This is a genomic window from Paenarthrobacter sp. TA1.8 (assembly GCF_048595705.1).
Taxonomy (GTDB): Bacteria; Actinomycetota; Actinomycetes; order Actinomycetales; family Micrococcaceae; genus Arthrobacter; species Arthrobacter nitroguajacolicus.
In genome coordinates this window covers 112,019-169,689 of sequence record NZ_CP184287.1, presented here as the reverse complement: position 1 = coordinate 169,689, position 57,671 = coordinate 112,019, and the positions used below count along the sequence as shown (strand labels likewise).

Below are 57,671 nucleotides of genomic sequence, written 5' to 3'. Positions count from 1 at the left end.
TCTTGTAGGGAATCGGCCGGGGACCCGCCCCGAGCGACGCGATCCGTGAAGCCCAGAGCGGCTGATCCGTGTACACCGGAATCCCCACGGCCGGCACGCCGGCCCGGAAGCCGGCCGCCGTCGTTCCCGCTCCGGCATGGTGAACCACTGCCGCCATCCGCGGGAACAGCCATTCATGCGGAATGCTACCGACGGCGATCGCATCGTCGCCCAGCGCGCCCTCGACGCCCTGCACAACAGCCCGCACTCCAGCCCGGCGGGTGGCCTCAAGAATGAATGATGGATCAATGTGGGCGCTGCTTCCAAAGCCAACAAAAACGGGCGGGGTACCGTCGGCAAGGAAGTCCAGGAGGTCCCTTGGCGGTTGCCAGTCCGGCTTCATTGCCGGCCACCAATATCCGGCCATAACCAGGCCCGGGCGCCAATCAGCAGGCCTTGGCAGGACCGAGGGACTGATGCCGTGAAGAATAGTGGCATTCGCTTTACGACGGCGGCGCTCACCGGCCGCGCGGCTCTGCTTGCCCAACCCCAGCTCCTTGCGAAGACGCGCACTGGGGGCATCGTAAGGCGCCGGGCCTGCCGCTGCGCGCTGGCCAATGATCTTGTTTCCCCACGCCCCAAGGCTTCGGGCCGAATTCATGATCACAGGTGGATACGATGCGCTGGGTTCCGTGGGCTGCAAATGTGCGCCGAGGGCCGGAATGCCCATGGCTTCCGCGATGTCGTATGCATAGGGCGCCACCGAATTGGCCAGGATCACGTCGGCGCCGGCCTCGGCCGCTGCCAGGGTGCCCGTTGCGGCGTTGTCCATATAGTCGGTGAGCTTCCGCCAAAAGGTGAGCACGCTTCCGGAGGAAGCCTTGGCACCGGGCGCTGGCTGCGTGATCAACTCGGTCAGATCCCCAGGCAACGGCTTGAACTCGCAACCCGACTCAACAACAAGAGCTGCGTAGGCGGGGTTGGCCGCAATCGCCACCTCGTAGCCCAAGCTCTGCAGGCTGCTACCCAGCCCGGCCATGGGCGCGACGTCCCCGCGCGTCCCCGGAGTCACCATGAGTATCCGCATGCCACCACTACTTCCCGCTGCCGTCTTTCGTATGAATAAAGCCCTTTAGAAGCCACCATAAGGGCTTTATCTGTACAGAACTTCCTCGCCGGACAAAGCAAAAGCCCCACCCGCTCCTTGCGGGAGCGGACGGGGCTTAGTGCTGTAGTGCCTTACGCGGTCGGAGCGATCTCCGGGATACGCGGCTTGGCGTTGCCTTCGAACGTGAACTTGGCGTCGTCACCTTCGCCGTCAACGTCCACCACAACGATGTCACCGGAGTGGAGTTCGCCGAACAGGATCTTCTCGGACAGCTGGTCCTCGATCTCGCGCTGGATGGTGCGGCGCAACGGCCGGGCACCCATGGCGGGATCGTAACCACGCGTGGCCAGGAGAACCTTGGCAGCGGGGGTGAGCTCGATGCCCATGTCCTTGTCCTTGAGGCGGCGCTCCAGGCGGGTGACGAACAGGTCCACGATCTCGATGATCTCGTCCTGCGTCAGCTGCGGGAACACCACGACGTCGTCAACACGGTTGAGGAACTCGGGGCGGAAGTGCTGCTTGAGCTCTTCCGTGACCCGGGCACGCATCCGGTTGTAGCCGGTCTGGGTGTCCGTGCCGGACTGGAAGCCCGTTGCCACGCTCTTGGAGATATCGCGGGTACCAAGGTTGGTGGTCATGATGATCACAGTGTTCTTGAAGTCCACCACTCGGCCCTGGGAGTCGGTCAGTCGACCGTCTTCCAGGATCTGCAGCAGCGAGTTGAAGAGGTCCGCGTGGGCCTTCTCCACTTCATCGAACAGGACCACGGAGAACGGACGCCGGCGGACCTTCTCGGTCAGCTGGCCGCCTTCTTCGTAGCCGACGTAGCCCGGAGGTGCACCGAAGAGACGCGAAACCGTGTGCTTCTCGGAGTACTCGGACATGTCCAGCGTGATGAGGGCGTCCTCTTCACCGAACAGGAACTCGGCAAGAGCCTTGGCGAGCTCGGTCTTGCCCACGCCGGTGGGGCCGGCGAAGATGAACGAGCCACCGGGGCGCTTGGGATCCTTCAGGCCTGCACGGGTGCGGCGGATGGCCTGAGACAGGGCCTTGATGGCTTCGTTCTGGCCGACGACGCGCTTGTGCAGTTCGTCTTCCATCTTGAGCAGGCGCGAGGACTCTTCCTCGGTGAGCTTGAAGACCGGGATGCCCGTGGAGTTCGCGAGAACTTCAGCGATCAGGTCCTCGTCAACCTCGGAGATATCGTCCATGCCGCCGGACTTCCAGGTGCGTTCCTTCTCTGCCCGTTCGGCAATGAGCTTCTGCTCCTTGTCGCGCAGCGAGGCGGCACCCTCAAAGTCCTGGGCGTCGATGGCGGATTCCTTCTCCATCTTCACGTCGGCGATGCGCTCGTCCATGGCCTTGAGCTCCGGCGGAGCGGTCATGCGACGGATGCGCAGGCGGGCGCCGGCTTCATCGATGAGGTCGATCGCCTTGTCCGGCAGGAAGCGGTCCGAGATGTAGCGTTCGGCCAGCTGCGCAGCTGAGGCGAGGGCGCCGTCGGTAATCGTCACGCGGTGGTGTGCCTCGTAACGGTCACGCAGGCCCTTGAGGATCTCGATCGCGTGAGCGACAGAAGGTTCCTTGACCTGGATCGGCTGGAAGCGACGCTCAAGAGCAGCGTCCTTCTCAATGTGCTTGCGGTATTCATCCAGCGTGGTCGCACCAATGGTCTGGAGTTCACCACGGGCCAGCATCGGCTTCAGGATGGACGCAGCATCGATGGCACCTTCGGCAGCACCTGCACCAACGAGGGTGTGGATCTCGTCGATGAAGAGGATGATGTCGCCGCGGGTGCGGATCTCCTTGAGGACCTTCTTCAAGCGCTCTTCGAAGTCACCGCGGTAGCGGGAACCGGCAACCAGGGAACCGAGGTCAAGCGTGTACAGCTGCTTGTCTTTGATGGTCTCGGGGACGTCGCCGCGGACGATCGCCTGGGCGAGACCTTCGACGACGGCAGTCTTACCGACGCCGGGCTCACCGATCAGGACCGGGTTGTTCTTTGTACGGCGGGAGAGGACCTGCATGACGCGTTCCATCTCCTGCTCGCGGCCGATCACAGGATCGAGCTTGTTTTCGCGGGCAGCCTGGGTCAGGTTGCGTCCGAACTGGTCAAGCACCACCGAACCGGCAGGAGTACCTTCCGGCTGGCCCTGGCCCGAGCCGCTGCCTGCAGTCTCCTTGCCCTGGTAGCCGGAGAGCAGCTGGATGACCTGCTGGCGGACCCGGTTAAGGTCCGCACCAAGCTTGACCAGCACCTGGGCGGCTACGCCTTCGCCTTCGCGAATGAGGCCGAGCAGGATGTGCTCAGTCCCGATGTAGTTATGGCCGAGCTGCAGTGCCTCCCGAAGGGAAAGCTCAAGCACCTTCTTGGCGCGCGGAGTGAAGGGGATGTGACCGGACGGGGCTTGCTGGCCCTGGCCAATGATCTCCTGCACCTGTTCGCGAACGCCATCGAGCGAAATGCTCAGGGACTCGAGCGCCTTGGCAGCAACGCCTTCACCCTCGTGGATCAGACCCAAGAGGATGTGCTCGGTACCGATGTAATTGTGGTTAAGCATCCGTGCCTCTTCTTGGGCAAGGACGACCACGCGACGGGCACGGTCCGTAAATCTCTCAAACATTTCGCCACACTCCTAGCTACGACGTACTTTGATGCTACGTGCCGGAGCAACACTTTTGGAGCGTGTTCGCCACAGGGGAAACATGACGCCGCTGTGGAATAAATCCGGTTCCAGCCCTTGACCGCTGCTACCCCTCGGTGGCACCCTCCCGCCTTGGCTGAGTGGACTGAACGCCGGCCGCCCGTGAACATTTTGCGGCATGTTGTTCCACCGCTTTCCCGGAGGGCATTAGTGCCTGTAATCGGACCTTCCCCACACAGGCGGTTCACAGAATATTCCAAGCCCCACTGCACAGCCACCACAAACTGGCCGGTTAAACACCAATGCCCCGGCAGTGACTGCCGGGGCATTGAATCGGTGAATCAGGAATTTGCCTTTTGGTACGCTTCCTGAATTTCAGCCTGAATACGTCCGCGGCTGTTGACCGTGTAACCGTTGTCACGGGCCCATTGGCGGATTTGCGCGGAATCCTGGTTACGTGCGGCTGTAGCACGGCCCCGGGTTGCCCGGCCGGAAGAAGTCTTCCTTGCCTTAGCAACGTAGGGCTCCAATGCCTTGCGCAGCGAAGCTGCGTTGGCAGTGGACAGGTCCATCTCGTAGCTCACGCCATCGAGGCCAAAGCGGACAGTTTCGTCCGCTGCCCCTTCATCCAGGTCATCGACGAGGATGATTTTTACTTTCTGTGCCATGAGTTGCCTCTCATTTGGAGGGTTGGATAATCAGAAATTCCCCGGATTCCTTTGATGATTATCGTTCACGGCAAGCACCCGCGTCAAAGCGTTATTGGATTCTCTTCGGTGAGCGGAACCCAATTGGAAGGCTATTTAGCTGCGGGGCCCTCGGATGCAGGTCCTGAATTTTTCAAATTCGCTTCGGCTTGTGCCTTGGCTTCGGCTTGCCGTTCTGATTTGTCCGCATTGAAGATCGACTTCATGGCAAACCAGAAGATCAATCCCACCACAATGGACGGGGCCAGGACTGCGATGTACTCCATGATCAGTGACCTTCAGGCTTCAGCAATGGGAAAAGGATGGTTTCGCGGATACCGGCACCAGTGAACAGCATCACCAGACGATCAATGCCCAGCCCGATGCCACCCATGGGCGGGGCGCCGTATTCAAGGGCGCGGAGGAAGTCTTCGTCCAGCTGCATGGCTTCCTCATCGCCGGCAGCAGAGCGGCGGGACTGCTCTGTAAGGCGCTCACGCTGGATTACGGGGTCAATGAGCTCGGAGAACGCCGTACCGCGCTCCATTCCCCCGATGATCAGGTCCCAGGCCTCAATGAGACGGCCGTCTTCGCGGTGCGGGCGGGCCAGCGGTTGCGCGGATGGCGGGTAGTCATAGACAAATGTGGGGTTCAGCAAGGTGGGTTCCACAATCTCGCCGAACAGCTCAACTACGATCTTTTCGGCGTCCCACTTGGGGTCCACCTTGACCTCGTGCTTGGCAGCAATTGCCAGCAACTCATCCACTGTGGTGTCGGGAGTAATTTCAATTCCCACCGCTTCAGAAATACCCGGGTATACCGAAATCCAAGCCCATTCGCCGTCGAGGTTTATTTCGCCGGCCTCCGTCTGAATCGTGCGGGTACCTACGACGTCGGCCACATTCAGGATGATTTCCTTCATGCGGTCGGCCATGACGAACTGGTCCGCCCATGCCTCGTAGCACTCAAGCGTGGTGAATTCGGGGCTGTGCGTGGAGTCCACGCCTTCGTTGCGGAACACGCGACCCATGTCGTACACGCGGTCAATGCCACCAACAACGGCGCGCTTGAGGAACAGCTCTGTGGCGATGCGCAAGGTCATCTTCTGGTCGAACGCGTTCATGTGCGTCTCGAACGGGCGGGCTGTAGCACCGCCGTGGACCAGCTGCAGGATGGGGGTTTCCACCTCCACATAGCCGTGGCGGTCAAGGGTGTCGCGGACCGAGCGGGTGATGGCAGCGCGCTTGTAAACCATTTCGCGGGCTTCGTCGCGGACCATGAGGTCCACGTAGCGCTGCCGAACGCGGGTTTCCTCGTTCAGTTCGGCGTGCAGGACCGGCAGCGGACGGAGTGCCTTGGACGCCATGGACCAAGAGTCAGCCATGACGGACAGCTCGCCGCGGCGGGATGAGATGACCTCGCCCTTGATGAAAACATGGTCGCCAAGGTCAACCAGTGCCTTCCAGTCGGCCAGCGCTTCCTCGCCGACATTCGCCAAGCTCAGCATCGCCTGAAGGCGAACGCCCTTGCCGTCCACGCCGCCCTCCTGGAGGGTTGCGAAGCACAGCTTGCCGGTGTTGCGGACGAACACGACACGGCCGGTGACGCCCACCGTATCGCCGGTAGTCTCATCGGCTTCCAGGTGTGCGTACTTTTCGCGGATTTCGCTCAGGGAATGGGTCCGTTCAACACCCACCGGATAGGCCTCGGTGCCACGCTCGATCAGCTTGGCGCGCTTCTCCATACGGATGCGCATTTGCTCGCTGGCGTCGATGGGCTCTGCGGAGGTGTTCAGGGCGGGGGTGTTTGCGGAAGTCACAGTCCTTAAGTTTACCGGTGATTGCGGGCCTTTACTTCCGGGCATCAAGATCAGGGAAACGCATAGACTCGGGCTGTGGAAACGTGGACGGTTGAAACGAACGACGGCGGCGGGCAGCTTGAGGTGCATACCTTCCGGCCGGCGTCGGGTGCCTCGTTCCCGGGTTCGAAGGCACCCGCTGAACCAGCCGGCGTCGTGCTTGTTCATGGCACCTTGGTGACCGATTCCTTGTATTGGCCTTTCGCCCGGACGTTGAGCGTCATGCTGGGGCGCCCTGTTCACAGCTACAACCGCCGTGGTCGCGGACAATCCGCACCGCAACCGCCCGGCTATTCCGTCGACACAGAGATCGCGGACCTTCAAGCGGTCATGGAAACGAGCGGCTCCACTGATGTTGTGGCACACAGTTATGGCGGGTTCGTGGCGTTGCAGGCCGCCCGGCGCGGCGGAATCAACCGTTTGGTCACCTACGACGCTGCGGTGTCCCTCTCCGGCAACCTCAGTGGCCGGTGGCGGCCCGAACTTGAGGAGGCAGTGACTGCAGGCCAGCTCGACCATGCCTGGGCCCACTTGGTGCAGGGGCTGGGAACCGCGGGGCCGATTTCCTACCTGCCCATGGGCGCGCTCCGTGCGCTTAGCGTCCTCTCCGCCCGAACGCGGCTGGGACTGGAGATGCGCTCCCTCCTACCCACTGCGGTCACGGAAATGCGGGCCGTCCTCGATGCCGACGCCCACCTTCACGACTTCATGAAACTCTCCACCCCCACGCTCATGCTCAGCGGTGGCTGGAGTCCGTCGTACTTCGCGGAGACCGGTCGGATCCTGGCCGGGGCGGTGCCCTCCATTGACTTCGCGGTTGTGCCTCTGCAGTTCCATGAAGGCCCGCTCCGGCCCGGGAAGCGCCTCGCGTCGCGCATTGCGCGTTTCCTCTCCGGGAACCATCTGGAGGAAGAACCCGCCAGTGCCACCTAGGATGTTTCGGTGAAGGAACGGGACATCAGAACGCACGACGGCGGCAAGCTCGCCTTGTATAGCTACGGCACGGAAGACGCACCCGGCGAACGCCGCGTAGTGCTCATCGGAGGTGCATTCCTCACCGCACTGATCTACCGCCCCTTCTCCGTTGCCCTGTCAAAGGGCCTGGGCGATGGCTGGGCTGTGGACGTGTACGATCGCCGGGGCCGGGGAAAGTCAACCGAGCAACCCCACAACTACTCCATGGCTACGGAAATCGCCGACGTCCGCACCATCATGGACGCCACGGGTGCCCGCAACATCATGGGCCACAGTCTGGGTGGCGCCGTAGCCCTCAACGCAGCCCAGGCCTTCGCAGGCACACACCACCAACCGGACAAGCTCGCGGTGTACGACGCGGCCGTGAACATTGACGGCAGCATGGACACGGACTGGCTGGACGGATTCGCGGAGTCCGTCAATCAGGGAAATGTTGGACGGGCGATGGCCCGGATGAAGCGTGGCATGCATCCCGGAACCGCCCTCGCCAGGGTCCCGGAGCCGGTGTTGGCCGGACTCATGGCAGTGGTCTCGGGGACTAAGGTCAACAGGCTCTTCCGGGAGCTCATGCCGTCGGGTGTCGGTGAACTCAAGGCAGCCTTCGACGCCGCCGATACGCCGCAGGATTTCTCGGTCCTACCTCCCAACACGCACTTCATGGTGGGCAAGAAGAGTCCCCGGTTCTACAAGGTCACCGCAGCCCGCCTGAACCGGGCCGTCCCTGGCAGCACGTTGGAGGTCTCGCCGAAGGGCTTCCACGGCTCCGTCCCGGCAGCGGTCAACGAACTCGTCTCCGACATCACGGACTACTTTAAGCGCTGACTTGTCCATATAAGCGCCGGCATGCTGCCCGCATTCAGGTGGCTCGGTTAGGCTCGAGTCATGACGCGCGACATCATCATGACCCACGACGGCGGACACCTCGAAGTACTCACCACGGGCGGTGAGCTGGCAGCGGCAGGCTCCGGCGTCGTCGTCGTTCCTGCCTCCATGGTGACAGCCACCGACTACACGCGTTTCGCCCAGAAACTCAGCGAGGCCCTTGGCCGCCCCATTCACACTTTCAACCGGCGTGGCCGCGGTGATTCCTCTCCGCAGTCCGAGGATTACACGCTCGAAGCCGACATTCGGGACCTCGAAGCTGTTATGAAGCACACGTCCAGCACCGACGTGTTCGGGCACAGTTTCGGCGGCGCCGTCGCACTGCACGCGGCCCGGACGCTCCCGGTCGAGCGCCTCGCGGTTTACGATCCCGCCGTCTCGGTCAACCACAGCGTCAAGGCCGACTGGACACCGGACTACGAACGCGCGACGGCGGCGGGAGACTATGATCGCGCCCTCGCCGTCCTCATCAAGGGAGTGGAGACCGGCGGCGCCTTCGCGCGAATGCCACTGTCCATGCTGACCTTGGCCAACAAGCTGGCAGCCGGGACACCATTGGGCAAGCAGATGCGCGAACTGATGACCTGCGGCGTCCGCGAAATTAAGGCAGTCATCGCCGCGGACATGCCTGCCGAGCCTTTCCTTGAACTGCCCCTGGAGACCCTGATCGTAGTGGGCGAAAAGAGTCCAGCATACTTCGGAGTCGCGTGCGGCCAGATCCACGACGTCCTGTCCGGATCCAGCTACACCATCCTCCCCGGGTTCGGGCATGACGGTCCCAACAAGGCGCCGGACAAGCTCATCTCGGAGTTGTCCGAGTTCTTCTCGGGCTAGGCCCCAGGCAGCACAACTAGCCGAAGTTGTGTTGACGCCCAGGAAGGCGTCTTTGCAGATATTTGACGCCCCCTTTAGGCTGTAAATCATAAGCCCCCTTACCTTTTGAGGGGCGGGTGCTGTGTCCGGTTCAGTTTCCCGGCACCACCCTTTCGTGTTCCAGACCTCGGCAACAGGAGGACCATCATGACTGATCAGTACACGTTCCGAAACCCGGTCACCGCCTACGAACAGATTTCACCGCCCAAACAACACCAGCCCGAGCCGGGCCTCGATGCTGAACTGACGCCCAAGGCGGACCTGGGTGAAGAGAGCTATCGGGGGACAGGACGGCTGGAAGGCCGCAAGGCGATCGTCACCGGAGCGGACTCGGGAATCGGCGCGGCCACGGCCATCGCCTTTGCCCGGGAAGGCGCAGACGTTGTCCTTTCATACCTGCCCGAAGAGGAAGAAGACGCAGCAAGAATTGCCGGCATCATCGAAGCCGCGGGCCGCAAGGCCGTAAAAGTGCCCGGAGACCTCAAGGACTCCGCCACATGCCAGGAAGTGGTGGATACCGCTATTGCAGTCCTCGGCGGAGTGGACATCCTGGTTAACAACGCCGGCAAACAGGTAGCTCAGGAAGACCTGGCCGAGATCACCGACGAACAGTTCGACCACACGCAGAAGACCAACGTGTACGCCATGTTCTGGCTGACGAAGGCTGCCCTTCCGCATCTCCCCGCTGGCTCGACCATCATCAACACCACGTCCATTCAGGCGTACAACCCGTCGCCTACTCTCGTGGACTATGCCACCACCAAGGCCAGCATCAACAACTTCACCAAGGGACTCGCGCAGCAGCTCGCGCCCAAGGGCATCCGGGTCAATGCCGTGGCACCCGGCCCCATTTGGACTCCCCTGCAAGTCAGCAGCGGCCAGCCCAAGGAAGCGCTACCGGAGTTCGGGCAATCCACTCCCCTGGGCCGCGTCGGCCAGCCCGCAGAATTGGCTCCCGCGTATGTGTTTCTTGCCTCACCGGAGTCCAGCTACGTGATCGGGGAAACGCTGAACGTCAACGGTGGCAGCCCCACTCCGTAGTTTGTTGCGTTCCCGCCGTCAGCGTGCGGTGTGGGTTTTGTTGTTAAATGCGGGAGACCCCCCAACCCTGTGGGTTGGGGGGTCTCTACCTAATGGTTGTCCGGCGGTGTCCTACTCTCCCACACCCTCCCGGGTGCAGTACCATCGGCGCTGTGGGTCTTAGCTTCCGGGTTCGGAATGGGACCGGGCGTTTCCCCCACGCTATGACCGCCGTAACCTTGTTACCCGTCCCCGTGGTTTGCCTGGTGTGGGCGTTTTTTCGGGGTGGGAAATCTGTGGTGGTTACAACTGTGGTGTTGTTATTTAGTTGTGTTTTGTTCCTGGAACAAGCGGGTTGTTGTTCGGGAACCACATAGTGGACGCGTGCAGTGTGTTGTGTGTGGTGTAAGTTGTTGGCCTATTAGTACCGGTCAGCTTCACGAGTCTTTAGTCCTCGCTTCCACATCCGGCCTATCAACCCAGTGGTCTGGCTGGGGGCCTCTCACACATAATGTGTATGGAAATCTCATCTTGAAGCGAGCTTCCCGCTTAGATGCTTTCAGCGGTTATCCCATCCGAACGTAGCTAATCAGCGATGCACTTGGCAGTACAACTGACACACCAGAGGTTCGTCCGTCCCGGTCCTCTCGTACTAAGGACAGCCCTTCTCAAATTTCCTGCGCGCGCAGCGGATAGGGACCGAACTGTCTCACGACGTTCTAAACCCAGCTCGCGTACCGCTTTAATGGGCGAACAGCCCAACCCTTGGGACCTACTCCAGCCCCAGGATGCGACGAGCCGACATCGAGGTGCCAAACCATGCCGTCGATATGGACTCTTGGGCAAGATCAGCCTGTTATCCCCGAGGTACCTTTTATCCGTTGAGCGACGGCCATTCCACAATGTACCGCCGGATCACTAGTCCCGACTTTCGTCCCTGCTTGAGATGTCTCTCTCACAGTCAAGCTCCCTTGTGCACTTACACTCGACACCTGATTGCCAACCAGGCTGAGGGAACCTTTGGGCGCCTCCGTTACTTTTTAGGAGGCAACCGCCCCAGTTAAACTACCCATCAGGCACTGTCCCTGACCCGGATCACGGGCCGAAGTTAGATGTCCAAAGTGACCAGAGTGGTATTTCAACGATGACTCCACCCGAACTGGCGTCCGGGTTTCAACGTCTCCCACCTATCCTACACAAGCCACTCCGAACACCAATACCAAACTATAGTAAAGGTCTCGGGGTCTTTCCGTCCTGCTGCGCGTAACGAGCATCTTTACTCGTACTGCAATTTCGCCGAGTTTATGGTTGAGACAGCGGGGAAGTCGTTACTCCATTCGTGCAGGTCGGAACTTACCCGACAAGGAATTTCGCTACCTTAGGATGGTTATAGTTACCACCGCCGTTTACTGGGGCTTAAATTCTCAGCTTCGCCACAAGTGGCTAACCGGTCCTCTTAACCTTCCAGCACCGGGCAGGAGTCAGTCCGTATACATCGTCTTGCGACTTCGCACGGACCTGTGTTTTTAGTAAACAGTCGCTTCCCCCTGGTCTCTGCGGCCCACACCCGCTCACGGAGAGCAAGTCTCCATCACGGGGCAGGCCCCCCTTCTCCCGAAGTTACGGGGGCATTTTGCCGAGTTCCTTAACCATAATTCTCTCGATCGCCTTGGTATTCTCTACCTGATCACCTGTGTCGGTTTGGGGTACGGGCGGCTAAAACCTCGCGTCGATGCTTTTCTTGGCAGCATAGGATCACCGGATCCCCCCATACGGGGGTCCCATCAGATCTCAGGATCGTGCTCGAAACACACAGGAACGGATTTGCCTATCCCTGACCCTACATCCTTAGACCGGGGCAACCATCGCCCGGCCCGGCTACCTTCCTGCGTCACACCTGTTAATACGCTTACCTCCCGGGATCAGGTCCCGCGCTCGGCCAAAACCCACAACACCACAAGGGTGAGCGGGCAGGCTCCGGGCGGTTAGTATCCCCCGCTTGGCATGGGCGGTTTTTCGCCGGTACGGGAATATCAACCCGTTGTCCATCGACTACGCCTGTCGGCCTCGCCTTAGGTCCCGACTTACCCAGGGCAGATTAGCTTGACCCTGGAACCCTTGATCATTCGGCGGACGGGTTTCTCACCCGTCTTTCGCTACTCATGCCTGCATTCTCACTCGTGTAGGCTCCACCGCTGGTTTCCACCGCGACTTCACTGCCCACACGACGCTCCCCTACCACTCCACACCCCTGAACCACGAAGGCTAGGGCATTATGTGAAATCCACAACTTCGGCGGTGTACTTGAGCCCCGCTACATTGTCGGCGCGGAATCACTTGACCAGTGAGCTATTACGCACTCTTTCAAGGATGGCTGCTTCTAAGCCAACCTCCTGGTTGTCTTCGCAACTCCACATCCTTTCCCACTTAGCACACGCTTAGGGGCCTTAGTTGGTGGTCTGGGCTGTTTCCCTCTCGACTATGAAGCTTATCCCCCACAGTCTCACTGCTGCGCTCTGACTTACCGGCATTCGGAGTTTGGCTGACGTCAGTAACCTTGTAGGGCCCATCGGCCATCCAGTAGCTCTACCTCCGGCAAGAAACACGCAACGCTGCACCTAAATGCATTTCGGGGAGAACCAGCTATCACGGAGTTTGATTGGCCTTTCACCCCTACCCACAGCTCATCCCCTCCATTTTCAACTGAAGTGGGTTCGGTCCTCCACGACGTCTTACCGTCGCTTCAACCTGGCCATGGGTAGATCACTCCGCTTCGGGTCTAGATCACGCCACTACACTCGCCCTATTCAGACTCGCTTTCGCTACGGCTACCCCACACGGGTTAACCTCGCGACGTAACACTAACTCGCAGGCTCATTCTTCAAAAGGCACGCCGTCACCAGAATCAGACTGGCTCCGACGGATTGTAAGCACACGGTTTCAGGTACTGTTTCACTCCCCTCCCGGGGTACTTTTCACCTTTCCCTCACGGTACTGGTCCGCTATCGGTCATTAGGAAGTATTTAGGCTTATCAGGTGGTCCTGACAGATTCGCACGGGATTTCTCGGGCCCCGTGCTACTTGGGATACTCCCCAGGCCGTGCACAACATTACGGTTACGGGGCTCACACCCTCTCTGGCCGGCCTTTCAAGACCGTTCACCTATGCCTGCACCTCACCTCACTGGTCCGGCAGAACCAGAACGGAAAGTCCCACAACCCCGCCCATGCAACGCCCGCCGGCTATCACACATGGAAACGGTTTAGCCTGATCCGCGTTCGCTCGCCACTACTAACGGAATCACTATTGTTTTCTCTTCCTGCGGGTACTGAGATGTTTCACTTCCCCGCGTTCCCCCCACGCACCCTATGTGTTCAGATGCGGGTCACACAATCACCTCACAGCGTTGTGCGGGGTTTCCCCATTCGGACATCCTGGGATCAACGCTCGGTTATCAACTCCCCCAGGCTTATCGCAGATTCCTACGTCCTTCTTCGGCTCCTAATGCCAAGGCATCCACCGTGTGCCCTTAAAAACTTGACCACACAAGATCAATAAACTTACTCGAGAGAACCATGACCACAAGGGCCAGGTTCATTCATAAGAAATTGCTGTAAGAACACACACCCACACGAAGGCGTGTGTGTGTTCTAGATGCTCGCGTCCACTATGTAGTTCTCAAACAACAACCCCGTCAACCAGACCACCACCACCCCACGAACGGGGACACGATGGTAAGTACCGGAAGCAGGAACAAAAGAAACACCAGAAGATGCTCTCCGCATTGCTGCAAAAAGGTCCTGTTGCCTCAGGACCCAACAGTGCGCCAAACACAACCCCACACACACCACGCCCCGACGCGTTCCACACAACACCACACCCCCCAAAAGGGGACACGGGTTGCCGTACTGGCACCAGGACACAACCGGTGAAGGCCATGCCAAACAAGTTTGATTCGTTGATATTCCACCCATGAGCACCCACCGCAGAACAGACGCCTGCGCAATGGGCAACACTGACAACCACCACCACACCCATGCAGGCACAGCAACCAGTTGTTAGCAGCTCCTTAGAAAGGAGGTGATCCAGCCGCACCTTCCGGTACGGCTACCTTGTTACGACTTAGTCCCAATCGCCGGTCCCACCTTCGACGGCTCCCCCCACAAGGGTTAGGCCACCGGCTTCGGGTGTTACCAACTTTCGTGACTTGACGGGCGGTGTGTACAAGGCCCGGGAACGTATTCACCGCAGCGTTGCTGATCTGCGATTACTAGCGACTCCGACTTCATGGGGTCGAGTTGCAGACCCCAATCCGAACTGAGACCGGCTTTTTGGGATTAGCTCCACCTCACAGTATCGCAACCCTTTGTACCGGCCATTGTAGCATGCGTGAAGCCCAAGACATAAGGGGCATGATGATTTGACGTCGTCCCCACCTTCCTCCGAGTTGACCCCGGCAGTCTCCTATGAGTCCCCGCCATAACGCGCTGGCAACATAGAACGAGGGTTGCGCTCGTTGCGGGACTTAACCCAACATCTCACGACACGAGCTGACGACAACCATGCACCACCTGTAAACCGACCGCAAGCGGGGCACCTGTTTCCAGGTCTTTCCGGTTCATGTCAAGCCTTGGTAAGGTTCTTCGCGTTGCATCGAATTAATCCGCATGCTCCGCCGCTTGTGCGGGCCCCCGTCAATTCCTTTGAGTTTTAGCCTTGCGGCCGTACTCCCCAGGCGGGGCACTTAATGCGTTAGCTACGGCGCGGAAAACGTGGAATGTCCCCCACACCTAGTGCCCAACGTTTACGGCATGGACTACCAGGGTATCTAATCCTGTTCGCTCCCCATGCTTTCGCTCCTCAGCGTCAGTTACAGCCCAGAGACCTGCCTTCGCCATCGGTGTTCCTCCTGATATCTGCGCATTTCACCGCTACACCAGGAATTCCAGTCTCCCCTACTGCACTCTAGTCTGCCCGTACCCACTGCAGAACCGGAGTTGAGCCCCGGTCTTTCACAGCAGACGCGACAAACCGCCTACGAGCTCTTTACGCCCAATAATTCCGGATAACGCTTGCGCCCTACGTATTACCGCGGCTGCTGGCACGTAGTTAGCCGGCGCTTCTTCTGCAGGTACCGTCACTTACGCTTCTTCCCTACTGAAAGAGGTTTACAACCCGAAGGCCGTCATCCCTCACGCGGCGTCGCTGCATCAGGCTTGCGCCCATTGTGCAATATTCCCCACTGCTGCCTCCCGTAGGAGTCTGGGCCGTGTCTCAGTCCCAGTGTGGCCGGTCACCCTCTCAGGCCGGCTACCCGTCGTCGCCTTGGTAGGCCATTACCCCACCAACAAGCTGATAGGCCGCGAGTCCATCCAAAACCACAAAAGCTTTCCACCACCATGACATGCGCCAGATGGTCGTATCCGGTATTAGACCCAGTTTCCCAGGCTTATCCCAGAGTCAAGGGCAGGTTACTCACGTGTTACTCACCCGTTCGCCACTAATCCCCCAGCAAGCTGGGATCATCGTTCGACTTGCATGTGTTAAGCACGCCGCCAGCGTTCATCCTGAGCCAGGATCAAACTCTCCGTTGAAGTAAAACAAAACCAAACAGACACAACCACACCCACCGGAAATAACGGTAGAACGCGGCTGCACAAAATTCGAAACCAGCTGAAAACCAGACCACCACACACGGGGGTGCGCAGCAATCCGGCCATAATTTCAACCAATTGATAAAACAATCGGTATCAACAAACTTGGCACACTATTGAGTTCTCAAACAACAGACCCCCCAAAACATCACCCACAGCACACCACAAAAGCAGCGCACCCAACAGGGCCATTGGAAAAGAAGAGTTATTTTTGGCCGCCTACCGAACCGTACACACCTTCCGGCTTTCCGTTTCGCACCCGGCGACTCAGAAAACAATACACGCCCCACACCCCCAACGCAAATCCACCCCCAACCCCACCCCACACACCCCCAAAACCCCACCAACCGCCGTCGGACGCCCCTCACTAACGGTGAGGCGCGGCGCCGGCAGTATCGGGCTAAACACCGTCGGGTGGGCGCCCAATGACGAAGCCATTGTCTGGTGGGAGGATGGGACGCATGGAACTGCACATCACAGGAGATGCCGCCGCGGACCAGCTGCTCAGTGACGACGCCTTTGCGTTGTTGACGGGCATGTTGCTGGATCAACAAGTCACTATGGAGTCGGCGTTCGCCGGTCCGGAGAAGATCCGCACCCGTTTGGGTTCCCTCGAACCCGGCACGATCGCGGAGTACGATCCCGCGGGCTTCGTGGAAGTCTTCAAGGAACGGCCTGCTGTCCATAGATTCCCTGGTTCCATGGCCGCGAGGGTGCAAGCCCTCGCCGAGACAGTACATCGGGAATGGGACGGCGATGCGTCCGCTATCTGGACCAGCGGAAACCCCGATGGCCCTGAAGTACTCCGTCGGCTAAAGGCCTTGCCCGGCTTTGGCGAACAGAAAGCAAAGATCTTCCTGGCCTTGCTAGGCAAACAGTGCGAACTACAGGCGGACGGATGGAGGGAAGCGGCCGGCCATTATGGTGAGGCAGGCTCCTACCTCTCGGTCGCCGACATTGTGGACCCGGAGTCCCTGGTCAAAGTGCGTGCCAGTAAGCAAGCGGCCAAGGCAGCCGCGAAAGCTGCGAAGGCCTAATTCGACCAAGACGTAGTCAGCGCACAGTAAGAAACGGCGGGACGACCAGGGGCAGTAGGACTGTCCCCCCGATGTTGATTCCCGCCCGCTCGACGACGACGATCCTGGCCCATCTACCCTGCCGCGCCACCGTCTGACTTTGCCAGCACCAGGTGGCAGGAAGTGGGCAATATCAAAGGTGTTTCGCCACGGCCAGCCTTTTGGGCGGGCTAGAGGTTCCTCCAGATTTCCCGCCGCAAGCACGGCTGGGGTGGTCGGTGCCGATGGATTCACGTGTCGGCGTGAGTTTGGTGGTTAAAGGGGTGAAGCCTCCGTGGTGGTGGAGGCTTTTGTTTTGGGGTGGTGGTTAAATGCGGGAGACCCCCCAACCTGTGGGTTGGGGGGTCTCTACCTAATGGTTGTCCGGCGGTGTCCTACTCTCCCACACCCTCCCGGGTGCAGTACCATCGGCGCTGTGGGTCTTAGCTTCCGGGTTCGGAATGGGACCGGGCGTTTCCCCCACGCTATGACCGCCGTAACCTTGTTACCCGTCCCCGTGGTTTGCCTGGTGTGGGCGTTTTTTCGGGGTGGGAAATCTGTGGTGGTTACAACTGTGGTGTTGTTATTTAGTTGTGTTTTGTTCCTGGAACAAGCGGGTTGTTGTTCGGGAACCACATAGTGGACGCGTGCAGTGTGTTGTGTGTGGTGTAAGTTGTTGGCCTATTAGTACCGGTCAGCTTCACGAGTCTTTAGTCCTCGCTTCCACATCCGGCCTATCAACCCAGTGGTCTGGCTGGGGGCCTCTCACACATAATGTGTATGGAAATCTCATCTTGAAGCGAGCTTCCCGCTTAGATGCTTTCAGCGGTTATCCCATCCGAACGTAGCTAATCAGCGATGCACTTGGCAGTACAACTGACACACCAGAGGTTCGTCCGTCCCGGTCCTCTCGTACTAAGGACAGCCCTTCTCAAATTTCCTGCGCGCGCAGCGGATAGGGACCGAACTGTCTCACGACGTTCTAAACCCAGCTCGCGTACCGCTTTAATGGGCGAACAGCCCAACCCTTGGGACCTACTCCAGCCCCAGGATGCGACGAGCCGACATCGAGGTGCCAAACCATGCCGTCGATATGGACTCTTGGGCAAGATCAGCCTGTTATCCCCGAGGTACCTTTTATCCGTTGAGCGACGGCCATTCCACAATGTACCGCCGGATCACTAGTCCCGACTTTCGTCCCTGCTTGAGATGTCTCTCTCACAGTCAAGCTCCCTTGTGCACTTACACTCGACACCTGATTGCCAACCAGGCTGAGGGAACCTTTGGGCGCCTCCGTTACTTTTTAGGAGGCAACCGCCCCAGTTAAACTACCCATCAGGCACTGTCCCTGACCCGGATCACGGGCCGAAGTTAGATGTCCAAAGTGACCAGAGTGGTATTTCAACGATGACTCCACCCGAACTGGCGTCCGGGTTTCAACGTCTCCCACCTATCCTACACAAGCCACTCCGAACACCAATACCAAACTATAGTAAAGGTCTCGGGGTCTTTCCGTCCTGCTGCGCGTAACGAGCATCTTTACTCGTACTGCAATTTCGCCGAGTTTATGGTTGAGACAGCGGGGAAGTCGTTACTCCATTCGTGCAGGTCGGAACTTACCCGACAAGGAATTTCGCTACCTTAGGATGGTTATAGTTACCACCGCCGTTTACTGGGGCTTAAATTCTCAGCTTCGCCACAAGTGGCTAACCGGTCCTCTTAACCTTCCAGCACCGGGCAGGAGTCAGTCCGTATACATCGTCTTGCGACTTCGCACGGACCTGTGTTTTTAGTAAACAGTCGCTTCCCCCTGGTCTCTGCGGCCCACACCCGCTCACGGAGAGCAAGTCTCCATCACGGGGCAGGCCCCCCTTCTCCCGAAGTTACGGGGGCATTTTGCCGAGTTCCTTAACCATAATTCTCTCGATCGCCTTGGTATTCTCTACCTGATCACCTGTGTCGGTTTGGGGTACGGGCGGCTAAAACCTCGCGTCGATGCTTTTCTTGGCAGCATAGGATCACCGGATCCCCCCATACGGGGGTCCCATCAGATCTCAGGATCGTGCTCGAAACACACAGGAACGGATTTGCCTATCCCTGACCCTACATCCTTAGACCGGGGCAACCATCGCCCGGCCCGGCTACCTTCCTGCGTCACACCTGTTAATACGCTTACCTCCCGGGATCAGGTCCCGCGCTCGGCCAAAACCCACAACACCACAAGGGTGAGCGGGCAGGCTCCGGGCGGTTAGTATCCCCCGCTTGGCATGGGCGGTTTTTCGCCGGTACGGGAATATCAACCCGTTGTCCATCGACTACGCCTGTCGGCCTCGCCTTAGGTCCCGACTTACCCAGGGCAGATTAGCTTGACCCTGGAACCCTTGATCATTCGGCGGACGGGTTTCTCACCCGTCTTTCGCTACTCATGCCTGCATTCTCACTCGTGTAGGCTCCACCGCTGGTTTCCACCGCGACTTCACTGCCCACACGACGCTCCCCTACCACTCCACACCCCTGAACCACGAAGGCTAGGGCATTATGTGAAATCCACAACTTCGGCGGTGTACTTGAGCCCCGCTACATTGTCGGCGCGGAATCACTTGACCAGTGAGCTATTACGCACTCTTTCAAGGATGGCTGCTTCTAAGCCAACCTCCTGGTTGTCTTCGCAACTCCACATCCTTTCCCACTTAGCACACGCTTAGGGGCCTTAGTTGGTGGTCTGGGCTGTTTCCCTCTCGACTATGAAGCTTATCCCCCACAGTCTCACTGCTGCGCTCTGACTTACCGGCATTCGGAGTTTGGCTGACGTCAGTAACCTTGTAGGGCCCATCGGCCATCCAGTAGCTCTACCTCCGGCAAGAAACACGCAACGCTGCACCTAAATGCATTTCGGGGAGAACCAGCTATCACGGAGTTTGATTGGCCTTTCACCCCTACCCACAGCTCATCCCCTCCATTTTCAACTGAAGTGGGTTCGGTCCTCCACGACGTCTTACCGTCGCTTCAACCTGGCCATGGGTAGATCACTCCGCTTCGGGTCTAGATCACGCCACTACACTCGCCCTATTCAGACTCGCTTTCGCTACGGCTACCCCACACGGGTTAACCTCGCGACGTAACACTAACTCGCAGGCTCATTCTTCAAAAGGCACGCCGTCACCAGAATCAGACTGGCTCCGACGGATTGTAAGCACACGGTTTCAGGTACTGTTTCACTCCCCTCCCGGGGTACTTTTCACCTTTCCCTCACGGTACTGGTCCGCTATCGGTCATTAGGAAGTATTTAGGCTTATCAGGTGGTCCTGACAGATTCGCACGGGATTTCTCGGGCCCCGTGCTACTTGGGATACTCCCCAGGCCGTGCACAACATTACGGTTACGGGGCTCACACCCTCTCTGGCCGGCCTTTCAAGACCGTTCACCTATGCCTGCACCTCACCTCACTGGTCCGGCAGAACCAGAACGGAAAGTCCCACAACCCCGCCCATGCAACGCCCGCCGGCTATCACACATGGAAACGGTTTAGCCTGATCCGCGTTCGCTCGCCACTACTAACGGAATCACTATTGTTTTCTCTTCCTGCGGGTACTGAGATGTTTCACTTCCCCGCGTTCCCCCCACGCACCCTATGTGTTCAGATGCGGGTCACACAATCACCTCACAGCGTTGTGCGGGGTTTCCCCATTCGGACATCCTGGGATCAACGCTCGGTTATCAACTCCCCCAGGCTTATCGCAGATTCCTACGTCCTTCTTCGGCTCCTAATGCCAAGGCATCCACCGTGTGCCCTTAAAAACTTGACCACACAAGATCAATAAACTTACTCGAGAGAACCATGACCACAAGGGCCAGGTTCATTCATAAGAAATTGCTGTAAGAACACACACCCACACGAAGGCGTGTGTGTGTTCTAGATGCTCGCGTCCACTATGTAGTTCTCAAACAACAACCCCGTCAACCAGACCACCACCACCCCACGAACGGGGACACGATGGTAAGTACCGGAAGCAGGAACAAAAGAAACACCAGAAGATGCTCTCCGCATTGCTGCAAAAAGGTCCTGTTGCCTCAGGACCCAACAGTGCGCCAAACACAACCCCACACACACCACGCCCCGACGCGTTCCACACAACACCACACCCCCCAAAAGGGGACACGGGTTGCCGTACTGGCACCAGGACACAACCGGTGAAGGCCATGCCAAACAAGTTTGATTCGTTGATATTCCACCCATGAGCACCCACCGCAGAACAGACGCCTGCGCAATGGGCAACACTGACAACCACCACCACACCCATGCAGGCACAGCAACCAGTTGTTAGCAGCTCCTTAGAAAGGAGGTGATCCAGCCGCACCTTCCGGTACGGCTACCTTGTTACGACTTAGTCCCAATCGCCGGTCCCACCTTCGACGGCTCCCCCCACAAGGGTTAGGCCACCGGCTTCGGGTGTTACCAACTTTCGTGACTTGACGGGCGGTGTGTACAAGGCCCGGGAACGTATTCACCGCAGCGTTGCTGATCTGCGATTACTAGCGACTCCGACTTCATGGGGTCGAGTTGCAGACCCCAATCCGAACTGAGACCGGCTTTTTGGGATTAGCTCCACCTCACAGTATCGCAACCCTTTGTACCGGCCATTGTAGCATGCGTGAAGCCCAAGACATAAGGGGCATGATGATTTGACGTCGTCCCCACCTTCCTCCGAGTTGACCCCGGCAGTCTCCTATGAGTCCCCGCCATAACGCGCTGGCAACATAGAACGAGGGTTGCGCTCGTTGCGGGACTTAACCCAACATCTCACGACACGAGCTGACGACAACCATGCACCACCTGTAAACCGACCGCAAGCGGGGCACCTGTTTCCAGGTCTTTCCGGTTCATGTCAAGCCTTGGTAAGGTTCTTCGCGTTGCATCGAATTAATCCGCATGCTCCGCCGCTTGTGCGGGCCCCCGTCAATTCCTTTGAGTTTTAGCCTTGCGGCCGTACTCCCCAGGCGGGGCACTTAATGCGTTAGCTACGGCGCGGAAAACGTGGAATGTCCCCCACACCTAGTGCCCAACGTTTACGGCATGGACTACCAGGGTATCTAATCCTGTTCGCTCCCCATGCTTTCGCTCCTCAGCGTCAGTTACAGCCCAGAGACCTGCCTTCGCCATCGGTGTTCCTCCTGATATCTGCGCATTTCACCGCTACACCAGGAATTCCAGTCTCCCCTACTGCACTCTAGTCTGCCCGTACCCACTGCAGAACCGGAGTTGAGCCCCGGTCTTTCACAGCAGACGCGACAAACCGCCTACGAGCTCTTTACGCCCAATAATTCCGGATAACGCTTGCGCCCTACGTATTACCGCGGCTGCTGGCACGTAGTTAGCCGGCGCTTCTTCTGCAGGTACCGTCACTTACGCTTCTTCCCTACTGAAAGAGGTTTACAACCCGAAGGCCGTCATCCCTCACGCGGCGTCGCTGCATCAGGCTTGCGCCCATTGTGCAATATTCCCCACTGCTGCCTCCCGTAGGAGTCTGGGCCGTGTCTCAGTCCCAGTGTGGCCGGTCACCCTCTCAGGCCGGCTACCCGTCGTCGCCTTGGTAGGCCATTACCCCACCAACAAGCTGATAGGCCGCGAGTCCATCCAAAACCACAAAAGCTTTCCACCACCATGACATGCGCCAGATGGTCGTATCCGGTATTAGACCCAGTTTCCCAGGCTTATCCCAGAGTCAAGGGCAGGTTACTCACGTGTTACTCACCCGTTCGCCACTAATCCCCCAGCAAGCTGGGATCATCGTTCGACTTGCATGTGTTAAGCACGCCGCCAGCGTTCATCCTGAGCCAGGATCAAACTCTCCGTTGAAGTAAAACAAAACCAAACAGACACAACCACACCCACCGGAAATAACGGCGAACACGGCTGCACAAAATTCGAAACCAGCTGAAAACCAGACCACCACACACGGGGGTGCGCAATGATCCAGCCATAATTTCAACCAATTGATAAAACAATCGGTATCAACAAACTTGGCACACTATTGAGTTCTCAAACAACAGACACACCCGGCACCACCAAACCCCACACAAGGGGCCAGGATCGCTCCGGAGCAACTTTTCAAACTTACCCGAACCAGCCGCACAAAGCAAACCAGAACCCGGGCCTCCCCCACCAACCAGAAGCACACAAAAGCGCTACCAGAACCGGTAATTTGAAGGGAGTCGGTCGCTATCTTTCCGCATCAGCGGCGGCGACTCGAATAACTTTACACGCGCCCAACCCCCACACCAAATCCACCCCAACACCACCCAAAAACCCCGCAAACACAAGGAAAACACGCCCGCAACACCCCAAAACAACCCACAAACAGCAACAACACATCCCAGTGAAGCCCGTCACACAACCCAGCCACCACACCGCGGTCGCCAAACCCAAAAACCAACTACCGCCGTCGAACCCTTAAAACAACAACGCTCCCCCACCAAAGTGAGGGAGCGTCGAGCTAAAACCCGAGGGACCTGAGAGAGCGTCCAGCTCAAACCGGAGGGATTTGAGAGAGCGTCGAAAGATGGGTTAGTGGCCCCCGTGCCCTCCGGCACCGTCGGTCTTGCGCATCATGGCGCCGAGCACTACAGCGGCCACGGCGATGACGGTCGCTGCCAGGAATGCTGTCTGCATTCCGGCTACCTCGCCCGAAGACGCAGAAACCACAGCATAGATGGACACGAGCAACGCCGTTCCGGCTGCACCTGCGACCTGCTGAGCGGTGCTGATGATCGCCGAACCGTGGGAGTAGAGGTGCGGAGGCAGCGGGTTGAGGCCAGTGGTGAATGCCGGCGTGAACAGCAGGGCCAGCCCAAGGCTCAGGGTGACGTGCAGGGCAATGACCCAGCCGAGCGCACTTCCCTCATCCAGACGCGAGAACTGCCACAGTGTCAGGACCATGAGTACTGAGCCCGTTACGGTCAGCGGCAGGGGACCCACTTTGTCGAAGATGCGCCCGATGACCGGACCCAGCAAGCCCATGGCCAAACCACCCGGAAGCAGTGCCAGTCCGGTTTCCAAAGGCTGAAGGTGCAGGGTGTTCTGGAGGTACAGCGGCAACAGGATTACGCCGCCGAACAGTGCCATCATCGCAACGACCATCAGCAGTGTGGAAACCGTGAACATGCGGAACTTAAAGGCGCGGAGATCCAGCAGCGGGGCGTCGGACTTCTGAAGCTTCAGCTGCCGGAAGACAAACAGTGCCAGGCAGAGAACACCGACCACCAGTGCGATGACGGGAACAACGCCTGCCTCAGCGCCACCGATCTGGCTCAGGCCGTAAACCAAGCCACCAAACGCGGGCACGGTAAGGATCACCGAAGGAACATCCAAAGTGGTCTTCTCGCGCTCCCCCACGTTGGTGAGGTACTTGGCGCCGATGGCGAAAGCGGCCAGGGCAACCGGCAGCACGAACACGAACATGAAGCGCCAGGAGAAGTGATCCAGGATGATGCCGGAAACGGTGGGTCCCATGGCCGGCGCGACTGAGATGGCGATGCTGACGTTGCCCATGACGGCACCGCGCTTGGACATGGGCACCAGAGTGAGAATGGTGGTCATCAGCAGGGGCAGCATGATGGCAGTACCACCTGCTTGGACGATGCGGGCAAGCAGCAACACCAGGAATCCGGGCGCCAATGCGGCCAGCAGCGTTCCACCGCTGAAGAGACCCATGGCAAGCATGAATGCCCCGCGCGTGCTCATCCGCTGCAGGATGAACCCAGTGGTGGGGATGACGACGGCCATGGTCAGCATGAAGCCGGTGGCCAGCCACTGCACAGTGGACGCGCTTACCTGAAGGTCCGTCATGAGGCGCTGGAGGGCGACGTTCATGATGGTCTCGTTGAGGATCACCACGAAGGTCGCCACCAGCAGCGTGACAATGACGGTCACGGATTCGCGTGACATCTTCCCGGACACTGGGGCGTGCGAGACGGGGGCCGTTGACCCCGGAGCCTGCGGGGCTGCGGCATCTGCAGAGATGACAGTGCCGGAAGCGCCGGATTCAGGCTTTCCGTTGGCGTCGGACGTGACGTCGGTAGACATGAGGATTCCCCAAGGTTTGGTTTTGGTGTCCGGCGATCTGTGCCGGTGAAGACTAAAACAGTCTAAACGCCCATCCAATTTCCGTCAGCAGAAAAATTCCAAACGTTAGGAGAACAACGGAGCGTTGTCGATAAGCCGCACCGGTCCCACCTTGGCGGCAATGATCGCCAACCCCTCACCGCGGAAGGGGGTCTCCTTGCAGTTCTCAGCGAGCGGCTCCAACGTGACGGGATCGACGACGTCGAAATAGTCCAGTTCCACCAGCGGCTGGGACTCCACAAGCGCCACAGCGGAATCGAGGTCGAGCGGTTCGTGCGCGTTTGCCCGGGACTCAATGAGGCGCAAAGCCCTCGATAACACCAAGGCGGCTTCGCGTTCTTCCTCGGAAAGGAATCGATTGCGGCTGGAGAGCGCCAAGCCGTCCTCGCTACGAACGATCGGCACGGGAACAATCTCCACAGGGAAGTTCAGGTCCGAGACCATGCGCTTCACCAACGCCAACTGCTGCGCGTCCTTCTGCCCGAAGTAAGCCCGGTAGGCCGCCGTCGTGCCGTCCGCCGAAGCACCTCCGGGTAGTCCGTAGTGCAACAGTTTGGCCACTACGGTGAGTGCGCCGTCGAAGTGTCCGGGACGCGAGGCGCCTTCCCACTTGTCGCCGAGCGGGCCTGACGTCACCCGAACCAGAGGCTGTCCTCCGGGATAAACCTCCTCAACGGACGGCGCGAAAACCAGGTCCACACCCTCAGCATCAAGCAGTGCCATATCGGCGTCGAGCGTGCGCGGGTAGCGGTCCAGGTCCACGGCGTCGCCGAACTGAAGCGGGTTCACGAAGATGGTGGCCACCACCACGTCATTCTCTTCCACTGCGGTCCGGGCAAGTGCCGCGTGACCCGAGTGCAGTGCACCCATGGTGGGCACCAGCCCCTGCGAACTTCCATCTTTGGCGGCCAGGAGTTTGGCGCTCTCGGCCCGCAGTTCGGTCGCGGTGGTCACGAGTTTGATGGCCATGCTGTTCAGTTTCCTTCCGGCGCTTTGGGTTCGGCGCCCAAGGCCTCGTTTATCTCGGTCAATTGTTCGGGGCGCAGCAGTCCGCGATTTCCCGCCCTGCGCGCAGTGGCCCGCGCCATGGCCTGGTAGGCCGCAAGAACATCCCCGCCAGCGCCGCCGTCGTACTCCTTCAGCGCCTGGGCGTGCGCGGAGACCGTACCCACGTCCCCACGCGCTACGGGACCGGTCAGCGCGGATTCGCCGGACGCGAGAGCGTTCTCGAGCGTCGCGCGCAGCAGCGGACCAAGCATGGCCTCCGGAGTTTCGACGCCGATCTCCCGCAGCATCTGCGATGCCTGCGCTACCAGCGTGACCATGTGATTTGAACTGTGTGCGAGGGCTGCGTGATAGAGGGTACGGTCGGCTTCAGCAATCACCACCGGCTCTGCGCCCATCTCCACCACCAGCGCCTGGGCGATCGGCAGCATGGCAGCATCGGCGGTGACCCCGAAAGTGCAGTCCATGAGCCGGGTCAGATCCAGGCTCATGCCTGTGAAGGTCATGGCGGGATGAAGTGCCAGCGGTATCGCACCGACCGTACGGACCGGGTTGAGGATCCCGACGCCGAACCGGCCTGACGTATGCGCCACCAGTTGACCGGGCTGCCAGGCTCCGAGCTTGGCCAGCCCCGCGACCAACTCGCCGAGGGCATCGTCCGGGACGGCAAGCAAAACGAGCTCGGAGCGCTCCACGATGTCCTGAATCTCCAGGATCGGGACGCCGGGAAGCAGGTTTTCTGCCCGCTCGCGGCTCACCTCGGATACAGCAGAAACCCCGACGACGGCGTGCTCGGCTGCGCGCAAAGCGGCACCCAGCACGGCCCCCACCTTGCCTGCGCCGATGATGCCGACTCCGAGTCGTCCTGGCCTAGCCATCGTTGCGGTCCTCCTGTTGCGGTGAAGTCTGGGGTTGTGTGGGATCAGCGAGTTGTTGCGGTTGAGCCGCTTGCGCTGGAATCGTGGCTGCGACCTCCGGGGCCTGCGGAGCCACTTGCGCCAGCCATTGTTCGCTGGTTTGCCTCTTCCGTGCTTCCCGGGCACGGGCGGCCTGCTGATCGAAGAGTTCCACAGCCTGCTCTACTCCGGCTTGGAACACTCGTGGAGATACCGGGCCTGCCGTCGTGTGGAGGACAAGATCAGCTACTCCGAAGCGCCTCGCCCACGGGCCCTGGTGAAGCGCCATGGATTGCGTCCGCTGGTGCGGAACCATGACCAGCGTGTGCCACCAGCGGCCGGATCGGATCAGCAGCGCGGTTTTGGTGGCAAAGAAGCCGTTGCGCCGCCAGCCCAGCGGGGCCAACAAACGTGCGCGGCGGGGAGTGGTGATGAAGCCATCGCCCGGCGCCGAGCCAGCTCCTGCCGGCCCTAGTCCATCCAGCCCAGCGGTGAACACGCGTTCCGGATCCTCAACTCCCGGATCAGGCAGCACCAACGACATCATCCGCAGGACATCGGACTTCATGCCAACAGGAAGCAACATGGTGCGGGCAGCCCCTTCGGTACTGCCCGAAACCCCGTAACCCGCAACATTCACGTGTATCCGATACCAGCCGAAGATCCTCCACAGAGGTGGCTGCGTCACCATGAGCGCTTGGATGCGTCCGGGAGGCAAGGTCTGCGCCTGAGTGTCCAGGAGGCCGTATCGAAGGCGGATACCGTCCGGCGAGATTGCAGCCGTGAAGTTATAGCCCTTGTTGAAGGAGTTCCAGTACGCGGCCCCGATTCCCAGAATGCCCGGGATGAGTGCCAGGAACAGTGTCTGGTTCTGCGTGAAAAAGGAGACAATAACCACCACGGCGGCGCCGGCCAGAATTCCGATGGTCTGCTCGCTCAGCAGCAAGGAACCGATGAGCCGGGACGGCGGGACTGACAACACAACATGCTCGGGAGCTTCCGGAATTTCCTCTGTCGTCTCAGGCCCACTGACCACACCCGCCGCCCGGGCAAGGATGGTGGCACGCAGCTGCTTGGCCTGGTCAAGCGGGAGGTAAGCGAGCCGCACTGCCGACTCGCCGGCGTCGGCCACTTCAAACTTGAGCTCAGCGAGCCCGAAAATCCGCGCCAAAAGCGGCTGCACAATGTCGATTGCCTGGACACGATCCAAACGAGCCTGACGTTGCTGCTTGAACAGGAAGCCGGTGTTGACGCGGACATAGCCTTCGGCCACCTGGTAGCGCGTGAAGTACCAGCTGAGGATGAAACCGCCCACCGTCAGCAGCAACACCACCGCACCGCCGGCCAGGAGCCACGGCACCCGGCCGCTGAGGTTCGGATCCAGGAAATCCCGGCCCTGCAGCATCCGCTCGAAAGCGTCCCGGCCAAAGAAGAAGCCGACGGCGGCCAGCGCTACCCAGCCGCGAACGAACGGTGACGCGGGGTGGACGCGGTTCCAGCCGCCGTCGCCCTTTGCTTCCGGCTTGCCCGGGAGGCTCTCAGTTGCGTTGTTCTCCAGGCTCACAGCCCGGCCAACCTGGCTTCTCCGCGAGCCGAAAGCTGCTCGCGCAAGCGTGCCCCCTCTGCTGAGGGAAGGCCAGGCAGCTGCGCATTGGTTCCCGCTGACGCTGTGTGAAGTTTGAGCGTGCACAGTCCCAAACTGCGTTCAACGGGACCAACCGCAACGTCCACATATTGCATTCGGCCGTAAGGGACCACCATGGTCCGTTGGAAGAAGATGCCACGGCGGATGAGGAGGTCGTCGTCACGCTCGGCGTAGCCGATCGCACGAACTTGGCGTGGAATCAGCACGAGCCGCCACAACGCCAACACCAGCATCACCGCGGGAACCGTGATGGCCAGCCACAACGGCGGCCACCTCCACCAGCCGAGCAGCACGAAAATGAGGGGCAAACTGAGGACCGCCAGCATCACTACGTTGCCGATAGCCCACTCCACTAAGCGAACCGTGACGTACTTCGGGGATACCCTCAGCCACTGGACGCCGGGAGGATCAATCGCCTCGGTATGCATACTCGCCTTCACCTTTAGTTTCGCCTCGACGGGTTTCCGGTCCGGCGGTACCACCTTCCAGGTCCTCCGGCGGGATCCGGCAGAAGCGCTCCACCACGAGTCCAACCACCACCATCACCACACCGCCGCCGCCCATCAGCAGGGCATTCCACAGAATGCCCTCGCCGCCGCGCAAACCACCAATACGGAGAAGATCCACCGCGATCCCCGCATGCCAGCCAAGGAGCAGCGTCCCGGCGTAGGCGCAGGCCTGGGCAAGAATCAACGTCCGTGCCGCCAGGATCGGATTGAGCAGGTTCTTCTTCTTACCGTTGCGCCAACGCAGCACGCGGATGCCCATAATGAGCGTGAGCGCGGCGATGACGGCCATGGTCACCAGGGCAGAGACCGGCAGCACCGGCGTGGGCATGCTGAAACGGTTGGTAGTGACTGTAGCCAACCATCCAATGACGGCAGCGATGGCGGCGATGAGCACCAGAACTACGGGGCGCATAGCTTTCATGGCTGCTCCACTGCCCCCGTCGCGGGCACACCGGCCACGTCACCGAAGCCGTCGAAGCGCCGGATGTCCGGCATGTCAGCGGCGACGGCGGCCAGTTCAGCCACGCTTTGGCCGTTCAGTGTGGCATGCGGCTCCAGTAAGGACCACGGGTAGAGCACGAAAGCGCGCTCAGCTGCCCGCGGATGGGGAATAGTCAGAACGGGATCGTCGCTAAGCACCTCACCAAACACGATGATGTCCACGTCAAGCGTCCTTGGGCCCCAGCGCACCTCGCGGGTGCGGTGATGCTTCTGTTCCACCGCGTGACAGTGCTTCAGAAGCTCCAAAGGGGTCAAGGTGGTCTCCACAGCCATGACCATGTTCAGGAAATCCGGTTGGCCCTCCGGACCGCCCACGGCTTTGGTCTGCACCACCGGCGATACACCCAGGAGGCGCACCTCCGGGGGGTCCACCAGGTCCGCGACGGCCGTGGAAAGGGTGTCGTTCCGCTCCCCGAGATTGCTGCCAAGAGCCAGAATGGCCTTGGTATAGCCGGACGTCATGATCGCTCCCGGTGGACGCTGACAGTGACGTCGCCAAACGGCACCTCGATGGGTGCCTTGGGCTTGTGGACGGTGACATCGACGGCGGCCACGTTGTAGTTCTCGAGGATGCCCTCGGCAATCCTGACGGCCAGGCCCTCAATGAGGTTCAAGGGCTCGCCTTCGATGTGCTTGGTGATCAGTTCCGCCACTTCACCGTAGTGGGCTGTGTACTGGAGATCGTCCGTCTCAGCCGCTTTGGTGAAGTCCGCGTACAGCACGGCATCCACAACGAAAGGCTGGCCGTCACGGCGCTCGAAATCGAACACTCCGTGATAGCCGACGGCGGTGACACCGGTCAGCGTGATCCTGTCCACAGCGGTATCCAATCAGCGGGAGATGCGGGCGGCGACCTTGACGGCGTCAAGGCTGGGGCCGACGTCGTGAACGCGGACAGCCCAGGCGCCCTTAGCGGCGCTCAAAGCGGTGATGGCAGCGGTGGCTGCGTCGCGTTCCAACGGCGCAGCGGACTTACCGGCCACTGTCAGGAGGGAACCGAGGAACCGTTTGCGCGAAGCAGCAACCATCACCTTGTGGCCCAGCGTGAAGAGCTGGTCCAGGTTCTTGAGGATCTCCCAGTTCTGGTCCTCGTTCTTGGAGAAACCAATACCGGGATCGACGATGATCTGCTCCGGCGCAACACCAGCTGCATAGAGCTTGTCTCTGACACCGCTAAGCTCAGCCACCACGTCCTCTGAGACGTTGTTGTAATCCGTGAGGCTGTCCATGGTCAGGGCGTCGCCACGGCGATGCGTCAGGATGTACGGAACCTTGGTCCGGGCAACGAGCTCCGGCATGTCCGGTTCAATCGTCAGGCCGGAGACATCGTTGATGATGGCCGCACCCGCCTCAATGGCAGCGGCCGCAGTGGACGTGTGCATCGTGTCGATACTGACCAATGCACCGGCCTTCACCAGCGCCTGGATCACCGGGATGACGCGGCCTTGTTCTTCTTCGGGGGAAACCGGTTCAGCGCCCGAACGGGTGGATTCACCACCGACGTCGATGATGTCTGCGCCTGCGTAAAACATGCGCAGGCCGAGCGCGATGGCGGTGTCCGGTGTCCGGTGAGTGCCGCCGTCGCTGAAGGAATCCGGGGTGACATTGAGGATTCCCATGACGAGCGTGCGGTCCGTTGGCAGGTCCTCGAACCTGGCAACGGGTCGCGGTTTGCGGAGAATCGGCAACGGGCTTGTGGCCGGGCCGGTTCCAGGTGCTGCAGCGAGGGAGTCCATAGTGCTTACCTTCCGAGTATGAGGCTCATGGCCTCGGCGCGGGTGGCCGGGTCATGGAGTTGACCGCGCACCGCACTGGTGACGGTCTTTGCGCCGGGCTTGCGAATGCCGCGCATGGACATGCACATGTGTTCACATTCGACGACGACAATCGCACCGCGGGGGTTGAGGTGCTTCACAAGCGCCTCGACGATCTGTGTGGTGAGGCGTTCTTGCACCTGCGGCCGGCGCGCGTAGATATCGACCAGCCGCGCCAACTTGCTCAGGCCGGTCACTTTTCCGTCATGTGACGGTATGTAACCAACATGCGCGACGCCGTGGAACGGCACCAAGTGATGCTCGCATGTCGAGTAGAAGGGGATGTCCTTCACGAGGACAAGCTCTTCATGGTCGAGGTCGAACGTGGTGGAGAGGACATCCGCAGGGTGCTGGTGCAGCCCTGCGAAGACCTCGGCGTAAGCCTTGGCCACGCGCTTTGGCGTGTCCAGGAGGCCTCCGCGGTCAGGGTCTTCACCTATCGCCAGGAGAATCTCGCGGACAGCCGCTTCAATGCGCGGACGGTCCACTTTGTGGCCGTGCTTGGAGCCCGCGGCGGAACCGTGGGCGGCGGCGAGGTCGTCGTCGTCGTCGAAATGAGTCACAGCAGAAAGCTTAGCCGTGATGCGGGTGGTCGTTGCCGCCGTCGGGTTGCGGGGCCTGGAATGACTCCTGGCTGCTGACTCCGTGGGCGTGGGGTGCTACTACGTCCAAAGGCTCGTCCAGCCGGGCCTTTTTGGCCTCTTCCTGGGCTTCGCGTTCCGCCTTTTCAGCGCGGGATTCAACGGGCGGGATGGACTGGACCGGACGGGATTCCTTGGACAGCCAGATCTCGCGGAAATCGCGCTTCCGGATGTCGTGGAAGATCTCGGCGATCTCCGTCTGGTTCAGTGTTTCCCGCTCCAGCAGTTCCAGCGCCAGGCGGTCCAAAACGTCCCGGTTTTCCGTGAGGATGGCGTAGGCCTCATCGTGAGCCTGGTCGATCAGACGGCGTACTTCCTCGTCCACAACGTAGGCGATTTGGTCAGAGAAGTTGCGCTCCTGCGCGGCGTCGCGGCCGAGGAACGGTTCGCCACCGCCCTGGCCAAGCTTCACGGCACCAACACGCTCGCTCATACCGTACTGGGTGACCATCTTCCGGGCCGTGGAGGTGGCCTTTTCGATGTCGTTGGAAGCACCCGTGGAGGGATCGTGGAACACGATTTCCTCAGCAACACGCCCGCCCATGGCGTAGGCCATCTGGTCGAGCAGTTCGTTGCGGGTGACCGAGTACTTATCGTCTTCCGGGATCACCATGGTGTAGCCGAGCGCACGGCCACGGGGAAGGATGGTGATCTTGGTGACCGGGGCCGAGTTGCGAAGGGCAGCAGCAACCAGGGCGTGGCCACCTTCATGGTAAGCGGTGATCTTGCGCTCGAGTTCCTTCATGACGCGGCTGCGTTTCTGCGGGCCGGCCATGACGCGGTCGATTGCTTCGTCCAGTGCGCGGTCATCGATCAGATTGGCATTTGAACGCGCAGTCAGCAGGGCAGCTTCGTTCAGGACGTTGGCCAGGTCCGCGCCCGTGTATCCGGGAGTCTTCTTGGCAACACCCCTGAGGTCGATGCCCGGGGCCATCGGCTTACCCTTGGCGTGGACGTTGAGGATCTGTTCGCGGCCGATCATATCCGGGGCTTCCACCGTGATCTGGCGGTCGAAACGGCCCGGGCGCAGCAGCGCGGGGTCCAGGACGTCGGGACGGTTGGTGGCCGCGATGAGGATGACGTTGGTCTTGACGTCGAAGCCGTCCATCTCGACGAGGAGCTGGTTCAGCGTCTGCTCGCGCTCATCGTTACCGCCGCCGATACCGGCACCACGGTGACGACCAACGGCGTCGATTTCGTCAACGAAGATAATGGCTGGCGAGCTTGCTTTGGCCTGTTCGAAGAGGTCGCGAACACGGGAAGCACCGACGCCGACGAACATCTCAACGAAGTCCGAGCCGGAGATGGAGAAGAAGGGAACGCCGGCCTCGCCGGCGACAGCGCGGGCAAGCAGCGTCTTACCGGTACCTGGAGGGCCGTAGAGCAGCACACCCTTGGGGATCTTGGCGCCAACGGCCTGGAACTTGGCCGGTTCCTGGAGGAACTCCTTGATTTCCTGGAGCTCTTCCACGGCCTCGTCAGCTCCGGCGACGTCGGAGAAGGTCACCTGGGGCATGTCCTTGTTGACCAGTTTTGCCTTGGACTTGCCGAACTGCATCACCTTGGAGCCGCCACCCTGCATGCGGGAAAGCAGGAACCAGAACAGGACACCGAGCAGCAGCACGGGGATCAGCAGGGAGAACAGGCCGGAGAACCAGTTGTTCTCCACCGGCTGGTCAGTGAAGCCCTTGTCCGGGTTGGCGTTGGTGACAGCCTTCACCACATCCGGACCACGATCCGTGACGTAGAAGAATTGAACGTTCTTGCCCTTGTCCTGGCCGTCCAGGTTCAGGTTGTCCTTAAGCACCAGGTCAACGCGGTTCTCGGCGTCGAAAATCTTGGCCTGCTCAACCTTCCCGCTTTGGGAAAGGAGCTCGAGGCCGTCTTTGGTGTCAATGCGCGTGGAACCGCCCGGAGCCAGTGTTGCGAATGCCACCAGGAGCAAGCCAACGACGACAACAATCCAGATGCCCGGGCCCTTGAAGAAACTCTTAGCTTTCATCTGATCGGGGTTTTGCCCCGTCCCTCCTGGTAGTGCTGCAAGGCGCAACTTCTGCGCGCGAGTGGTGCTGCTTCAGTTTCAAGCTATACACCGTTCCCAGTAATTCACGCATCGGAAAGTCCAAAAGTTCCCTCTGGGCGTACACAGGATACTCGCGTTGTGCGTGCTGGAACAGGGTTTTGTGCTGCGTTGGGGGCTTCGGTGCGGCGCGTACTGGCGAGGGCGGGCGCACCCATTGCCGCCAATCGCCCCCGTAACCACTGGTGCGAACGGCGACAAAGGGTGCGGGCAAAACCACCACCTGATGCGAAGGGCGGAAAAGGGTGCGGCCATGGCCACTACCGGGTGCGAGCGGCGGAAACGGGTGCGGGCATGCACGGGTCGGTCTAAGCTCCCACTCCCCTTGGCCAACACCGCCAAACACCCACCCGCGCACCCATTCACGCCATCCGCACCCGTAACCACTGGTGCGAACGGCGGAAAAGGGTGCGGGCGTGGCCACTCCCAGGTGCGAACGGCGGGAACGGGTGCGAGCGCGCATCTGCAAATAGGCCCCAGCTGCGCTGATTGGAATCAGCGCAGCTGGTTTGTTGCGTGGTGCGAATGTTGTTTTCCACATAGCTCAGACTGGAGCTTTCGGCTTCGCCCGGGACCGGGGAGCGTAGACCCATGGCCTTTCAAGAACTCATACTCGCCTCTGACGCAACACGGATTGGACAGGATGCGCGCCAACCCGCGAAGCAGGCCAAACGCGGCGAATTGGTCTGAGTCCGACGGGGCACCTACGCCCGTTCTGCTTATTGGGCGGAATTGAACGAGCGCCAACGGCACGGACTTCAAGCAGCTGCCCTGGTCAATACCACCAGGACCCCTCCCATCTTTAATTTCCAGACGGCGGCGCTCCTCTGGGGGCTCGGCGTCGTGGGCGTGCCGAAGCATCTGTGCACTGTGACTGCGGACCCAAGCGGTGGTCGATCAAAACATGGGATCCGCAGAAGTTTCGGCGCCTGTGACAGCGGGATAGCCCAGCTCGGCGGATTCCGGGTCACGGATAAGGTTCGCACGACAATAGAGCTGGCCGCTTCCCTGAACTTTGCTGAGGCCTTGGCGGTTCTTGATTCCAGCCGTCGCGACCAAGGGTGGGGGGACGCTCTTGAAGCAAACGATTGGAACAAGGACAAGCCATGGGGTCCTCCGGTGGGCGTGGGCGACCTGGCTGGAGGTGTCTCCTCTCTCATCAGCCAATCAAGAAGACGACGTGCTGGCGCGATTCTCGAATTGTCCTCGGACAAGTCCGAGTCGGTGGGTGAATCCATGAGTCGAGCGCAGATGATTCTGCTCAACTTTCCCGTACCCAGTCTTCAAGGCTCTTTTGCCTTGAGGACCGGACGAACTGCCCGAACAGATTTCTGGTGGCCTGAACTCGATCTGGTGGGGGAATTTGATGGGTACGGGAAGTACCTGAGGAAAAAATTGCGCCGAACCCAGACCATCCAGGAGGCAGTCATGGCCGAGAAAACCCGGGAGAATGGCTTGTGGGCACTGGGGCTTACTGTTGTTCGCTGGGATTGGTCCGACATGATGAATCCAAGGTCGTTCGCACGGATTTTGAACGATGGAGGGCTGCGGTCCCTGCGTGCGGCATGAAGGGTTCGGTCAGGGCCGCGTCAGGCCGACGTTACCGGGAGCACCAGTAGATAGCCCGTGGGCAGGTCAGTGCTCCAGCGACGCGGCTCCCGGACTACGAACTGTGCGGCCAGCTGCTCCGGGGAGAGCAGGCTGTTGGGCTCTGGGGACGGACCCCACTGTCCGCTGCCATAAGGGTAGAGCGGATCCAGGACGTGTACCCCGGTGACTTGAAACTCCGGGAACTGCGCGGGATCACCTATCGACTGAAAACCACTCATGACCCAGGCATGGCGCCCACTCCACATGACCAACCCCACTGGTCGGCCAGTCTCAGCGATGGCGCGGGCCGCCGTCTGCAGCGTGTCCTCATAGGTGGCGATGCTGACCACGGTATATGGCCCCATTCCAACTTCGGTCAGCACCTGCGCCCAGCCCCGCGGGTTGGCGCCGTTGAAGGAGTTGGATGACCGCGCGCGGGCCATCTCCCACAGTTCGCTCTGCTGCGCGGAGGATGCCCACGAACCGCCCCCGGTATCGTCGATGAGGTTGTGCGCCATCTGAATGCTTGCAGCAACACACCAGTCAAAGGTGTACTGCGGAACGAAGTCCCCCTCTTGGTAGAGGTTAATGGCGAAAGCCTGGGGCGCGGCAGGCGGTGCCGGCGGTTCGGCAACCGCCGACTGCGTGGCAGTCGTTGTCGGGACCGTGACGACGTCACTCGGGGTTGGAGCGACGGAAGAGCTCGCAATTGGTGGGCCGGCATCGGTCTCGGTGACATCGACCGCAGGAGTGCAGGCCGTGAGGAGCGTCGCCATGACGGCGAGCCACGTCAAAAGACGGGCAGGTGCACCGGTCATGGTCCAGTTTAGCGCGAGGGCTTAGCGCACGGGCAGGTTCAGGCATTCAAGTTCCCGCTACCGCACCCACTCCCCCCGAACGCACCCCTTAAACCCCAACGCCGCACCCACTCCCGCCAAACGCACCAGAGGTTACAGGTGCAAATGGCGGAAAAGGGCGCGGCGTGTACGGGTAAACGTAAAGAGCGGGCTTACTCGTAAACGTGCGGGGCCAGGGTGCCCACGAAGTCCAGGTTGCGGTACTTCTCGGCGTAGTCGAGACCGTAACCTACGACGAATTCGTTGGGGATGTCGTAGCCGACGTACTTGACGTCGATTTCCACCTTGGCAGCGGTCGGCTTGCGGAAAGCCGTGCAGATTTCGACGCTGGCCGTGCCACGGGATTCGAGGTTGGACTTGAGCCAGGACAAGGTGAGGCCGGAGTCAATGATGTCCTCGACGATCAGGACGTCCTTGCCCATGAGGTCGGTGTCGAGGTCCTTGAGGATCCGGACAACACCGGAGGACTGGGTGCCCGAGCCGTAGGACGAGACAGCCATCCAGTCCATGCTGACGTGGCTGTGCAGTGCACGGGCGAGGTCGGCCATGACCATGACAGCGCCCTTGAGGACACCGACGATGAGGATGTCGCGTCCTTCATAGTCCTTGTCGATCTGCGCCGCGAGTTCCGCGATACGCGTTTGGATCTGCTCTTTGGTGTAAAGAACGTGCTTGAGATCTGCCTGGACGTCGTTTGAATCCACCAATGGCTCCTGTTTTGATGCTCGGGTGCGGCTACTGTTGGGACGGTTTCTGATGCCGGAATACTAGCTTCCCACAGCGCGCGGCTTCGCGGGGACCGCCCTTGGCTGGATCTCCAGTCGCATCTGCAGCTGAACCACCTGATGGAACAGACCGTTCCTGCTCCAAATCGCTGAGGGACAAACGGTACACACTCACGTGGCCGGGAAGCTCAACGGGCCCTGCCGATCCTTGCCGGCGAAGCAGCGCTTCCGCAGCTTGGAGGCGTCCGTAGCCGGGTTGTTGACCCCCGACGTCGGCCGCCGCCTTAGCGATGACACGGAACCTGAGCGCTGCGGGCAGTTCACGAACGGCGTCCTCGGGAAGCCAGGCGTCACCGCCTTCCCGCTGGACAAGTGAGAGATAGGTCTCCTTGGCCAGATCTTCGAGGAAATCGGCATCTTGCTGCAGGATGGCAGCGGTCCGTGCCAGAGATTCGGCGACGCCGGGGCCCAGCTTCTCTTCCAACACGGGCATCACTTCAACGCGCGTTCGGGACCTGGCAAACGCGGGATCTGTATTGCTGGGATCATGCCAGGGAGACAACTCCTCCACCCGGCAGATTTCCAAGGTCTCCTCCCGACGAAGGCCGAGGAAGGGCCGGAGCAGGCGTCCGCGAACGGGCCGCATGCCAGCAAGGGACCGCGTTCCGGACCCACGAGCCAAGCCCAGGAGTACTTGTTCGGCTTGGTCGTCCAGGGTGTGGCCGAGCAGGATCGCGTCACAACCCAACTGGTCGGCGGCGGACTCCAAGGCAGCATGACGGGCATCCCGGGCCGCAGCCTCGGGCCCAAATCCGGTGGCAGCGACTTCCACAGTGCGCACTTCCACCGGAAATAGTCCCAGTTCGCGCAACACGGCAGCAGTCCGGGAAGCAACTTCCCCGGAACCAGGTTGCAGTTGATGATCCACCACTACGCCTGCCACAGACACTGGGTGTCCGTCCACATGGCCTCGTCTGGCGAAGTAGGCCGCGATGGCCGCCAAAGCCAAGGAATCCGGGCCTCCGCTGCAAGCTACAAGCACATGTGATGGGTAACCCGCAGAAGCCAACCCGTTCTGCAACTGCTTGCGGGCCTTGCCGACGACCGGGGCCAAACGGCCGTGCCGCCGTCGACCCTTACCTGAAGAACCGACGGCGGAACCGGCAGGTACGCTCAAAGCCCCATCCGCTCAAGCCAAAGCCTGGAGTTGTGAATCTCTTCCTCGGTGGGCAGGTAGTCAGCGGATTCCCACACCCGGTTGAAGCCCTCCATACCAGCGACGGCAACAACTTCTCGGACGAACTTGGCGCCATCTGTGTACTGGCGCATCTTGGCGTCCAGGCCGAGGAGGTTGCGGATGAACTTCTCCACCACGCCACGGTCCTTGCCACGTTCGTTGAAGCGCTGGCGGATGGTCTTCACGGAGGGAACAATGCTCGAATCCACGGCATCCATCACCACGTTGGCGTGACCTTCGAGGAGGCTCATGACGGCCGTGATGTGGGACAGGGACGCCTTTTCCTCCGGGTTCTGGAGGAGGTCCAGGATGGCGCCACGGCCCGGAGTTTTCTCGGAGGGGTTACGGTCGCGCAGGGACTTGGCTACAGCGCCGGCGCGTTCAACCAACGTATCCATGTTGCCCAGGAGATTGCCGCTGAGCTTCTCGATTTCATCCAGCATGTGGTGCCGGAGCCAAGGCGCGGCGGCGAACTGGACCCGGTGGGTTTGTTCGTGCAGGCAAACCCAGAGGCGGAAGTCGTCCGGGTGAACGTTGAGTTCGCGCTCCACGGAGATGATGTTCGGCGCAACCAACAGGAGCCGGCCGCCCGCGGGAACGTTGGAATCCGGGGCCAGCGCAGCAAAGGGGTCGTACTGGCCGAGGACTTTGCTGGAGAGGAACGCGAGCACGGCGCCGAGTTGGGTGCCGGTGATGGCACCGCTGGCAGCGGCCGCGGCCGGGGTCATCGCGACCCCACTGCGGCTCTCCACCATCTTCTTCAGCGCGGGCTGGAGCATCACCGAGAAGCTCTGGGTATTCGCCTTGGACCATGAGGCACGATCCACCACCAGAACGTGCGAATCCCGCAGGTCCCTCGCGGCATCCAAGCCGGTAATGTCGTGCACGTGCGGGACGGAGATATCCGCGTTGAAGCGCAGATTGTCCACGGCTTTGCCGATCTCCCCGGCGCTAAGCTCCGGACCGGGAGGGGCAAGCCGGGCAGCCGTAGAGGCGGCCAAGTCCCAATTGATCAGGGACGGGGCCCCTGCTGACGATTCTCGGGCAGAAGACACCATACGGTCCATCACACCACACCAGGCTGACAGTGTGCCTTAAGTTCGCTCCACGCGGAGGGCTAGGCCCGGCACCCGCACGAGGCCAACACCGACGCCGAACGGTCCATGGCCAGCTTGTTGCCCGCGGCTCCCGGGTCCAGGCCGTTGCCTATAAAGGAGAACACCAGCAACCGGCCATCTGAATCCACCACGTAGCCACTCAACGCGATCACGGTATTCAATGTCCCGGTCTTGGCGCGCACCAGCCCTGCGCCCTCCGACGTACCTGCCTCGCCGTACCGGTCATTCAGGGTCCCGGTGAGTCCAGCCACGGGGAAACCGTCGAGGGCGGCGCGCAAGGCAAGGTCCGGCCCGCTGGTGATAGCCCGGACAACCTCGGCAAACTGGCGGGCCGTGACCTGGTTCTCCAAGGCAAGGCCGGAGACGTCAGCCAACTGCATCGAATCCGTGGCGATCCCCAACTCCGCCAGTCTTTGCCGCACGGCCGCAGTAGCGCCGTCGTACGTGGCCTTTTGTCCGGACGCCAAAGCGGTCATCCGTCCCAGCGCTTCGGCGAGGAAGTTGTCCGAGGACTCAAGCATGAGGTCCACTTGCTCGTTCACAGTGGCGGATTCGGCAGCAGCCAACTCTTGGGCGGGGAGGCCCTTACCGCGTTCGACGCCGGGACTCACCGTCGCGCCGGCCGCCGCCAACTGCTCGGCGAAGGCTTGGGCGGTGGTGATTGCGGAATCCTGCGGTCGGGGACCGGTCAGGACGTCCGGGGCGTAACGGCCGGAGTTCAACGCCAGGGAGAACAATGGCGCGGTTTCGCCGGCGGCGACATCGTCCAGACTCCATGCGGGGTTAAGGGGCGCGCCGCTGAAAAGCGAGTCGTCAACTTGTACGATGATTGGTCCCTGCACTCCGGCCGACGCCAAAGCAGCAGCCGTGTCCGCAGCCAAAGACGCGAGTCCGGCCCGGCCAAGAACAGCTGTGGGCTCGGAAGCGGAAGCGCCCAGTAGAACGTCTCCTCCCCCGGTCAGCACCACTGTGGAGGGATTGTCAGAGGCGAGCACGCGGGTGGTGAACCGCGACTCGGGACCGAGCGCCTTCAACGCAGCGGCTGCGGTCAACAGCTTCATGTTCGAGGCCGGGATGCGGTTGGCGTTGGCTTCGCGATCGAAAAGGATCTGGCCCGTGGACGCGTCCATCACCACGCCGCTGATACTGCCCGCACCGTCCGGCTTGAGCGTGGCGTCGAGCAGCTTTGCGACCTCACCCGCAACGGGGATAGGCGCCGACGCATCCAACGGGAGCACACTGTCAGCCCCCGAGAGGCGGTCCGGCACCTGCTGCCAGGAGGGAATGGGTGGTGGGGGCTTGGGGAAACTGAGCAGGTTCGGAAACATCCCCGCAGCCACAACGGCGCCGAGGCACAGCAAAACGGTGGTCAGTAGCACCGGCCATGTAAAGCGCCCCCACGCCGCGGGCACCCGTTTGCGGGCACCCCCGTTTTTAACGCCCATCATGGAAGTTGCTTGGTCCTGTCAGTCCTGAAATGTCCCCGCCGGTTCAAGAAACCCGGGCCTCTCGCTATATCCTCAATAGTAGTCGGCGGCGCTGGCTGCGCTTTTGCCTGCCGCGCCCCACCCACACCCGTCAAGGAGCATTCCATGAAACACGACGTGACCATCGAGATCCCCAAGGGATCGCGCGTCAAGTACGAAGTTGACCACGAAACCGGCCGTGTCCGCCTGGACCGCGTCCTGTTCACCTCCATGCAGTACCCCACGCACTACGGTTTCTTTGAGAACACCTTGGGCGAAGACGGCGACCCGCTGGACGCATTGGTGCTCCTGCAGGACTTCGACCTGCACCCGGGCGTCATCGTTGAATCGCGCCCCATCGGCGTCTTCAACATGACCGACGACGGAGGCGGAGACGCCAAGGTGCTCTGCGTCCCCGTTGACGCACGTTTCGACCACATCCAGGAAGTCAGCGATGTCAGCGAATTCCTGGTCAAGGAAATCGAGCACTTCTTCACGCGCTACAAGGACTTGGAGCCCGGCAAGTGGGTCAAGGCTGAGGGCTGGGGCGACCGCGCCGCTGCCGAAGCCGAGCTGGAAGCTTCCATCAAGCGCTTCTCGGCCGAAGGCCACTGATTTACAGGCTCTAAACGCCTGACGCTCGACGGCGGCTGGTGCGGTTCCTCAGGGACCCACCTGCCGCCGTCGTTCTTTAACGGTTTATGCACATGGGCATGTCTCCCCATCGCGGCAGCTTGCGGGTCCGCCTAGGCTGGGACCAGACTTTTCGATGCATGTTCACAGGGGGTTCCATATGGCTGGGTTCTACGGCGCGGACATCGCGCAGCTTCGCAGTCTGGCGGGTGTGATGGGCAAAGCCGCCGACGCCATCAGCCTGCAAAGCACGCAGTTGTCCAACGCCATCAACTCCACCACGGCGTGGCAAGGCCGGGATGCCACGGTATTCAAGGGCGACTGGAACAGCCAGCACCGGCAGAGCCTTATGAAGGCCGCCAACATGCTGCGCGAAAATGCGGGCCAGCTGAAGAAGCACGCCAACCAGCAAGAGTTCGCCAGCCACAATGATGGTTCAGGTACCTCGGTTGGTGTCCTCAAGGACGTCTACGACACCGCCATGGGCGTTAAGGGTTTGGCCGCTCCGCTGTGGACGGCGTACAAGTACCTCAAGCTCGGCAACGCAGAATGGGTGAAGACCCGCGAAGTCCTGACCAATTGGCGGGCCGGCGGGACAGTGGTCCGTGACGCCATGACCGCGCTCCGTAACGGTGAGAAGGTCACTGATGTCCTCACCGACCTCAAAGCCAACATCCCGTACAGCCAGGCCTTCCAGGAGGCCAGCAAGTTCTCCAAGGGTCTTCGCATTGCCGGAGCCCTGGCGGCGCCGCTCAACATCGTGGGCGGCATCAGCGACATGATCAACCCCGAGCACGACGGCTGGCGTGGCACTGGTGACCGCGTCGCCGGCGGCTTGTCCGTGGTCGGCGGCGTTGGCAGCATCATGCTCATGACAGCCGGCGGCGCGGCACTCCTGGGGCCGATCGGCGCTCCCATCGTGATCGGCGCCGGCATCGTTGCGGGCGCTTGGGCGTTGGGTAACCTCGTAGCCGACAACTGGGACTCCATCAGCAACTTCGCCCGCAACCCCGGCAGCTACATCGCTGACGGGGCCAAAGAGGTGGCAGGCTTCGCCAAGGACGTAGGCAGTAAGGTGGCAGACGGGGTCAGTGACGCCGCCAAGTCAGTCGGAAACTTTGTCGGAGGGATATTCGGATGACCACCAGCACCATGAAATGGACCCAGCGGGACATTGAGGCCGCGGCCAAGGTCCTTGCCTCGGCCAGCGCGATCGGCGCCCCTTTGCCAACGCTGACCGATGAAGAAGTTGTGGCCCTGGACGGTGTTCAGCATGAGCAGCTTGTTGCCCTGCCGTGGCTTTCTGCCCAGGACGCAAGCAAGGAACTGATGTGCGCTATCGCGTTGCGTGGCCTGCTCGCCAAGGAACTCGTTTACCCGGTGGTCTTCGAGGGTGAAACCGAGCCCTCGCGTTTGCACGCCACCGAAGAAATCACGGGCGCACTCACCCTGCGCCGCAGCGGCAGCAGCGTAGTCTCCGTGGAACGCACCGTGTCCACCGGCAAGCGCTGGCTCTACGGCTACCTGCACGATGAAGGCGTTCTGCTCGAAGAAGTGGACGAAAGTGGCCTGCACGGCTTCACCGTTGTCACCCGCGATCAGCTGGTTCCGCGCCTGGCCGAGTTCGTAGACCCCCAGCAGGCTGCAGCCCGCGACACCGAACCTACCCTCTACACGGAAGCCCAGTTCGAGGCGCACGCCGCCACGGCCTTGGCCGACACCCAGGCCGCCAGCAACGTAGTGGCCTTCAACTCCAATACCAACGAGTTCCCCACGGTTACCGTGTACACCGGCCCCTCCGGCGTTCACGTGCTGACACCGCGTGTGGAGGGTTCCCCGCAATCAGGCCTTTCGGAGCAGACCGAATCGGTGTCCTTCGAGCTGCAGGAAACCTCAGCCCCATCGTTGGCCCGCGTCCTCGGTGGGCTTGCGGGACTGGCCTGACGCTAAGCACCCAAGCCGTACACCGCCGTCGAGCTGAAAGCCCCTCATGAGCACTTCGAAGTCCACCACCCTCACAGGCCTGCTTGACGCTGTCAACGGCCGCCCCGTTCGCCGCCATCCTGAAACCGGCGCGTACTTCGTCAAGGCCTCGGGAGGCGCCCACTTCTGGGGCCGAGTGCTGGACGCCTTGGTGTTCCTTGTTGGCTACATCATTCTGGCCGTGATCCTCGCGGTGGTCAGGGAATCCATGATGAACAGCGGCTCGGCACTCGGGTACAACGACGGTTTGTGGCTGACGCTGTATGTTGTCCTGTGGTTCGTGGGTCTATTCGCTTACGGCATGATCTGGGGCTCCGCGGGCAGCGTTGGCGACGCCGCAGCCGGCATGCGCTCAGTTCGGATCAAGAACGGCACGACGGCGGGAGCTTGGTTGGGCGGCTGGCGTGCCATCTGCTGGTCCTTCTTCCCGTTCTTCGTGGTGATGCTCATTGCCTCCGCAGTAAGCGGCGGCGGAGACGACACTTGGGACCCGAAGTTCGCAGCTATTGACCGGCGCTCGGGAATCGCCCAAGGCCAGCCTCCAGTCCCGGACCCCAAGGTGACGGCCGCAGATCAGGCAGCCGAAGCGGAGCGGCGGAACCTGCCCAACCTCTACGGCCAGCGTCCGGATGCGCGGCCGTAATTGGCTGGTTCGCCGGGCGGAGCGCAGGCTCGAGCCTGAGCTTGGCCAGCTTCGCTACGTCGCATCCTCTCGCAGGATCTTCTGGAAGGCGTTCATCCCCTGCTTGGTAGTGGGCTTCGTCTTCGGGACCATTGCCGAATTCGTCAGCCCAATTCGCTCCACCAGGGAGGCCGGGCACTTCAACGATCCGGTACTGTTCGTCACCGCAAGCGTCCTCACCGGCTTGTTGCTGTGGGGCATGACTTTTCTTGGGAGCTTCCGCAAACTGCTGGTTTTTGACCGCGGGATGGTGGCCAAGTACTCCCAAAAGCAGACACAGGTGCTAATTCCCTGGAGTGACATCGCGCCCGGGAGCCTCAAAGCGCTGACCACGGCTGACGGCAGTGATCCCGACCGCCGATTGGTGGCCCGCCAGAAGGTTTCGTTGGGTGCCGGCGGGCGCAATGCCTTGGTTTTCCAAGCCCGGGAAACCTTCTGGGTCTTCGCCTCCGACGAGGATCCGCGGCCCTTGGTCATGGCAGTCCAGGAAAGTCTTCGTCAGGCAGGAATGGCCGATGCCGTCCGCGCCACATCAGGTGCGTTGCCCGCCGTCGTACTGACCGGACGTACGGCGCTTGACTGAACAGCAGGCAAATTTTGCCCTTGCAGAGCTGCTACCAGCCGGTAGCATGTGATCAACTATGTTCACTCTCACCATCAACCAACGCGATAGCCGCCGCGACGGCGACCTCGTACCGCAGCTGCTCAAGGACCTGCGGCACATTCCCGCGAGGCTCGACTTTGACCGCTCGGTTGAGGATGAGGTGCAGGGAATCGTCGAATGCAGCCACCAGGCTGTGGAGACGGCCCTGATCGCACTCCGGACAGGCCAGTGGTACGTGGGAATCGGCGTGGGGCCTATCAATGAGCCGCTGCCCAACCTGGTCAAGGATGCCTCGGGGCATAGCCTCGTTTACGCCCGGCGGGCTGTCGATCGACTGCGTAGCGGCAAGGAACGTATTCCCGTAGCAGTTGATGGCCCCCTCCCGGCACTGGCTTCTGAAGCCGAAGCCGTGCTGCGGCTCCTCGGGCACATCGTGCTTCATAGGAGCGCGGCGGAATGGCGTGTGCTGGATCTGCTTACTCCGGGTGTCCGGGGCCAACAGAAAGCCGTCGCCCAGGAGCTCGGCATTACTACCCAAGCCGTGAGCAAAGCCTTGGCACGCGCGCAGTGGGCAGAGGAACACGCCGCCCGTCCAGCCGCCGCCCGCTTGCTGCAGCTGATCCTCGAAGTGCGCTGATCCAAGACCGGGCGCAGCAAACCCAGCTGAGTCGCAGTTGAGGCCGTTTTGAGCGTTCAAAACGGCCTCTGCTGCGACTCAGTTGGGTCAGCGCGTACTTAGGTTGGTTCAGCGCGGCAACTTACTGGTTGCTGACGTTGTCCTTGGCCGTGTGTGCGCGGTCCTGAACGTCGGCTGCTGCTGCCTGGCCCTCGTCCTTGACGTTGGTTGCGGCTTCAGTGGCGCTGTCCTTGACGTTCTGCATTGCGTCCTGTGCAGGCTCGCGCAGGTGCTCGGCAACTTCCTGGGCAGCATGGCTGAGCTCATCCGTGAGCGGCTGGGCCGCTTCCTTCAAAGCCTGGGCAGCCTCGCGTTCCTTGTCCGACGGTGGAATCAGGGCCGAGACCAGCAAGCCTGCACCGAAGGCGATGAGGCCGGCGGCCATCGGGCTGCCCTGAGCCTTGCGGGTGATCACCTGAGGGGCGTCGCCGATGTCCGAAACCACGTCGGAAACGGCGTCTCCAGCCTGGTGAGCCGCGTTGCCGGCCCGGTACTGGACGTCATCCCGGGCACCGAAAACAGCCGTCTTGATCTTGTCCACCCGGCGGTTGACGATGTGCGAAGGCGTAACTTTGTCAGCCACGGCATCAACATTGGTGCTCAGCCGCCGGCGGGTTTCTTCGATATCGGCGCGCAGGGCGTCGGGGTTCTGCGTCATCGTGTCTCCTCAGTGTTTGGTTTCAAAGCGGGAGGTATTTCCTTGACCGTCTCAGCGGTCCGGGGCATGCCCTTGATCGCATTCAGCTCCTTGCGGCCCTTGGCGGCCAGGACAGCCGCTACAATTCCCCAGATGACCGCAACAATCAGTGCGGACCATCCCAGACCAACGAGCTGACCCAACGCCCACCAGAGGGCGATGGACAGAAACAGCACAGTGATGTGGCCGGCGTAGGCAGCACCGCCCAACATTCCCGCGCCCTTGCCGGCCTTGGTGGCGGAATCTTTAATCTCCGCTTTCGCCAGCTCCACTTCCTGGCGCATCAACGTGGAGACGTCGCGCGTCAGGTCGCTCAGCAGCTCACCAAGGGGAAGGTTTTCCGCTTTCTCATGGGCTGTTGTGTGAGGCAGGTCGGCGGGACTGCTCATCGGGGACCTCCATACTGGGGGTCATCCGGATCAAGCGGTCCTGCAAGGGGGTCGCCCTGGGCCTTGACTCCGCCAGCGTCGGTCTCCGGGTAAGGGAGCGTCGATCCGTCGTAACCGCCCGTGGTGCCGGCGTCGTAACCCGTGCTTGCTGCGCCCCCGGTTGCTGCCCCGGTGGTGGTGGCCGAACCGTAACCGGCGGTGGTGGTCGTCGGGCCGGGAAGGTCCACTGCCGGCGGCGTTACAGCGCCACCCTGTGTTGGGTAGTAAACGGCCCGAGGTGTCTCCGTCGTGGCTGGAGCGCCACTGGCGGAGGTCGAATCAGAAGCGTTGCCTGCCATGCCACGTCCCAAGCGGCCTGCAAGGACACCGGCCCCGGCAGCGAGCAACAGGAACGTACCCGGCTTGCGGCGCGCGAAACCCTTGACTTCGTCCAGCAGTGAGCCGGGGTCCCGGCCCTCCAGCCACTGGGCGATGGAGGAAGAACGCTGGGCTGCCTGCTGGACGAGGTCTGTGGCAACACCACCGTTCTGGCTTGAGTTAGCCATGGTGGACAGTTCGTCGGAGATGGACCGCAACCCTTCGGCAACACGCTGCTGCTGGACCTGGGCTTGGTCTGTCAGTTCACCCTTGGTCTGCGTGAGCAGCTGGCGCGCGTTCACCTTGACTTCGTGGGCTACATGGCCGGCCTCGGACTTGGCAGTGTCAACCACACCACCGGCAGCATCCGATACGGCTCCAGCCACTCCCGCAGCTTCCTCCTTGGCGGTATCTACCTTGCCGGAACTGGCAGAACCGGTTCCTGAACCAGTGGGGGTTCCGCTGATTCCGGTGGTTCCGGCAGTTTGCGTTTCAACGTCCGGCGAGTCCAGGTAGCTTCCGGAAAATGGCTCGGTCCCTGCATGGGCTCCGGTCCGTGGCGCCGCGAAGCTTCCGTCCTGCGGCGATTGGCTCTCAGTCATTGTCGCTCTCTTTCCACAGTTGGCAGGCTGCGGACAGCAGCCGGGATAGTAAGTATCGTTACTATCAATGGGTGTGTACCCGCTTGCTGCAGTTCTAATCACCCATATTTTCAAAAGATGGCATGCCCCACTTTCATCGCTTTCCACTCGACACGGGAGCACTTACCTGCCAACGTAGGTCTAATGAGCCAACTGCCCACGAGGCGACGGCTGATTCCCGCGCTTCGAAAAACCGTCACCCGCCACCGGCTCCTGTTCGCTGCCAAAACGGCTGTTGCAGCAGGCCTCGCCTGGTACCTTGCACCCTTTATGCCCGGCCCTGCCGCGGCCTATCCGTACTATGCCCCGCTGGGTGCCTTGGTGAGCATGCACCCCACCGTGGCCGACTCCGCCAAGCACGGACTGCAAAGCCTGGCAGGGCTGGTGTTGGGCATCGGCATGGCCTTCGCCATCACCACCGTCGCCGCGCCTACTGCGCTGGCTGTTGCAGTGGTGGTGGGACTTGGCGTGCTCATCGGCGGCCTTCCCCGGCTGGGCACTGCGTCTGAATGGATTCCCATGGCAGCCCTGTTCGTGCTGGTGCTGGGTGACTCGAACGCCGAAGGTTTCTCGTTCGCCTACGTCCTTCAAATGGCCTTGGGCGTCACCGTTGGATTTGCGGTGAACTGGCTAATATTTCCACCCCTGCACCTGGACGACATAGACCCCGCCATCGCCGGGCACCAAGGTGCCTTATCCCGCCAGCTCAAAGACATGGCCCGGGCCATGGAGGAGTCCTGGCCGCCCGACCACAAGGCTTGGGCAAGCCGCAGCGACGAACTCTCGCTCACCGCGGCAGCTGTGCGAACGGCAGTCCACCAAGCTGAGCTGAGCGCCAAAGCGAACCCCAGGTCCCGTCGTCGTGCGACCCGCCTGCCCAGCGACCTCGCTGGCCTGCGAACCCTTGAACGGCTCACTTTCCACGTCCAGGACATCACCGATGTCCTGGCTAGCGCCATCTGGGAAGAGGGCGCCGGGACGGTCATTCCGGACGCCGTGGTGGGTCCGCTTTCCGATGCCTTGGAGTCTGTGGCAAGCGTGGTGGATCACTGGCGGGACGCGGAGTCCGGTGAGCTTGCCAACCGTTTGGCACGGGCGAAGGACGGCATCAACGCCCTCAGCGATGCCGTGGCCGAGGCGGCTGCTGACCAATCCCCGGTGAACGCTCCGGCATCAGTGGCCATGAGCCTGCGCCGGATCCTGACGGTGGTGTTGTCGTCCGAGTGAGGGCTAGCGCGGTTTCAGCGGGGGCGAGCCCTTCCGGCCCTTTCCTGCACCGATACCGTCCAGCATTTCCGCCAGTGACTCCAACGAGGAATGCTTGGGCGACCAACCCAGCAGTGCGTGCGCCCGGGCCGTGTCCATGATGGGCGCGTTGGCCGCCATGTCCACCCAGCCGCCGTCGGTCACCTGCAGACGGAGTCGCCAACTAACCTCGACGACGGCGCGCAGCACCGGCAGCGGGAACGGCATCACCCGCCGGGCGTTGAAAATCCACGCCAAGGCGTTGGGGTCTATGACTGGCTCGGCGGCGATGTTGAACGCACCTTCCGCCTTGTGCTCCAACACACGCCAGTAAGCATCAGCGACGTCGGCCGTGTGGGCGGCTTGGAACACCATCTCCTTGGGGACGGCAAGCAGCGGAAGCCACGGCTTACGCGGAACGAGTCGAGGCAGGACACGTCCCAGGAAGTAGCGGCCAACCTCACTCCCGCCACCTGCACTGAACATCAGCGCGGGGCGGAGCCGGGCCACCACTATGTCCGGATTCTCCTTAGCGAAACCGTCCAGGAGCCTTTCCTGTGCCGCCTTGTCCACACTGTAGTGCGAGCTGCGGATGCCATCCGTTGGCCAGTCTTCCTTGGTCCGTTGGTCCTTGGGAGCCGGCGAGTACGCCCCTACGGATGACGCGCACACGACGTGGCCTACTCCCGCTTTGCGCGCGGCGGCCAACACGTGGGCCGTTCCTGCCACATTGGTCCGGCGCAGCATCTCCCGGTCATGGTTCGGTTGGATCAGCCACGCCAGGTGAACCACGGCATCGGCTCCCGCCAAAGCTGCTTCCAGCGCGGGTTGATCCTCGGTGGCGCTGATGTCCAAGGTGTGCCACTCCACGCCGTGATACGGAGCGGCGTCCGGATCCGGTTGCCGCCGGACGACGCCCACCAGTTCCAGATCCGCGCCTTCTTCAGAGCGTGCCCTCTGGAGCCGTTTCAGCAGTTCCGTGCCGCCGTGTCCTGTTGCACCGATGATCGCAATACGCATGGCTGCTTCCTCAGGTCTGCGGGGCTTCGCCCGTGGAACGGATACGTTCCAGGACCGCTGTAGTGGAGTGCTCGGGCACGTAATCCAGGATGGTGACTGTGCCGCCGTAACGTTCCACCGCTTCGGTTTCCTGGAGCATCTCCGGCGTGTAATCGCCGCCTTTGGCATAGACGTCGGGGCGCAGGAGCTCGATGAGCGGAATGGGGGTCGGGGTATCGAACACCGTGACATGGTCCACGCAGCTCAGTGCGGCGATGACTGCCGCGCGGTCGGCCTCGTGGTTGACCGGCCGGTCCGGGCCTTTGAGCTTCCGCACGGACGAATCACTGTTCAACGCCACTACTAATACGTCGCCCAGTTGCTTGGCCTGGTTGAGGTAGCGGGTGTGACCGCGGTGCAGGACATCGAAGCACCCGTTGGTTAGCACAATCCGCTTGCCCTCGTTTCGGTGCTCTTCCACGTGCCGGGCCAACTCAGAATCCGTCAGTGCTGTATCGGCGAACCCTCGCAGATGATTTGCTAATTCGTCAGTGGTGCACACGGAGGTACCTGGCCGATGCACAACAACATCGGCTGCCGCTTGAGCCAGGTCCACGCTGGTGGTCAGGGGCAATCCGGCAGCACGGGCCATAGTCAGCGCCGCCACGAAAGTATCGCCGGCACCTGAGGCTTGCTTTTCCGCTTGCGGCCGCGCCCAGGTGCGGTGGGTGGCCGGTTTCCGGGAATCGCCGTTGGGCCGGATCGTCAGTGTCCCCTCCCGGTCCAAAGTCACGACGACGGCGGCCGCACCTGAGGCGCGCAGGAGCTGGTCGGCGTGGGCTTCCACAAAGGGGCATCTGGCGGCCCCTCCGGGAAACTCGGTCCCGAGCAGTCTGGACGCTTCCTGTGCATTCGGGGTAGCGAGGTCCGGCTTGAGTTGTGCCCAGCGTCCTGGATAGTGGGCGTCCACTACAACCAGCGTGTCCTGCCGGGCCTTGGCGGAGCCGGCTTCCGAGCCCTCACTTTGCGGTCCTAGATACTCGAATATTGCGTCCCGCACCGCACCTTCCAAGGCGCCTGCACCGTAGTCACAAAGCACTACGGCTGACGAGCCGGGAAGTGCTTGCGGAATGGCAGCGGCCATCTCGTGCATGCCACCCACGGGGACCTCATGGGCGGCATCGTCCAAGCGAAGCATCACCTGCCCGCCACTGCTCACGCGGAATTTTGTGGTGGTGGTCATTCCGGCATGGGACACGACGTGCGATACGTCCACTCCTGCCGATCTGAGTTGCTCAAGGAGCGTGCGGCCGCCGGAGTCCTCGCCCACCAGTGAAACGAAACGAACGTCGGCCCCCATCGCGGCGAGGTTCATCGCCGTGTTGGCGGCACCGCCCGGGGCGAAGTCCCGGCGCTGGACCTGGACCACTGGGGCTGGGGCTTCGCGGCAGAACCGCTCAATGGTTCCATCCCACCAGCCGTCAAGGATGGAATCGCCGATGACCGTCACAACAGGTCGTTCCTCGGCCAAGCGGCCCGGCAACCAGTCAGCCAGACCTTCTTGATTGGATAGGCGTGCCATGGGGTACCTTCCGGTTGGGCAACAGTTTCCTGTTCCCCTCAGGTACCCCGCGGCACGCGCTTCACACGCCGGGCCAGGGAGTTTCACGGCAAAGAGCGGGCCCGGAACAGCGCAGGGCAGCGTTGGCAGCGAAAGGAAGCATCCCATGGAGAATCCGCTGATGAACGTGAACCTCGGAGTTGGACCAGTACTGCAAAAGTTCAGCGACGTGAAACGGATAGCGGTCCTCCGGGGTGGCGGATTGGGCGACCTGATCTACACCTATCCCGCCCTAAGCGCGTTGAAGAATGCATACCCTGGTGCCGCAGTCACGCTTCTGGGCACCCCGATCCACGCGGCAATGGTGGCTGCGACGGAAGGTCCGGTGGACGACGTCGAACTGCTCCCCGTGGCGCGCGGCGTTCACGACGGTCCCCGCAACGGCGAGCGCTTTGAGGATGACGCTGAGGACGTGGCGGCACAGGAGGCCTTCTTCGGGAAAATGCGGGCCAGGGGGTTCGATATTGCGTGCCAGATGCACGGTGGCGGCCGGTTTTCCAACCCTTTCGTGCTCCGTCTGGGGGCGCGGCACACTGTAGGTACCCGCACCAAGGACGCGGAGCCGCTGGAACGCAACCTGGACTACGTCTATTACCAGAACGAGCCGGACCGGTGGCTGGAGGTGGCGGGCCTTGCGGGAGCTCCCACCATCATGTCCCCTCCCCTGCTCCCCAAGCCTGAGCATCAGCAGAACATCGTTGGACTTAGGGATCCACAGCGGGCATCGCTGGTGGTGGTCCACCCGGGTGCCACCGATCCCAGGAGGCGATGGCCGGCGTCGAACTTTGCCCAAGCCGCCGCGGGCGCAGCAGCGGAAGGAGCCCAGGTATTGATCGTGGGAGACCGTTCGGAGAAGGCACTGGCCCAGGAGGTGGCGGAACTCGCAGTCCGCCACCTCCCGGAGTCAGACCGCCATGCTGTGCGTTCCGTGGCTGGCGAGCTGGAGATTGGAGACCTGGCCGCGCTCTTGGCGGAGGCAACAGTGATGTTGGCGAGCGACAGCGGCCCCCGGCACCTGGCCCAGGCCTTGGGGACTCCGACAGTGGGGATTTTCTGGGTGGGGAACGTCTTCAATGCAGGACCGCGCGGCCGGAGCATGCACCGCATCCATATGTCCTGGGCGACCCAGTGCCCACGATGCGGAGTGGATATCACGCAGGTGGGCTGGACGGCCCCGCACTGCGGCCACGACGACACCGTAGTGAGCGGCATCGCCGTGGCCGACGTTGTTCAGGACGTGCTGGACCTTACGGCCACGAGCCTTCTTCTGCGGGGCAGATAAGGAGTTCGCGGACCTCGCTGCCGAATGGCTGGGACAGGGCGAACACCACAGCCTGTGCCACGTTGGCGGGATCGTTGAGCTTGGAATCGTCCTGAGGCTTGTATTGCTCGTCCCGGTCGTCGAAGAAGTGGGTCTTCATGCCGCCCGGGATGATGGTGGTGACGCCGATGACGCCGCCTGTTTCTGCGGCCAGTGCACGGCTGAAGCCGATAACTCCGAATTTCGAGGCGCAGTACGCGGTTGCGTCCGGCAGCGCCCTGAGGCCTAGTGTGGAGGCGATGGTGATGGCCCGGCCGCGGGATCCCTTCAGGTACGGCAGCGCTGCACGGACTACGGATACGGTGCCCAGGAGGTTCACTCCGATGACCTTTTCCCATTCCTCTGCCGGGACGTCGCCCAACTTGCCGCAGCGGTCGATGCCGGCCGCCGTCACCACACCGTCCAGTCCGCCAAGAGTTTCGGCTGCCTCTTTGACGGCAGCTTCCACGGCTTCACGGTTGGAGACGTCCACTTCCAAGGCTTTGGCCCCGGACACGTTGCTGACGTCGCGGTCGAAGACGAAGGGTGTGCCGCCGGCGTCGCGGATGGCTTCCACGATCGCAGCGCCAAGGCCGGAGCCGCCTCCAGTGACGATGACGCGGCCGGGTGTTTGCGTGTTCATGCGGTTCCTCTCGGTTGATCGGTCTTGTTGTCAGCTGACCTTGGCCAGTGCTGCAGCCAGGCCGCTGGTGGAGCGTGCCGGGTGGAAGGGCACAGTGACGCACCGCCCTCCCCAACCCGCAACCAAGCGGGCTTCCGGCAATTCTTCGGGGGTGTAGTCGCCACCCTTGACCCAGATATCTGGCTGTATTTGGGTGAGACAGGCTTCGGGAGTGTCCTCGCCGAAGATCACTACCGCGTCAACGCATTCGAGTGCCAGCAGCAACTCCGCACGGTCCTCCACGCTGACGATTGGCCGGTGTGCGCCCTTGAGCCGCCTGACTGATTCGTCGGAATTCAGGCACACGATGAGGCAATCGCCCATGCTGCGGGCGGCAGCCAATGTCCGGGCGTGGCCGGCGTGGAGGAGGTCAAAGCACCCACCGGTGGCCACCACCGTGCCGCCTTTGGCCCGCACAGCTTGAGCCAGTTGGACGCCGTCCGGGTGCAGGTCTCCGGTGTCAACCAGTTCCAGGCCCTTAAGTTCGACGACGGGACTCGGTTCAGGCGCTTCAGCCACCACCGCGAGCGCAGCCGCTCCTCCAACAGCCAGGAAGGCCGATGCATCCTCCACTGCCTTGGTGGCTGCTTGGGCGAGGTCCAGTCCGAGCCCCAAATGCACGGCGAGGCTTCCAGCCAGGCGGTCGCCGGCTCCACAAGGATCGCTGACGGTGGTCTTGGGCGCGGGAATGCCATGTGCCGGTTCACCGGCTGACAGCAAGAGCGCCCCGTCCTCGCCCCTGGTTACCAGAACTGCAGCACTTCCCCATTTTTCGCGCAGGTACTGGCCCGCTTCTTCGGCACCTGTGCGGGACGGTTCCAACCCACCCGCCTTCGCGGAGGCCAACGCCTCGGCCAGGTTGGGCGTCACGACGGCGACGCCCTCCACAGGCTCGGAACCGGCAGGATGAGGGTCCCACACCACCGGGACGCGATGGGCGGCTTCGCTTAGCGCAGCGCGAATGTCAGTGTTGGCGGTGATTCCGCGACCGTAGTCAGCCACAACGATGGCGTCCGCCGTAGCAATAGCTGCGAGCATTTCGTCCGTACTGGACGGCACAGGAGCCGGCTCGCATCCTTCATCGAACCTGACCATCGGATGCGTCCCGATCCGCACGCGGGTCTTGGTCGGTGTCGGGGCGAGCGGGACTCCGGCGAGCACCGACACTCTGGCCAGTGCGCGCCTGAGGTGGCTGGCACCGTCGTCGTCCGATACCGCGGTGACCAGTGCGACGTGGTGACCGTCCTGCGCGAGGACGGTAGCCACCAGTCCGGCACCACCTGCACGACGCCGGACATCAGCGACGTTGACTACCGGCACCGGCGCGTCGGGGCTGAGCCGGGTGGCGCTCCCGTTGATGTCGACGTCGAGGAGGACATCGCCCACTACCGTGATCCTCATGGTTGACCCCCTCCGGAGGTAGCCGCGCCGTACGATCCCGCCCGCCTGGCGACCTCGGCATCGAAGGCCCGGCACACGGCGTGGATGGCGATGAGGTGACCTTCCTGGGCGTTTGCGGAGATGGCGTCAACGGTGATGGCTTGATCGCAGGCGTCAGCCAACAGGTTGGGGCCGGTACCGGTGAGACCCCACGTGATGATGCCGCGTTCCTTTGCCGCCCGTGCGGCTTTGAGCAGGTTGGGGCTGCGGCCGCTGGTGGAGAGAAGAATGAGGACATCACCCACGCGGCCATGGGCACGTACCTGGCGGGCGAAGACTTCCTCGTAGCCGTAGTCGTTGGAGAGTGCGGTAACGGCGGAGGATTCTGCATGGAGCGAGATGGCAGAGAACGGTGCGCGTTCCTCGTCGAACCTGCCCACCAGCTCGGCAGTGAGGTGCTGCGCCTCAGCCGCTGAGCCGCCATTGCCGGCAGCCAGCAGGCGTTGACCGGAGAGCAGCCGCTTAGCGAGTTCGGTCCCCCATTCGGCTAAGCGCCCCGACTGCGAGCGCAACGACTCCAGCGCGGGCAGGACGTTGTCCAGGTGGGTGGTGACCTCGGCGTGATGGGTGGAATTACTGGTGTCCGGGGACCATCGGGCCGGCAACGTGTCCGGGACGGTGGACTCATTGGCTGCGAGGCCTTTGATGGTCACTGAGCCTTTGATGGTCAGAGGGCCGTTGATAGTCACAGCGCCGTTCCTTCCAGTGGTTCCAGGCCTTCGTCGGCTTGCCGGGACAGGCCGGCCGCCAAGACGGATCGGTAGGCTTTCTCGGTGTCTGCTGCGATGCGTTCCCACGAGTAGCGGGAGCGTGCCCTGCGTGCTCCGGCGCGGCCCATGTCGGCGCGGAGCTCCGGATCTGCCAGCAATTTTCCGAGTGCCTCAGCGAGGGCTTCAGGGGCACGGGGCGGGACATGTAGCCCCGTTTTCTGGTCCACCACGGTTTCCCTGAGCCCGCCCACGGCCGCAGCTACCACGGGCACTCCGCAGGCCATGGCCTCGAGGGGCACAATGCCAAATGGCTCATACCAGGGCGTGCAAACCACGGCGTCGGCGCTCCGGAAGATACCCGGCATGGCATCCCGCGGGACCTGCCCGCGCATGGTCACCTTGTCCTCAACGCCGAGCTCTTTTGCCATGGCCCTGAGCCGTTGCGCTTCCGGATCTTCTTCGAGGTTGAGGGCATCGCCGGAACCGCCAACAATCAGGAGCTCGACGTCGTTGAAGCCCGCCTCGGCCAGGAGGGGCAGGGCCTGGATGATCAGGTCTACTCCCTTGCGTTGCACGAGGCGTCCCACGCTCAGGATCCGATGCGTGCGGGTCCGTGGTTCGGCGTCGGACGTTCCGGGAAAAAGGGTGAGGTCCACACCGCAGGGCGCGATGGAAATTTTGGACCGGCTGATGCCCAGGGTCTTGAGTTCGAAGACCTCATCCGGGCAGGTGGCAATGACCCAATCGGCGGTGCGGCCCACCCACGGCTCGAGCCATTCCCTGGCGGGTGGGCTGGTGTCCGCAGCGCCCTGGTGCCTGCGTTTCACGGATCCGAGCGCATGGAATGTCTGCACCACGGGAACAGGGTCGGATGCTCCTGCCCTCCGGGATGCCTGGATGGCAGCGAGGCCGGACATCCAGAAATGGGCGTGCACCACGTCCGGTAGCTCACCTGCCCAGTCCGCGCAGATGCCGTCGGCCAGCTCCCCCATATACGGCAGGAGATCGTCCTTGGGGATGCGTCGGGCCGGACCCGCATCCACATGAACCACCGTGAGTCCTGGCCCTACGTTCACCTTTGCGGGGAGACCGGGGTCGTCGCGGCGTGTGTACACAGTGACCTGGTGGCCGCGATCTGCCAGAGCTGATGAAAGTGCCGCCACGTGGACGTTCTGCCCACCGGCGTCAACGCCTCCCAAGGCAGCCAGCGGGCTGGCGTGTTCGGAGACCATGGAGATTTTCATGGGTGCGTCCTCTCTGTGTCATGGCTAGCGGAAGCTGTACCGGGTTGCGGGTGGCTTCCCCGGGGCGTGCTCTTGGGGAGTTCAGTCAGGAGTTGGTCCCAGGCCCTGAGAAACTTGCCCAGTCCGTAGCGTTGCAGCGCAGCCTCGCGCGCGACGATGCCCATGGCGTAGGCGTCGTCGGGATCGTCCAGGAGCCGTCGGGCGAACTTCTGGAGATCGTCGACGTCGTTGGAGACCAGGCCTGCGCCGTGCGGAATGGCGCGACTTGCCTCGGTGGTGGCCAGCGCCAGGACGGGCATGCCAAGGTGCGTGGCTTCCAACAGGGCCAACCCCAACGAGGTCCAGCGGAGCGGGTGGAGGTACAGGCGGCAACGGGCCAGTTCCTGGTGGAGTTTGGCGGCGGGGACATCGCCGGAGATACGCAGCCGTTCCTCGCTGAGACCAAAGCCTTTCAGGTTCAGTGCCTCCGGCAGAGCCTCGGTACCCATGCCGAACACCCGCAGTGGCCCCACACCGGCAAACCCCGGCAGCAGGTCCGTCCCTGTGACCCGTCCGCGCCGGACAGGCTCGTTGACCACCACACCCATCTCTTCCCGCTCACCGGTGTACAGGTGCCCCGGGTCCGGAATGCCGTGCTCGATCACCGTGGTGGTCGCCGTGCCCGTGTCCCAGAAGAGCTGGTTGAAATGGGTTACGTGCACCACCGGAATGGTGGTCTGGTCTGCCAACGGGTGCAGCGTGAACGGGACGTCGCCCTTGGGGGTGTTGTGCTCGAGGTACACGGCGGGAAGGTCCACGCCCGGGCGGCGGCCGAGTGTCCGGGCCAC

General features: G+C 61.7%; 45 protein-coding genes and 6 rRNA genes (2 of these 51 running past the window's edge). 14 read left to right on the top strand and 37 right to left on the bottom strand.

From position 1 onward, the window contains the following. The 5 genes from ACNAOT_RS00815 to lysS form a co-directional block, all read right to left on the bottom strand. On the bottom strand, window positions 1-1,066 hold the 5' portion of the coding sequence (locus ACNAOT_RS00815) for a glycosyltransferase (RefSeq protein WP_420179635.1). Its footprint begins 152 nt before the window's first position; 1,066 of the gene's 1,218 nt are visible here — the first part of the coding sequence; its start codon is at window positions 1,064-1,066; its stop codon lies beyond the left edge, outside the window. A 152-nt stretch (window positions 1,067-1,218) separates the two neighbouring features. Continuing rightward, a complete protein-coding gene (locus ACNAOT_RS00810; protein ID WP_017196999.1) occupies window positions 1,219-3,711 on the bottom strand; it encodes an ATP-dependent Clp protease ATP-binding subunit in 2,493 nt (830 codons plus the stop codon). 362 nt (window positions 3,712-4,073) lie between these two features. After that, window positions 4,074-4,400 carry a histone-like nucleoid-structuring protein Lsr2 gene (locus tag ACNAOT_RS00805; RefSeq protein WP_014920382.1) on the bottom strand — a complete coding sequence of 109 codons (327 nt, stop codon included), beginning with the start codon at window positions 4,398-4,400 and terminating at the stop codon, window positions 4,074-4,076. 131 nt (window positions 4,401-4,531) lie between these two features. Continuing rightward, window positions 4,532-4,705: a hypothetical protein gene (locus tag ACNAOT_RS00800; protein ID WP_011772935.1), complete on the bottom strand. Its 174-nt coding sequence runs from the start codon at window positions 4,703-4,705 to the stop codon at window positions 4,532-4,534. Between the two features lie 2 nt (window positions 4,706-4,707). Then, on the bottom strand, window positions 4,708-6,237 hold the full coding sequence (gene lysS / locus ACNAOT_RS00795) for a lysine--tRNA ligase (protein WP_178994060.1): 1,530 nt from the start codon (window positions 6,235-6,237) through the stop codon (window positions 4,708-4,710). A 75-nt stretch (window positions 6,238-6,312) separates the two neighbouring features. Between lysS and ACNAOT_RS00790 the strand changes: the two genes are divergently transcribed. The 4 genes from ACNAOT_RS00790 (at window position 6,313) to ACNAOT_RS00775 (ending at window position 10,047) form a co-directional block, all read left to right on the top strand. Continuing rightward, entirely contained in the window at window positions 6,313-7,209 is an 897-nt protein-coding gene (locus ACNAOT_RS00790; protein WP_364307138.1) for an alpha/beta fold hydrolase, read from the top strand. A 9-nt stretch (window positions 7,210-7,218) separates the two neighbouring features. After that, the gene (locus tag ACNAOT_RS00785) at window positions 7,219-8,073 is read left to right on the top strand and encodes an alpha/beta fold hydrolase (RefSeq protein ID WP_420179634.1); all 855 of its coding nucleotides are present in this window, start codon (window positions 7,219-7,221) and stop codon (window positions 8,071-8,073) included. Between the two features lie 60 nt (window positions 8,074-8,133). Continuing rightward, window positions 8,134-8,967 (top strand): alpha/beta fold hydrolase, encoded by an 834-nt coding sequence (locus ACNAOT_RS00780; protein WP_420179633.1) that lies wholly within the window; start codon window positions 8,134-8,136, stop codon window positions 8,965-8,967. Window positions 8,968-9,153: 186 nt separating this feature from the next. Then, a complete protein-coding gene (locus tag ACNAOT_RS00775) occupies window positions 9,154-10,047 on the top strand; it encodes a glucose 1-dehydrogenase (protein WP_420179632.1) in 894 nt (297 codons plus the stop codon). Between the two features lie 98 nt (window positions 10,048-10,145). Here ACNAOT_RS00775 and rrf (ACNAOT_RS00770) read toward each other — a convergent pair. The 3 genes from rrf (ACNAOT_RS00770) to ACNAOT_RS00760 all read right to left on the bottom strand — a co-directional run bounded on the left by rrf (ACNAOT_RS00770) (window position 10,146) and on the right by ACNAOT_RS00760 (window position 15,620). After that, window positions 10,146-10,262: ribosomal RNA gene (gene rrf / locus ACNAOT_RS00770) — 5S ribosomal RNA — on the bottom strand. Window positions 10,263-10,426: 164 nt separating this feature from the next. Then, window positions 10,427-13,569 (bottom strand): 23S ribosomal RNA (locus tag ACNAOT_RS00765). 530 nt (window positions 13,570-14,099) lie between these two features. Continuing rightward, window positions 14,100-15,620: ribosomal RNA gene (locus tag ACNAOT_RS00760) — 16S ribosomal RNA — on the bottom strand. Between the two features lie 512 nt (window positions 15,621-16,132). Between ACNAOT_RS00760 and ACNAOT_RS00755 the strand changes: the two genes are divergently transcribed. Then, a complete protein-coding gene (locus ACNAOT_RS00755) occupies window positions 16,133-16,717 on the top strand; it encodes an HhH-GPD-type base excision DNA repair protein (protein ID WP_091464540.1) in 585 nt (194 codons plus the stop codon). A 400-nt stretch (window positions 16,718-17,117) separates the two neighbouring features. On the opposite strand, the gene rrf (ACNAOT_RS00750) is transcribed toward ACNAOT_RS00755, so the two are convergent. The 14 genes from rrf (ACNAOT_RS00750) to ftsH form a co-directional block, all read right to left on the bottom strand. Next, a 5S ribosomal RNA gene (gene rrf / locus ACNAOT_RS00750) occupies window positions 17,118-17,234 on the bottom strand. A gap of 164 nt (window positions 17,235-17,398) precedes the next feature. After that, window positions 17,399-20,541 (bottom strand): 23S ribosomal RNA (locus ACNAOT_RS00745). A 530-nt stretch (window positions 20,542-21,071) separates the two neighbouring features. Beyond that, window positions 21,072-22,592: ribosomal RNA gene (locus ACNAOT_RS00740) — 16S ribosomal RNA — on the bottom strand. Together the 16S, 23S and 5S rRNA genes form the textbook arrangement of a ribosomal RNA operon. A gap of 708 nt (window positions 22,593-23,300) precedes the next feature. Continuing rightward, a complete protein-coding gene (locus ACNAOT_RS00735; RefSeq protein WP_420179631.1) occupies window positions 23,301-24,818 on the bottom strand; it encodes a DHA2 family efflux MFS transporter permease subunit in 1,518 nt (505 codons plus the stop codon). 105 nt (window positions 24,819-24,923) lie between these two features. Beyond that, on the bottom strand, window positions 24,924-25,826 hold the full coding sequence (gene panC / locus ACNAOT_RS00730) for a pantoate--beta-alanine ligase (RefSeq protein WP_420179630.1): 903 nt from the start codon (window positions 25,824-25,826) through the stop codon (window positions 24,924-24,926). Between the two features lie 5 nt (window positions 25,827-25,831). Then, window positions 25,832-26,740 (bottom strand): Rossmann-like and DUF2520 domain-containing protein, encoded by a 909-nt coding sequence (locus ACNAOT_RS00725; RefSeq protein WP_420179629.1) that lies wholly within the window; start codon window positions 26,738-26,740, stop codon window positions 25,832-25,834. Further along, window positions 26,733-28,322, bottom strand: a complete 1,590-nt coding sequence (locus tag ACNAOT_RS00720) for a PH domain-containing protein (protein ID WP_420179628.1) — start codon at window positions 28,320-28,322, stop codon at window positions 26,733-26,735. Before ACNAOT_RS00720 ends, ACNAOT_RS00725 begins: the two co-directional genes overlap by 8 nt. After that, complete coding sequence (locus ACNAOT_RS00715; RefSeq protein WP_091464529.1) at window positions 28,319-28,831, bottom strand: PH domain-containing protein; 513 nt, start codon at window positions 28,829-28,831, stop codon at window positions 28,319-28,321. The genes ACNAOT_RS00720 and ACNAOT_RS00715 overlap by 4 nt, the downstream gene beginning before the upstream one ends. Beyond that, the gene (locus ACNAOT_RS00710; protein ID WP_420179627.1) at window positions 28,812-29,333 is read right to left on the bottom strand and encodes a DUF3180 domain-containing protein; all 522 of its coding nucleotides are present in this window, start codon (window positions 29,331-29,333) and stop codon (window positions 28,812-28,814) included. The genes ACNAOT_RS00715 and ACNAOT_RS00710 overlap by 20 nt, the downstream gene beginning before the upstream one ends. Continuing rightward, window positions 29,330-29,875, bottom strand: a complete 546-nt coding sequence (folK, locus tag ACNAOT_RS00705) for a 2-amino-4-hydroxy-6-hydroxymethyldihydropteridine diphosphokinase (protein WP_091464525.1) — start codon at window positions 29,873-29,875, stop codon at window positions 29,330-29,332. Before folK ends, ACNAOT_RS00710 begins: the two co-directional genes overlap by 4 nt. After that, the gene (gene folB, locus ACNAOT_RS00700; protein WP_054808667.1) at window positions 29,872-30,231 is read right to left on the bottom strand and encodes a dihydroneopterin aldolase; all 360 of its coding nucleotides are present in this window, start codon (window positions 30,229-30,231) and stop codon (window positions 29,872-29,874) included. The genes folK and folB overlap by 4 nt, the downstream gene beginning before the upstream one ends. Window positions 30,232-30,243: 12 nt before the next feature. After that, window positions 30,244-31,149, bottom strand: coding sequence for a dihydropteroate synthase (folP, locus tag ACNAOT_RS00695; RefSeq protein ID WP_420179626.1), 906 nt, complete (start codon window positions 31,147-31,149; stop codon window positions 30,244-30,246). A 5-nt stretch (window positions 31,150-31,154) separates the two neighbouring features. Further along, the gene (folE, locus tag ACNAOT_RS00690; RefSeq protein ID WP_026005412.1) at window positions 31,155-31,790 is read right to left on the bottom strand and encodes a GTP cyclohydrolase I FolE; all 636 of its coding nucleotides are present in this window, start codon (window positions 31,788-31,790) and stop codon (window positions 31,155-31,157) included. Window positions 31,791-31,800: 10 nt separating this feature from the next. Then, window positions 31,801-33,870, bottom strand: a complete 2,070-nt coding sequence (ftsH, locus tag ACNAOT_RS00685; protein ID WP_420179625.1) for an ATP-dependent zinc metalloprotease FtsH — start codon at window positions 33,868-33,870, stop codon at window positions 31,801-31,803. A gap of 810 nt (window positions 33,871-34,680) precedes the next feature. Here ftsH and ACNAOT_RS00680 point away from each other — a divergent pair. Continuing rightward, on the top strand, window positions 34,681-35,517 hold the full coding sequence (locus tag ACNAOT_RS00680) for a hypothetical protein (protein ID WP_420179624.1): 837 nt from the start codon (window positions 34,681-34,683) through the stop codon (window positions 35,515-35,517). Between the two features lie 20 nt (window positions 35,518-35,537). Here ACNAOT_RS00680 and ACNAOT_RS00675 read toward each other — a convergent pair whose 3' ends face one another. The 5 genes from ACNAOT_RS00675 to dacB all read right to left on the bottom strand — a co-directional run bounded on the left by ACNAOT_RS00675 (window position 35,538) and on the right by dacB (window position 40,920). Beyond that, window positions 35,538-36,356, bottom strand: coding sequence for a hypothetical protein (locus ACNAOT_RS00675; protein WP_420179623.1), 819 nt, complete (start codon window positions 36,354-36,356; stop codon window positions 35,538-35,540). 191 nt (window positions 36,357-36,547) lie between these two features. After that, the gene (hpt, locus tag ACNAOT_RS00670) at window positions 36,548-37,099 is read right to left on the bottom strand and encodes a hypoxanthine phosphoribosyltransferase (protein ID WP_011772910.1); all 552 of its coding nucleotides are present in this window, start codon (window positions 37,097-37,099) and stop codon (window positions 36,548-36,550) included. Window positions 37,100-37,130: 31 nt separating this feature from the next. Then, on the bottom strand, window positions 37,131-38,201 hold the full coding sequence (gene tilS / locus ACNAOT_RS00665) for a tRNA lysidine(34) synthetase TilS (RefSeq protein ID WP_420181219.1): 1,071 nt from the start codon (window positions 38,199-38,201) through the stop codon (window positions 37,131-37,133). Window positions 38,202-38,293: 92 nt separating this feature from the next. Then, entirely contained in the window at window positions 38,294-39,415 is a 1,122-nt protein-coding gene (locus tag ACNAOT_RS00660; protein WP_091467426.1) for a zinc-dependent metalloprotease, read from the bottom strand. Between the two features lie 59 nt (window positions 39,416-39,474). Continuing rightward, window positions 39,475-40,920, bottom strand: a complete 1,446-nt coding sequence (gene dacB, locus ACNAOT_RS00655; RefSeq protein WP_420181218.1) for a D-alanyl-D-alanine carboxypeptidase/D-alanyl-D-alanine endopeptidase — start codon at window positions 40,918-40,920, stop codon at window positions 39,475-39,477. A 147-nt stretch (window positions 40,921-41,067) separates the two neighbouring features. Here dacB and ACNAOT_RS00650 point away from each other — a divergent pair, with 147 nt between their 5' ends. The 6 genes from ACNAOT_RS00650 to ACNAOT_RS00625 all read left to right on the top strand — a co-directional run bounded on the left by ACNAOT_RS00650 (window position 41,068) and on the right by ACNAOT_RS00625 (window position 45,480). After that, window positions 41,068-41,556, top strand: a complete 489-nt coding sequence (locus ACNAOT_RS00650) for an inorganic diphosphatase (RefSeq protein WP_014920365.1) — start codon at window positions 41,068-41,070, stop codon at window positions 41,554-41,556. A gap of 178 nt (window positions 41,557-41,734) precedes the next feature. Next, window positions 41,735-42,715 carry a hypothetical protein gene (locus ACNAOT_RS00645; RefSeq protein ID WP_091464513.1) on the top strand — a complete coding sequence of 327 codons (981 nt, stop codon included), beginning with the start codon at window positions 41,735-41,737 and terminating at the stop codon, window positions 42,713-42,715. Continuing rightward, entirely contained in the window at window positions 42,712-43,518 is an 807-nt protein-coding gene (locus tag ACNAOT_RS00640; RefSeq protein ID WP_091464510.1) for a hypothetical protein, read from the top strand. The genes ACNAOT_RS00645 and ACNAOT_RS00640 overlap by 4 nt, the downstream gene beginning before the upstream one ends. 46 nt (window positions 43,519-43,564) lie before the next feature. Beyond that, the gene (locus ACNAOT_RS00635; RefSeq protein ID WP_420179622.1) at window positions 43,565-44,200 is read left to right on the top strand and encodes a hypothetical protein; all 636 of its coding nucleotides are present in this window, start codon (window positions 43,565-43,567) and stop codon (window positions 44,198-44,200) included. Continuing rightward, window positions 44,187-44,822, top strand: a complete 636-nt coding sequence (locus ACNAOT_RS00630; protein WP_420179621.1) for a hypothetical protein — start codon at window positions 44,187-44,189, stop codon at window positions 44,820-44,822. The genes ACNAOT_RS00635 and ACNAOT_RS00630 overlap by 14 nt, the downstream gene beginning before the upstream one ends. 58 nt (window positions 44,823-44,880) lie before the next feature. After that, window positions 44,881-45,480, top strand: a complete 600-nt coding sequence (locus tag ACNAOT_RS00625) for a hypothetical protein (RefSeq protein WP_091464502.1) — start codon at window positions 44,881-44,883, stop codon at window positions 45,478-45,480. Between the two features lie 121 nt (window positions 45,481-45,601). Here ACNAOT_RS00625 and ACNAOT_RS00620 read toward each other — a convergent pair whose 3' ends face one another. The 3 genes from ACNAOT_RS00620 to ACNAOT_RS00610 are packed head-to-tail and all read right to left on the bottom strand — an operon-like array spanning window position 45,602 to window position 47,564. Further along, window positions 45,602-46,177 (bottom strand): DUF3618 domain-containing protein, encoded by a 576-nt coding sequence (locus ACNAOT_RS00620; RefSeq protein ID WP_420179620.1) that lies wholly within the window; start codon window positions 46,175-46,177, stop codon window positions 45,602-45,604. Further along, window positions 46,174-46,605, bottom strand: a complete 432-nt coding sequence (locus ACNAOT_RS00615; RefSeq protein WP_402938534.1) for a phage holin family protein — start codon at window positions 46,603-46,605, stop codon at window positions 46,174-46,176. The genes ACNAOT_RS00620 and ACNAOT_RS00615 overlap by 4 nt, the downstream gene beginning before the upstream one ends. Next, window positions 46,602-47,564 (bottom strand): hypothetical protein, encoded by a 963-nt coding sequence (locus ACNAOT_RS00610; RefSeq protein ID WP_420179619.1) that lies wholly within the window; start codon window positions 47,562-47,564, stop codon window positions 46,602-46,604. Before ACNAOT_RS00610 ends, ACNAOT_RS00615 begins: the two co-directional genes overlap by 4 nt. A gap of 183 nt (window positions 47,565-47,747) precedes the next feature. On the opposite strand from ACNAOT_RS00610, the gene ACNAOT_RS00605 reads away from it, so the two are divergent. Continuing rightward, on the top strand, window positions 47,748-48,830 hold the full coding sequence (locus ACNAOT_RS00605) for an FUSC family protein (RefSeq protein ID WP_420179618.1): 1,083 nt from the start codon (window positions 47,748-47,750) through the stop codon (window positions 48,828-48,830). A 3-nt stretch (window positions 48,831-48,833) separates the two neighbouring features. On the opposite strand, the gene ACNAOT_RS00600 is transcribed toward ACNAOT_RS00605, so the two are convergent. Together ACNAOT_RS00600 and rfaE2 are read right to left on the bottom strand one after the other, a co-directional pair. Then, window positions 48,834-49,868, bottom strand: coding sequence for an NAD-dependent epimerase/dehydratase family protein (locus ACNAOT_RS00600; protein ID WP_420179617.1), 1,035 nt, complete (start codon window positions 49,866-49,868; stop codon window positions 48,834-48,836). Window positions 49,869-49,878: 10 nt separating this feature from the next. Then, window positions 49,879-51,429, bottom strand: a complete 1,551-nt coding sequence (gene rfaE2 / locus ACNAOT_RS00595; protein ID WP_420179616.1) for a D-glycero-beta-D-manno-heptose 1-phosphate adenylyltransferase — start codon at window positions 51,427-51,429, stop codon at window positions 49,879-49,881. Window positions 51,430-51,574: 145 nt separating this feature from the next. Between rfaE2 and ACNAOT_RS00590 the strand changes: the two genes are divergently transcribed. After that, a complete protein-coding gene (locus tag ACNAOT_RS00590; protein WP_420179615.1) occupies window positions 51,575-52,750 on the top strand; it encodes a glycosyltransferase family 9 protein in 1,176 nt (391 codons plus the stop codon). On the opposite strand, the gene ACNAOT_RS00585 is transcribed toward ACNAOT_RS00590, so the two are convergent. The 5 genes from ACNAOT_RS00585 to ACNAOT_RS00565 form a co-directional block, all read right to left on the bottom strand. Continuing rightward, window positions 52,716-53,411 (bottom strand): SDR family oxidoreductase, encoded by a 696-nt coding sequence (locus ACNAOT_RS00585; protein WP_091464488.1) that lies wholly within the window; start codon window positions 53,409-53,411, stop codon window positions 52,716-52,718. The genes ACNAOT_RS00590 and ACNAOT_RS00585 overlap by 35 nt on opposite strands. 30 nt (window positions 53,412-53,441) lie before the next feature. Further along, complete coding sequence (locus ACNAOT_RS00580) at window positions 53,442-54,851, bottom strand: PfkB family carbohydrate kinase (RefSeq protein WP_420179614.1); 1,410 nt, start codon at window positions 54,849-54,851, stop codon at window positions 53,442-53,444. Further along, window positions 54,848-55,495, bottom strand: coding sequence for a D-sedoheptulose-7-phosphate isomerase (locus ACNAOT_RS00575; protein ID WP_420181217.1), 648 nt, complete (start codon window positions 55,493-55,495; stop codon window positions 54,848-54,850). Before ACNAOT_RS00575 ends, ACNAOT_RS00580 begins: the two co-directional genes overlap by 4 nt. 80 nt (window positions 55,496-55,575) lie before the next feature. Continuing rightward, on the bottom strand, window positions 55,576-56,844 hold the full coding sequence (locus tag ACNAOT_RS00570) for a glycosyltransferase (protein ID WP_420179612.1): 1,269 nt from the start codon (window positions 56,842-56,844) through the stop codon (window positions 55,576-55,578). Then, window positions 56,841-57,671, bottom strand: the 3' portion of a protein-coding gene (locus tag ACNAOT_RS00565; RefSeq protein ID WP_420179610.1) for a glycosyltransferase. The gene runs 219 nt beyond the window's last position; 831 of the gene's 1,050 nt are visible here — the last part of the coding sequence; the start codon falls outside the window, past its right edge; the stop codon is at window positions 56,841-56,843. Before ACNAOT_RS00565 ends, ACNAOT_RS00570 begins: the two co-directional genes overlap by 4 nt.

Bases quoted from the DNA above. Each gene is read 5' to 3' on its own strand.
- ACNAOT_RS00810 (WP_017196999.1), bottom strand. From the start codon at position 3,711: ATGTTTGAGAGATTTACGGACCGTGCCCGTCGCGTGGTCGTCCTTGCC.
- ACNAOT_RS00805 (WP_014920382.1), bottom strand. From the start codon at position 4,400: ATGGCACAGAAAGTAAAAATCATCCTCGTCGATGACCTGGATGAAGGG.
- ACNAOT_RS00800 (WP_011772935.1), bottom strand. From the start codon at position 4,705: ATGGAGTACATCGCAGTCCTGGCCCCGTCCATTGTGGTGGGATTGATC.
- ACNAOT_RS00780 (WP_420179633.1), top strand. From the start codon at position 8,134: ATGACGCGCGACATCATCATGACCCACGACGGCGGACACCTCGAAGTA.
- ACNAOT_RS00775 (WP_420179632.1), top strand. From the start codon at position 9,154: ATGACTGATCAGTACACGTTCCGAAACCCGGTCACCGCCTACGAACAG.
- ACNAOT_RS00755 (WP_091464540.1), top strand. From the start codon at position 16,133: ATGGGACGCATGGAACTGCACATCACAGGAGATGCCGCCGCGGACCAG.
- ACNAOT_RS00735 (WP_420179631.1), bottom strand. From the start codon at position 24,818: ATGTCTACCGACGTCACGTCCGACGCCAACGGAAAGCCTGAATCCGGC.
- panC (WP_420179630.1), bottom strand. From the start codon at position 25,826: ATGGCCATCAAACTCGTGACCACCGCGACCGAACTGCGGGCCGAGAGC.
- ACNAOT_RS00725 (WP_420179629.1), bottom strand. From the start codon at position 26,740: ATGGCTAGGCCAGGACGACTCGGAGTCGGCATCATCGGCGCAGGCAAG.
- ACNAOT_RS00715 (WP_091464529.1), bottom strand. From the start codon at position 28,831: ATGCATACCGAGGCGATTGATCCTCCCGGCGTCCAGTGGCTGAGGGTA.
- ACNAOT_RS00710 (WP_420179627.1), bottom strand. From the start codon at position 29,333: ATGAAAGCTATGCGCCCCGTAGTTCTGGTGCTCATCGCCGCCATCGCT.
- folK (WP_091464525.1), bottom strand. From the start codon at position 29,875: ATGACGTCCGGCTATACCAAGGCCATTCTGGCTCTTGGCAGCAATCTC.
- folP (WP_420179626.1), bottom strand. From the start codon at position 31,149: ATGGACTCCCTCGCTGCAGCACCTGGAACCGGCCCGGCCACAAGCCCG.
- ftsH (WP_420179625.1), bottom strand. From the start codon at position 33,870: ATGAAAGCTAAGAGTTTCTTCAAGGGCCCGGGCATCTGGATTGTTGTC.
- ACNAOT_RS00675 (WP_420179623.1), bottom strand. From the start codon at position 36,356: ATGACCGGTGCACCTGCCCGTCTTTTGACGTGGCTCGCCGTCATGGCG.
- ACNAOT_RS00660 (WP_091467426.1), bottom strand. From the start codon at position 39,415: ATGGTGTCTTCTGCCCGAGAATCGTCAGCAGGGGCCCCGTCCCTGATC.
- dacB (WP_420181218.1), bottom strand. From the start codon at position 40,920: ATGGGCGTTAAAAACGGGGGTGCCCGCAAACGGGTGCCCGCGGCGTGG.
- ACNAOT_RS00650 (WP_014920365.1), top strand. From the start codon at position 41,068: ATGAAACACGACGTGACCATCGAGATCCCCAAGGGATCGCGCGTCAAG.
- ACNAOT_RS00645 (WP_091464513.1), top strand. From the start codon at position 41,735: ATGGCTGGGTTCTACGGCGCGGACATCGCGCAGCTTCGCAGTCTGGCG.
- ACNAOT_RS00640 (WP_091464510.1), top strand. From the start codon at position 42,712: ATGACCACCAGCACCATGAAATGGACCCAGCGGGACATTGAGGCCGCG.
- ACNAOT_RS00635 (WP_420179622.1), top strand. From the start codon at position 43,565: ATGAGCACTTCGAAGTCCACCACCCTCACAGGCCTGCTTGACGCTGTC.
- ACNAOT_RS00630 (WP_420179621.1), top strand. From the start codon at position 44,187: ATGCGCGGCCGTAATTGGCTGGTTCGCCGGGCGGAGCGCAGGCTCGAG.
- ACNAOT_RS00625 (WP_091464502.1), top strand. From the start codon at position 44,881: ATGTTCACTCTCACCATCAACCAACGCGATAGCCGCCGCGACGGCGAC.
- ACNAOT_RS00620 (WP_420179620.1), bottom strand. From the start codon at position 46,177: ATGACGCAGAACCCCGACGCCCTGCGCGCCGATATCGAAGAAACCCGC.
- ACNAOT_RS00615 (WP_402938534.1), bottom strand. From the start codon at position 46,605: ATGAGCAGTCCCGCCGACCTGCCTCACACAACAGCCCATGAGAAAGCG.
- ACNAOT_RS00610 (WP_420179619.1), bottom strand. From the start codon at position 47,564: ATGACTGAGAGCCAATCGCCGCAGGACGGAAGCTTCGCGGCGCCACGG.
- ACNAOT_RS00605 (WP_420179618.1), top strand. From the start codon at position 47,748: ATGAGCCAACTGCCCACGAGGCGACGGCTGATTCCCGCGCTTCGAAAA.
- ACNAOT_RS00600 (WP_420179617.1), bottom strand. From the start codon at position 49,868: ATGCGTATTGCGATCATCGGTGCAACAGGACACGGCGGCACGGAACTG.
- rfaE2 (WP_420179616.1), bottom strand. From the start codon at position 51,429: ATGGCACGCCTATCCAATCAAGAAGGTCTGGCTGACTGGTTGCCGGGC.
- ACNAOT_RS00590 (WP_420179615.1), top strand. From the start codon at position 51,575: ATGGAGAATCCGCTGATGAACGTGAACCTCGGAGTTGGACCAGTACTG.
- ACNAOT_RS00585 (WP_091464488.1), bottom strand. From the start codon at position 53,411: ATGAACACGCAAACACCCGGCCGCGTCATCGTCACTGGAGGCGGCTCC.
- ACNAOT_RS00580 (WP_420179614.1), bottom strand. From the start codon at position 54,851: ATGAGGATCACGGTAGTGGGCGATGTCCTCCTCGACGTCGACATCAAC.
- ACNAOT_RS00570 (WP_420179612.1), bottom strand. From the start codon at position 56,844: ATGAAAATCTCCATGGTCTCCGAACACGCCAGCCCGCTGGCTGCCTTG.